The sequence below is a fragment of the Ignavibacteriota bacterium genome, assembly GCA_016708125.1.
Lineage (GTDB): Bacteria > Bacteroidota > Ignavibacteria > Ignavibacteriales > Melioribacteraceae.
In genome coordinates, this window is sequence record JADJGF010000001.1 from 1,329,730 (window position 1) to 1,387,400 (window position 57,671).

Sequence of the window (57,671 nt, forward strand, 5' to 3'; positions counted from 1 at the left end):
GTTTCAAATTTATTTTCTTTGGGTTATTTCAGAAATTTCAATAATAATCTTTTTGAATCATCCATTGAAATTTATTATAAAGATATGCAGAATTTAATTGAATATAAAAACGGCGCCGATATTTTTCTTAATGAATATATTGAATCGCAGCTTGTGTTTGGAAGCGGCTGGGCTTATGGTTTAGAATTTTATTTTGAAAAGAAAGTCGGAAAATTTACCGGCTGGCTCAGTTATACTTTATCAACAACTAAAAGAAAATTTGAAGAAATTAATAACGGAAATAGCTTTCCGGCAAGACAAGATAGAACTCACGATATTGCTTTAGTAGGAATTTATAACTTAAATGATAAATGGTCATTTTCCGCAAATTGGATTTATTACACGGGACTTGCGGCTACTTTTCCAAGCGGTAAATATCAAATTGATGGAGAGACTATAAATCTTTTTACTGAGCGAAATGGTTATAGAATGCCCGATTATCACCGTTTGGATTTGGGAGCGACATACTATTTTAATAAATCGGAAGACAGCGAAATGAGTTTATCTTTTTCGCTTTACAATGTTTATGCAAGAGAAAATGCTTTTAGAATAACTTTTGAAGAAGATGAAAATGATCCGAGTAAAACACAAGCAATAAAATTAGCATTGTTTTCAATTGTTCCATCAATAACATTTAATTTTAGATTTTAATTATGAAAATAAATTATTTGAAAATTTCAGAAATATTAAATAAATATAATTCTGAATCCGCATTAACTGAAGATTCTCATTTGAATTTTAAATCGAGATATTTCGCTTCGCTCAATATGACAAAATCTGGTTTTGCAAAAATGTTAATAATATTTTTATTCATGATTCTTTTTATTAGCTGCGAAGAAGTTATTGAACTTGATCTGAATTCTGCTGATCCCGCAATTGTAATTGAAGCAAATCTTACAAATTCATTGGATAAAAATTTTGTGTATATAACCGAATCAACAGATTTTTACAATCCGGGAAATTATAAATTAATTTCCGGTGCAGAAATAACAATTACAGAAAATAATTCCGCAAATTATATTTTGAATGAAATTTCCCCCGGAAAATATTTTAATCAAAATCTTTTGGCAGCGCCGGAAAACCAATACAGAATTGACGTAAATTACAACAATAAAAATTTTACCGCAATTTCCTCATCGCCAAATCCAATAACTATTGATAGTATTTCTTATGTTTTAGAATCCCGCCCTTTCAATAAAGATAAAAAATTTCTTGAACTTCATGTTCATTTTCAAGACAATCCAAATCAAAATGATTTTGCAAGATTTATTGTTTATAAGAATAATGAAAAACTTAATGGGATTTTCCTTTATGATGATAGATTAACAAACGGAAATTATATTGATTTTTTCTTTTTCAATTTTGATGATGAAGAATTTATTGCAGATGATTTAATTACCGTAGAATTACAAACAATTGATGAAAAAACTCATACTTATTTTAAAACATTACGCAATGCCCGTGCAAATGCACGAAGCGGACCTTTTGGATCTTCGGCTCCCGCAAATCCGGAAACAAATTGGAACAATAATGCGCTCGGGTATTTTAGCGCATTTATAGTTTCAGAAAAATCAATTGTGCTGAATTAAAATAAAAATTTTTTTTAGTTCAATTATTTTGGGATCAAAAATATTTTAAAAAAGACATTAAACTCTTGCTTTTCATTGCCAATCTGTTAAATTATATCATAGTAACAAAACACAATACTTCTCTCCTTAAATGGAATTTAAAATAGGAGATGATAAAATGAAAACTTCAAAAATCAAAAAAGTATTTATTCTTAAAGCAGTTCCATTTTCTCTAATCTGCCTAATTTCATATTTAGTATTTGGCTGTGCAAGCTCAACTGAAATGCGCGTTTCTGAATTCAAATTCATTTACTCGGGGCAAGATTTTATTTTGCGCTCTGCTTATTGTCCAAACAATCCAAAATCATGTAATCAAATTATCGGATCAAATTTTGTTGCGGCAGATTTAAATCAAGATAGAATAATTGATGAAGTAATTAATGGCGAAATTTCTATCTCTAAAGCCCAAACTATTTATGATTACTGTTTGGAAAATTTGGAAAAACAAGGAAAGGTAAACCAAATTGATTTGGGAAATTCCACTTATACTTTTATTGAAAATAATATTACTTATGAAATTAAAAGTTTTTCATCTATTAAAAACATTCATTTTAATCAATTTTCGATAAAAGAAAAGTTTCATTTAACAAGTTTCAAAATCGCTGTTTTTGTTGATAATAATGCCGATGGAAAGCTTGACGAAACTTTAAAAGGTGAAATTTCCGTTTCCGAAGCGCAAGCAAAATATGAAATGCTTATTAAAAAAGGTTTAGCCTCACATAAACTTTCTAAAAATAACGGTTTTATATTAAGCAAATAATTTATTTTAGGAATTCTTAAATGTTTTAAACAAACCTAAAAAATAAATTGCTGAAATAATATTTGTTCATTATATTAACGTTGTTAATTAAATAAACATTGATAAATATATAAACGACGATAATGGATAATAAAATAATTCAAGAAGAAAGAATGAAAGGATATTTCATTCAAGCGACAAAAAAAATTCTTAAGGGCGAAGGATTAAAAGCCGTTAATGTAAGAAATATTGCAAGAGAAGCTGGTTATTCTTCAGCTACACTTTATAATTATTTTAACGATATAAAAGATCTTATTTTTGAATGTGTCAAGGATTTTCAATCGGAATGTGAAGAAATTGTGAAATTTGAAACTCAAAATAGCGAAAGGGGTTTATATCGAATTAAAAAGGTTACAATATCTTATTTGAAATTTTTCGTTCAATACCCGGGAATTTTTGAATTATTCTTTCTGGAAAAAGCAAATGATCTTGGTCAAAAAAAGCAGACAATAAATTTGATTTATAATTTTCACGATAAACTCTGTGAAAACGAATGGAAACATTGCATTGAAAACAATATTTGTACAAAGGAAATTGCAGATTTAAAAATGGAAACCTTGAAGAATTTATCGGTCGGAATTTTACTTTTTTATCTCAATAGATTTAATCCGGCAAATTATAATGATTTTGTCGAATTAACAGAAAGACAACTTGATAGTATTTTAAATTGAAAAATCAGAGTGGTTCTTCGTGACTTAAACAGTGGATTGTTCCCAATCCCCAAACTAAATCAACGGAATGAATTCCGATCACTTCTCTATCCGGAAAAAGTTCTTTAATTATATTTAATGCAATTCTATCATTCGGATCGTTAAAAGTAGGAACCAATACTGCGTAATTAGAAATAAAAAAATTTGCGTAACTTGCTGGAAGTCGCATTCCTTCAAAAATAATTGGAGATGGCATTGGAAGCTTAACCACATTGGGTTTAGAACCGTTTTCTAATTTTACATCTTCAAGAATTTCTAAATTTTCTTTTAGATTTTTGTAATTTTTATCGGATGAATTTTCTTCACTGCAAATTAATAAAGTGTTGGAATTTACAAATCTGCACAAATCATCAACGTGTCCGTGTGTATCATCTCCTGCAATTCCATTTTTCAACCAAATTACATTTTCAATTCCCAAATATTTTTGGAAAATTTCATCATAATCATTTTTGGTAAAACCGGGATTACGAGTTTGCACTTTTTCATCAAGCAGACATTCTTCTGTTGTTAATAAAGTTCCATTTCCATTTATATCAATTACGCCGCCTTCCAAAACAACATTTTTATTTTTATGAATTGCAGATTCAATTTCAAGATTTATGTGTTTAGCTAAAATATGAGGAATTTTTCTATCCAATTTATGATTTGAATATTTCGCCCAACCATTGAAAGTAAACTCAACTGCTTTTGTTTTATTTCCAACTTTTACAAATGAAGGCGAAGAATCACGCATCCATCCGCGATCTGTTTTGGCTATTATAAAATCAATATTTTCAGAAAAAATTTCTGCACGTGTTAAATAATTTTTAACTTTTTCTTGATGATTTTTTGATTGAACAATTATTCTAACAATTTCTCCGCGTGATAAATATTTTACAATTTCCGTGTAAACCCAATGAATAGGCATAAACTTTCCGGGCCAATCTTCTTTTTGGTGAGGCCAGCAAATTATTGTTGATTTGTGTTCTTCCCATTCGGCGGGATATCTTAAATTTTCACTCATTAATTTTCATCCAAAAATCTTTTAGTTATTCCGTCATAAGCATCAATTCTTCTATCGCGTAAGAACGGCCAATTCCGTCTTATAGTTTCAATATGATTTAAATCTATTTCTGCCAATAAAATTTCTTCTTTATCCTCAGAAGCTTTGGCTATAAAAACTCCTTGAGGATCACAAATAAATGACGAACCCCAAAATATAATTCCGTCTTGCTCTTTTACGGTTTTTTCAAAACCAATTCTATTTGCAGAAGCAACGTAAACTCCATTTGCTATTGCATGAGAACGTTGAATTGTAATCCACGAATCTTGTTGAGCTTTTCCGTATCTTTCTTTTTCAGATGGATGCCAGCCAATAGCGGTGGGATAAAATAAAACTTCTGCCCCTTTTAAAGCTGTTAATCTTGCGCCTTCCGGAAACCATTGATCCCAACAAATTAATGTTCCAATTTTTCCGAATTTAGTTTGGAAAGTTTTAAATCCTAAATCGCCGGGAGTGAAATAATATTTTTCATAAAATGCCGGATCATCCGGAATATGCATTTTTCTGTAAACTCCTAAAACTGAACCATCTGCATCAATAATTACATTACTGTTGTGATAAATTCCCGGTGCGCGTTTTTCAAAAATTGGTACAATTATCGAAACTTTATTTTTTTTTGCGGATTTCTGAAAAGCCGAAACTGAAGGACCATCAATTGTTTCTGCTAAATTAAAAAGTGATGAATCTTCCTTCTGACAAAAATATTGCGAACGGTAAAGTTCCGGCAGACAAATAACTTGTGCGCCTTTTTTTGCAGCTTTATCAACCCAAGATAAAGTTTTCTTTGTATTATCTTTCAAATCAGATGAAAACGCAAGCTGTAAAAGTCCAATAGTATATTTATTATTTTTTGTTTTACTCATTTTATATTCCAAAACATTAATAAGTGAAATATAAAAAACTTTTCATTTTCAATTTTATAATTTGTAAAAGTTTCTATGTTTAACTTGATTTTTGGATAAAACATTATAATCTTATAATTAGGTTTTAAAGTAATTCTCAATTTCAAACAAAATAAAGGAAATAAATTATGGGAATTTTATCATGGATAGTTTTTGGATTGATAGCCGGAGCAGTTGCTAAATTAATTATGCCTGGTAAAGATCCCGGCGGTATGATAATTACAATTTTAATTGGAGTTGCCGGAGCTTTCGTCGGCGGTTTTATTGGATCTTTTTTAGGATTGGGAGATATTTCCGGATTTGATTTCAGAAGTTTCGCAATGGCAATTGCCGGTTCAATTATTTTACTTTTCATTTATCGAAAATTTAAATCAAAATAAATAATTTGAGAGTATATAATTTTTGTATGCTCTCATTTTTTTCTTTTAATATTTCCTTAATTATCTCTTTAGTTTAATAAAACAATTCTTATTTTTAAATAAGTTTTAATTGAATGGAGATAAATTATGAATTCCCAAAATTCAAATTCCTTTAATAATTCAAGAAGAGATTTTATCAAAAAAGTTTCTCTTGGAGCCGGTGCAATTTCATTAGGTTTTACTTCACCACTATTTAGAAGTAAAAATTTTCTTGATGATAAAAATAATAAAATGGGAATTGCACTTGTCGGACTTGGGAATTACAGTAAAAATAATTTAGCTCCGGCACTTCAAGAAACTAATGAATGTTATCTTGCCGGAATTGTTACCGGAACTCCTTCCAAAGCTGATGAATGGTCGAAGAAATATAATATTCCGCAAAACAATATTTACAATTATGAAAATTTTGATAACATAATTAATAACGATGAAATAAAAATTGTATATGTGGTTCTGCCGAATTCAATGCACGCCGAGTTTACAATCCGTGCAGCAAAAGCCGGCAAACATGTTATCTGCGAAAAGCCAATGGCAATGGATGTAAAAGAATGTCAAACAATGATTAATGCGTGCAAAGAAAATAATGTCGGACTATCAATTGGTTACAGAATGCAATACGAACAGCATACAATTGAAATTATAAGAATGGCGAGAGAAAAAGAATTTGGAAATTTGGTTACAATAAATGCCGGTGCCGGATTTTATATGGGAAACACAAATGCATGGCGGGCAAAAAAGCAATGGGCGGCGGTGCAATGCAAGATATTGGAGTTTATTCATTGAATGCGGCAAGATATGTAACCGGCGAAGAACCCGTTTCTGTAACTGCTCAAAGTTATAATTCCAGACCAAATGAATTAACCGAAATTGATGAAACCGTTACTTTCCAACTTTTATTTCCAAGCGGATTAATTGCAAATTGTATGGGAAGTTTTGGATTGGGAGTCTCTAATCTTTATGTTCAAGCAAGAAATGGCTGGTTTGGTTTAAATCCATTTTCTTCTTATAGGGGAATAAAAGGAATTAGTTCAAAAGGACCAATTCAGTTTACCGAGAAAAATCAGCAAGCTATTCAAATGGATGAAATGGCAATTTCGTTTAGAGATAATAAACCTTTAAAAGTTACTGGCGAAGAAGGATTAAAAGACGTAAGAATTATTAACGCAATTGAAGAATCTATTAAAACTAATTCTAAAATTATGTTATAAGTTTAAAAATCTTAAAATGAATAGAACGCAGATTTTACTGATCTATTATGATTTTCATGAATAATTTTTTGAAGAAAAAAATTAATCAAATCTAATTTTTAATTACTCTTTTTTCAACTCCTTCAAACGTCATTTTAATTGGTAAGATAAATCCATTTTCATCAAAGTACATTCTGTCAATACAAACTTCTCTATGATTTCCATTTGTAGTATTTAATGGTCTGCGATGATATGAAATATACCATTCATTTGTATTGGGAATTTCAAAACATGAATGATGTCCCGCTCCCGTTGCAATTGTTGAATCTTGCTGTAAAATTTTTCCTATTCTTTTAAATGGACCAATCGGCGAATCTCCGATTGCATAAGCCACACTATAATCGGGACCAGTCCAGCCGCCTTCAGACCACATAAAATAATATTTACCATTTCGCTTAAATAAGAAAGAGCCTTCAACATAATTTTCCGGAGTAATTTCTTTAAAAATTTCTCCATTGTTAAAAGGTATTAATTCATTATTAAGTTTAACTACATTGCAATGTTTCCATCCGCCGTAATACATGTAAATTGTGTTGTCATCATCTCTAAAAACAAATTGGTCAATTGGTTGAGCACCGTTATAAAATTTATTGATTAGAGGTTTTCCAATTGCATCAAAATATGGTCCTTCCGGTTTTTCACTTACGGCAACGCCAATTCCACCAAGCTGATTATCATTCTGAATATCATTTGCGCTGAAGAAAAGATAATATTTTCTATTTGCATAAAATATTGATGGAGCCCAAATTGAATATGCCGCCCATGAAATATTTTCAACATCCAAAATGTGTGAATGTTTTTTCCAAGTAATTAAATCTTCTGAAGAAAAAGCATCAAGAAATGTTTGTTTTAAATATTGCGGATTTATTGTGTTTTTCTGTAACTCGATTTGCTCTGTAGTTAAATTTGATGGAGTATAATTTCCTTCAAATTCATCAGAAAAAGTTGGGAAAATCCAAAATTTATTTTCAAATATTTCTGCTTCGGGATCAGCATACCAGCCTTTAATTATTGGGTTTCCGGAATATTTATTAGAAATATTTTCTGTTAAATTTTCTTGCGCAAAAATCGAAATCTGTAATAAAATAGTTAGAAAAAAAGAAATTAGTTCTTTCATAAGTTTTTAGGATGATAAATGATTCTTACATTTGTTTACGGTATGGTATTATTTAATCAGCCTCTTTATTTCGTCAAGGATTTGTTCAATTACTTCGATGTTGTATATTTTTTTTGTTCCGCTTGAACTTTTAGTAGAAAATACAAAAAATACTTTTCCACCAAATTCTTTTTCAAATCGTTCGTGATTTTTTCTGTGCATTTCAATCCATTGATATTGGTTAAGTGCTTGTCCCGATGCGATTGGTTTTATCTGAATACCAATGTTTTTAACATTTATTTTTACGAAAAAATCTACACCGTAAGTTCTATCCCAAATATCAGGTGCCGGCTCAATTTTGTACCCGATTGCACCTTCAAGTTGTCCGTAAATTGTGTCTATTTCTGTGCGATAGCCTTCATAGGTGCGGTTAAGAACTAAATTATATGCATAATCAATACATTCTTCTTCTGAAATCTGTTCAAGTTCATGTTGAACAATTTCTGAAAGTTTGACATAAAGAGTTTGACCAAGACTTGTGATATATTCTCTTGTAATTTTGAGACCGTCTTTTTTCTTCTGTTTTGCTTGATTAAAATAAAACTGTTCCCATTCTTCATATTTTGAAGGAGCGCATGTTCTAATCAATTCGGATGTAGTTCCAACACTATGAGCTTTGTTTAAACCCCAACGGTTCATACCGTAGTTTAAAAGTGTTTCTCGTTTGAATTTTAGATTATATCCTTCCGAACCAGATATGTGTTCCTTAGCCATTTTGTTCTAAAAGTAGGTTTAAAAATTTGTCTTTGTACTTAAAATCAATGTTGCTGTCCACTTGAACCAAACCGTTTTTAACCAAATGAGCATTGATAAATGTTTTGTTTTCTAAATAGAGATAGCAAAGTAAATTGTTTTCGCTATCGTATTTTACATTGTCGTATTTTAGGAAAACTCGTTTCCCTTTTGTTCTTTCAACTATAAATTTTGTCGCTTTTCCATTTATAATAGGGTTTTCCTTGATTCCAATAAGTTTTATTGTTAAGTCGTTGCTTAAACGAATTTTTTCTGGGCTAATGACTTCTTTAACCGTAAAAAGTTCGTCTCGTTTGGTGGAACTGTCTTTATCAATCTTAGAACCAAATTGTAATTTCTTTATATCAATTTTTTTATCAAGTGTATGTGGGTCTCTGAAAATGTAAGGTTGTGTTTTTATCTTTTTTACAAAATCTGTTTTGATTGGTTTTTGTTCAGAGAAATCATATGTTGTTCCGTTTAAATCGTTTTGATGAACTTCCAATTTTTCTTTTATGATTTGAACAAATTCAGGATTGATTTCGTAACCAACCGAATTTCTGCCCAGATTTTTTGAAGCCAGTGCTGTTGTTCCACTTCCCATAAATGGATCAAGTATTGTTTCGCCAATAAATGAAAACATTTTGATTAATCGTTTTGGTAATTCATCGGGAAACATTGCAATGTGTCCGTTTTGCCTTGCACCTGCAAAATTCCAATGCCCTGCAAAATAAGTATTCCATTCTTCTGCTGTCATTTTGGAAAGTTCTTTCTGTTCTTTCGTTGGTTTTGGTGCATCGCCCAATTTTTTGAAAACAAGAACAAACTCATAATCTAATTTTAAAATGCCATTTCTCGGATATGGATACGAACCCATTTGAACGCCACCGCCAGTGGTATTGGAAGTAGTAACTTTTTGCCATATGATTGCACCCATATAGTCAAAACCAATGATTTCACAGAATTTGATAATCTCTTCACGGATAGGGATGACTTTATAACGTCCGTAATACACAGAGCGGGCAAATTGATCGCCAATATTTACACACAATCTACATCCATTGTGAAGGGCTCGGTAACACTCTTTCCAAACTAAATTTAGGTTGTTAATGTAATTTTCGTAAGTGTCATGAAACCCGATTTGGTTATCAGTTCCGTAGTCTTTGAGCTGCCAATATGGAGGTGAAGTAATAGCCAAATGTACCGAATTGTCGGGCAATTCCGTCATTAATCTGCTGTCACCATTTACAATTTTATGATGTGTTTTCATTTATGCAAAGTTACACAAAATATCCAACTTTTTCTCATATTTTCAAAACAACATGGTCTTTCCGCTGTTATCAATAACGATTCAAAAAGTGAAACTACTTAGAATAAAAGCAAAAAATTAGTCAATAAACAAATCTGCTATTTTTTCTGCATAATTTTTTGCATCGTAATCTCTAATATTCATAAGTACAATAACCGTTAAATTCAATTCCGGTATTTTCATATAAATATTTGAAAATCCGCATGTGCTTCCGGTGTGATAAATTCTTTCATAATTTTTATAAGGATCCAATCTCCAGCCAAAACCATAATCAAATTCTTCACCTTTATTATTTTTTCCTTTCACAAAAGATTGTACATATTTTTCTTTTGGTATAAGTGTGGGATTTTCAACTTCTTCATTCCATTTAAGCAAATCAATTGTTGATGAATAAATTCCGCCATCGCCCAAAACTGCACTTGTTGAACTTTGATCCGAAAATTCAAATCCAGTATCCGTTTTCACATAACCGAAAGCACGATTGGGAATTTCCGAAATTCCTTTTTCGTATGCAATTGAATTATTCATTTTTAACGGTTTGAAAATTCTTTCATTCAAAAACTCTGCAAAAGTTTTTCCGGAAAGTTTTTCAACAATTAATGCTAAAACTGCATAACCGGAATTTGAATATCTGTGCTCTTTTCCCGGCTCAAAGTATGTAGAATCTTGTTTCATCAAAATTTGCAAAACATCTTTATCTTTAACTTGAATTGAATCATCATTCACAAAATCTTCGTAATCTAAAATTCCGGAAGTGTGCTGCAAAATATTTTTGATGGAAATTTTATTTCCATATTTCGGAAATTCCGGGAAGAATTTTGTGAGCGAATCCGAAAAGGAAAGTTTTCTATCATTTTCCAAAAGTAAAATAGAAAAAGCCGTAAACTGTTTTGTAATTGAAGCTAATCTGAAATTTGTTTTTGGTTCAATTAAGATTTTATTTTCCAAATCCGCAAAACCAAAACATTTTTCATAAATTAAATTTTCATCTTTCAAAACCGAAACGGAAACTCCCGGCGTCAATTCTTTCTGAAATTCAGAAAAAATATTATCAATTTTATTTTCCATGGAAATTGTTCCGCAAGAAATTATAAATATTTGAAGTAAAAGTATGATTGGTATTTTTTTCATTTTCTAAAGTAAAATTTGTTTTGTAAAACTCTTCTATTTTGCAATTAAAACCAAATTTGGAGTTAAAATAATATTATGGGATATTTTATCCATTTAATTTTATTAAAAAGTTTTATATAATTCCGAACACTAAATTATTTATTTAAAAGAAGTTATGAATAAGATATTTCATCCGGCAAATGAGCGCGGATATTTTGATCATGGTTGGTTAAAAACTTATCACTCGTTCAGTTTTGCAAATTGGTATTCGCCTCAAAAATTACATTTTGGAAAATTGCGAGTTTTAAATGATGATTGGGTTGCGCCTGCAGAAGGTTTTGGTAAACATCCGCACGATAATATGGAAATTGTTACAATTCCGTTAAATGGAAGTTTGGCTCACAAAGACAGCATGGGACATCAAGAAAATATAAAACCAAACGAAGTTCAAGTTATGTCGGCGGGAACGGGAATAACTCATTCCGAATTTAACGCTTCCGATTCTGAAAATGTTGAACTTTTGCAGATTTGGGTTTTTCCAAATAGAAGCGGACACACGCCACGTTATGATCAAAAATATTTTGATCCAAGTGAAAGAAAAAATAAACTTCAAACAATTGTGTCGCCGGATAAAAATGCCAACTTACTTTGGCTTAATCAAGATGCATATTTTAATTTGGGAGATTTTGAAAAAGGCAAAACTATTTCCTACAAAATTCATAATGAAAATAATGGTGTTTACATTTTTAATATTGAAGGAAAAATTAAGATTTCTGATGAAACTTTAAATCGCAGAGATGCTTTGGGAATTTGGGAAATAGAAAGTTTTGAAATTTCAGCAGAAGAAGATTCCAAATTTTTGCTAATTGAAATTCCGATGAAATAATTTATTTCATTTTCTTCATATAATCTTCATTCACATCACCATAAATAACATTTATTTTTGTTTTTTGTTTCAATCCTCAATTATGAAACACAATATCCGATAATGTAAATTAAATGGGGGATTTTCAGTGCCTAAAATTTTTAGGGTTAGAGATCTCTTGCTTCTTCATAATTTCCTGCAATTGTTTTCTTCCTCTAACAACTTTCGGCAATTTATTATTTTTGAAAATCATCTTCAAGGGGGTAAACAATGAAATGGCTAACAAATATTAAACTTACATCAAAATTAAGTTTAATAATCTCACTTTTTGCAATTGGTATGATTTCACTTGGAACAGTTTCTTATTTAACATTAGAAAAACTGCGGGTAAATGGTGAAATGTATAACCAGATTATACTGGGAAAGGATTTAATTGCTGATATTCTTCCCCCGCCAAATTATATAGTTGAATCTTATCTTAATACTTTTCAAATGCTCGATGAGCCAAATAAAACAGAATTGGACAAATTAATTGAAAAGTCTAAATCGTTAAGAGAAGAATATAATACTAGACATAATTTTTGGTTAGAAAATCTCGCTGATGGGGAAATGAAAGAAAATATGGTTAAAGAATCATATTCACCGGCAGAAGATTTTTTTGATCTCCGTGATAAAAATTTTATTCCATTAGTTTTGAGTGGAAGCTTAGATGCCGCAAGAATTTTATTAGACACAGAAATGAAGGAAAAATATAATCTTCATAGAATCTTTATTGATAAAGTAGTTAATCAATCTGTAATTAATAATAGTACATTAGAAAAAGAAGCAAATGAAATAATAGAAGCAAGAACAATTGGTTTGGTAGCTACTGGTTTAATAACTTTAATTGTAGTGTTCTTTATTGTTTCAATTATCTTCAAAAAAATATCAAATCCAATAGCATAAATTGCTTCCGCCGCAAAATCAATTTCGGAAGGTAATGTAAATGTTGTAATTAAACACAAATCCAAAGATGAAATTGGTGAATTAGCTCAAGGATTTAATCAATTAATTGCTACTCAAAAAGAAAAGATTTTAGCCGCAAAAGAAATTGCAATGGGAAATTTGAAAAGGGTTGAACTTGCTTCCGAAAAAGATGAATTATCAATAGCATTTAATCAAGAAGTTGAAACTATTGAAAATCTTTTAAATGAATTAAAGAAATTAGTAAATGATGCAAAAAAAGGACAATTAAACAAAAGAGGAGATGCTTCAAAATTTGATGGTGCTTGGAATGAATTAGTGATCGGAATTAATTCAATATTAGATGAAGTATTAAAGCCAATTCAAGAAGGATCAAATGTTCTTAAAGTAATGGCAAATGGCGATTTAACTTTTAAAGTTGTTGGTAATTATGAAGGAGATCATCAAATTATTAAAAATAGTATTAATTCATTGTCTGATTCATTTAATTCTTTGTTAAACCAACTAACCGAAGCAATACACGCAACGGCAAGTGCAGCAACTCAAATTTCATCAAGTACTGAAGAAATGGCTGCTGGTGCTGAAGAACAAAGCAGTCAAACTACCGAAGTTGCTACCGCAATGGAAGAAATGGCTGCAACAATTTCTGAAACAACAAGAAATGTAGTAAAAACTAATGAAGCTGCAAAAGAATCAAAAAGCCTTGCAACAAACGGTCAATCTGTAATTGAAACAACTATTTTAGGAATGCAGAATATCGAAAAAGTTGTAAAACAAGCGTCAAATATTATTCTTCAATTGGGAAGCAGCAGTGAACAAATTGGACAAATTGTGCAGGTAATAAATGATATTGCTGACCAGACAAACTTACTTGCTCTTAATGCTGCTATTGAAGCTGCGCGAGCCGGTGAACATGGAAGAGGTTTTGCTGTTGTTGCTGATGAAGTTAGAAAGTTAGCTGAAAGAACAACGGTTGCCACAAAGGAAATTGCAGAAATGGTTAATAAAATTCAAACAGATAGTAATAATGCAGTTGATGCTATTAAAATGGGAAACGATGAAGTTGCAAAAGGAATGAGCGAGGTAGTTAAAGCTGGAGAATCTATGCGGGAGATTGTAAATTCTTCTGATAAAGTTTTGGAAATTTCATCTCAAGTTGCTGTTACCAGCGAAGAGCAATCTACAACAGTTGAGCAAATCAGCCGAAGTCTTGAGTCTATTAATTCTGTATCGCAAGAATCTGCAATTGGTATTCAACAAGTTGCCGGTGCTACAAATGATCTAAATCAATTAACCGAACAATTGCAAAATATGGTTGGTAAATTTAAATTGAGTAATGATAATGTTGATTATTATAGTTATAAAAAAAATGTTCGGCAACAAATAGCTGTTTGAGAAAATATTATGATATAAATCTGTAAAATTTTGCCAATTATTTAATTTGATACTTTTAGTCAATTTAATTTTGTTAAATAGACTAAAAGTATTTTACTTGTCTAACAACATCTAAATTTTCAAATCAAAATTATTTTAGTAAATAAAGTTTTTCGGTATTACTTATCTTTACACATCAAATTTAAAAATTATTTGGAATTATGGAACTTACAAAATCTCTTGTGGAATTTTTTCAATCATCGATTTCTCCGCTTGTATTAATTTCCGGCGTTGGATTAATTTTACTTTCGTTAACGAATCGTTTGGCAAGAACAATTGATAGATCGCGCGGATTGGTTGCCGAAATTGAAAAAGGAAATCTCACCGAATTAGAAATTGAAAATAAAAAACTTCAGCTTAGAATTTTAGTTAAGCGAAGTTACATTTTAAAATATTCAATCGGATCAATTTCATTCAGCATTTTGAGCAGCAGTTTAATTATTCCAATTTTATTAATTATGAATTTATTCCAAGTTAATTTGGAAGCGTTGGGAATTACATTTTTTATTTTGAGTATTGCTGGAATTATTTTATCTGCAATATTTTTATTTGCTGATGTAAACTTAACTTTAAAAGCCCTTGAATACGAAATTAAAGATCACATTTAAAAAGGAATTAAGATGCAGTTTGTAGTTTTTGCTCATGATTATAAAGACGAGAAAGCGTTAGAAAGAAGATTGGCGGTTCGAGAAGAACATTTAAAATTTGCAGCACAAATGTTTGAAAACGGGACTTGGCTTTTTGCTTCTGCTTTGCTTGATGAAAATGGAAATATGAACGGTTCTGTTATTTTTTGTGATTATGAAAATGAAGAAGTTTTAAGAAAAAATTGGCTTGATAAAGAAGTTTATGTAACCGGAAAAGTTTGGGATGAAATTACAATTAGAAAGGCAAAGGTTGCAAAACATTAATAATTGGATTTCATTTTTTAAATGAAATAATATTTAATCAAAAGATAACACGTCGTTTAGTTATTTTTCATATATTTATTATAATTTTTTAATTTATTACGAAAGGAGCTGTACAAATGGGCAAACATTATGCGAAAGCAAAATGGGAAGGAACATTAAAAGATGGTTACGGAAAAATGAATTTTACCGGATACGATGGACCTTTTAATTTTAGATCAAGATTTGAAGACGGTCCCGAAACAAGTCCGGAAGAATTAGTTGGCGCAGCAAATGCCGGATGTTTTTCTATGTTTTTATCGGCGTTAATTTCTAAAAAAGGAATAACACCAACCAGCATTGAAACAAAAGCAACGGTTGAGTTGGGACAAGATAACGGTCCAAAAATTACTTCAATTATTTTAGATTCTGAAGCAGTTGTTCCCGGTTTGAGTGAAGAAGATTTTAATCAATTGGCAAAAGAAGCAAAAGCTAATTGTCCTATTTCCAGATTATTTGCGGGAACTGAAATTATTCTAAACGCAAAATTAATCTCTTAAATATTTTTGTAGAGACGTAAAATCCGTTAGCTAACGGATACGTCTCTACTTTTATATAAATTTTCTATTCAACAAGCTGTAATTTTACAATTTGAGTTTTATTCATACCGTGAAGAACTGCAATATATAATCCCGATGCTACTTTTTGATTGTCATCCGAAACACCATTCCAATGTAAATAATGTACTCCACTTGATAATGACGAAAGATCAATTTCTTTAACTTTTTGACCTAAAATATTATAAATAATTAAAGTATAATTATCTGATTCCGGAATTGTAACTTTTAAAGTTACCGTACTATTAAAAGGATTTGGATAAGCTGAAAGTTCTAAGGCATAAATGTTATTAATATTATCAGTAATATCGGTTACGTCGCCATCGTCTTCTTTGTATTCTTCATCTTCAGACTCATTATTTTCATTATTTGTATTATTTATTAAACTTTCATCTATTACAATAAATCCAGTGTATGGAGTAAGAATATTATGTTCAACGCTCATATCTATAATACTGTTGATTGTAAGCGGATCATATGAAAAATTAAGTAATTCATTAATATTCTCGCCAAACCACGAAGTAACAATTTTTTCATTACCAATTGTTAGATCACTTTCGCTAAGTACGAATGTTGTATCAATACTTTCCATTTGTTTTTTGCCAATTATTTTTACTTGAATTGGAAAATCACCAGTAAATTTACCTACCTGCATAATTGGAAAATTAAGTGGATAATATCCTTCGTTTTCATTCATTAAGTGTTTACTGTAAGAATAACCATTTTGAAATGTCATTTGTACTTCAACACTTTCAAAGTGACTAATTTTTTCATAAAAGAATGCATTTAAAATTGTTTTGATATCGTGATAACGCAAATAATACAAATTACCGGCTGTTTCATTACTCATTTTTCCGTAGAAAGATTGCAATTGAGTTTCGTAATAACCGTTTCCCGTATTATAATTATAGTTGTAAACCAATGAATTTACATTATCCAAATCAACAAAATGCAACTTTGATTGATTTTTAAACATTGCTAAAATTTCACCAGCTAAAGCTTCTTTATCATTAACTCCTAAATTTATTTCATCAGTGTTTGAGAAAACTACAACTTCGGGATTTCCAGATGATTTGTTTATAAACTCCGCAGCCTTACTCATTAACGGCTGAAAATAACTGTATGTCGGAAACGACCTTTTCATCACTTTGGCAAAAAGCGTATCCAGATTTGCTTCCGAGCAGCTCGTCCAATTATCGGATGCAATTTCAATATCATCATACGCAATCATTATATTTATCGAATCATTTTCATCCATTGATTGAGAAATGGTTTCTTTTAAATAGGTTAAAAGATATTCTCCATCAAAATTTTTTGTATTATAAATATTTAGATCAACACAAACTAAAATTTTTCTGTTTTCTTTTATTTTGGGAGTTTGCGGCGGATAAACAGCTAAGTGATAATAATTTTCATTATTGTGTTGATACGAACTTAGATAAATATTGTCTTCTATTGGTGATGGAATAACAAATTCAATAAATTGATCATACTTTACCGGAATTTTTAAATTCCATGTTGAATCCAATACCGAATGAGTTTTACTTAAAATATCCGCACCAACTACTTTTGGTTCTAAGGGATTAGAATTATAATTATAGATAATGTCTATATCTTTAACATTTTTAGTTGTTTTCTTTGCTATAATTTCCGTTGTTGGAAGCCAAGCTCTTAAAGAATTTGCCGAAGGTCTTCCCGGAACCAAATACTGAATTTTAAATTTCCTTTTTTCATCTTTCTTAATTGGAAATATTTTGAGTTCATAATTTACTTTTCCGTCTCTTGTTGCTTCGGATTGTGTCAATAATCCGGGATGTCTAAAAGGCGTGCTTACATCACTAAACATTAATTCCGCTGTCCATTTATCCATTACTGTTGCTGAAACTGTTGAGTCTTCTGTAATCCAGAGTTTGTAGTCTGTCATAATTGCATATTCCGGAAGTGAAAACTTCCATAGAAATTCCAGTTCATTATAATTTTTGAAAAACCAACTGTCAAATCCATAAGAGACTGTCATATAAATATTTAACTCAATAAAATTACCGCGCGGAACAACTTTTATTGTTGCATCATGAATGTTGACATTATAGTCTTTAACATTCGGATAATTAGCTTCATAAACAGAATATTCACTTGCTATCGTAACGGAAAACCAAAACAGAATATATATTAAAATTAACTTTTTCATTTTTTTCCTCAAAATTTAATTAACGAATTAAAAGAAGTTTCATTGTTTGAATATGTTGATTGGATACATATCTAACTAAATATGTGCCCGAACTAACATCTTCTCCATATTCGTTTTTACCATTCCATACAATTTGTTTAACGGTGCTTACATTATTATTGAATTCATATGATTTTACTTTTTGTCCCAAAATGTTAAATATCTCAACCGTAAAATTTTTATCGGCTTGGTTAGACATTTCAATATTTATTGTTGTTGTTGGATTAAATGGATTTGGATAAGCTGATAATGAATATGAATTCGGAACTTCTGGAATTTCTTCAACCGATGTAGAAATAGAATCCGGCACTGTAAGAGTATCATCAAGAGTTAATGCTTTGAATCCTATATAATTATTTACTCCCGGAAGTAAAAATCCGCTGTAAGGAGTTATAATATTATTTTCAACCGCAAGTTTTTCAATATATTTAATAGTTTCATAAGTCTGCGGCTGCTCAAGAAGATTTTCTCTTATATAATGCGAATACCAATAAGTTTTTGCAAAATGATCAAATTCATTTTTAATTTCCGTTTCTTCAACTTTAAAACTTTTACGATAAAGTTCTTCTCCAAAATATCCGTTATATAAAATATCAAAAGGAATGTCGCCATCGTACAATCCAATTTGAAAATATCGAGACATCATATTAAAACTTTTTCTTCCGTTATTTAAATCAACTCTGGAATAACTAAATCCGTTTTGCGGAATTGGATCAATTTCTACAACTCCAATAACCGGCGCAAAGACATCAAAACCAACATCTGCCCAATCATAATCTTGATAATCCCAAATAAGTTTGTATGTTCCTTCTGTTAAACGAAATAAATTTTCATAAAGATATTGATTACCTCTATAGTCTTTATTGTTGATATAGTTTCCATTATAACCATTCGCAACATCCATAATTCTAAATATTATATCATTATTTGCGGAAAATAATGTTTGATCAACTATTTCCATTGCTTCGGAAGCAGTTTCAGCATGAGTTGCATCATCTGAAATTAACCAAATTTCTCCGGCTTTATCAATCTGGTTAAATTTATTTACAGCCGCTCTTAACATAAATGGAAGCGTATTTAATTTTGGATCATACGATTTAACTTCATTAATTTTCTGCTCAATCAATTCATTTGTTTTCATTTGGAAATTATCACCAAGCCATTTGGGATTAAAATCGCTAACAATAAAAAGTACTGAATCTTTCTCCGTTAACCCAAATTGTATTGGGTATTTAAGATTATCAAGAACTGAATTATAATTCCCATTAGCGAGATCAATTGCAATAATTACATTTCTTGAAGATCTGTCATCATTTGTTATTTGCGGCAAGATAGAAGTCTGATAAAATTTATTTTTGCCGTCATCAAAAGTTTTTAAATATTCCCCATTTATAATTTCCATGGGAACACGAAGCAAAGCATTTTCATTCCATTGGTAATAATCTAAATTGGGACCAACTTGCCACTGCCAATAATCACCGGATTTTTGCCAATTTGCATCAATATTAATTATATTTTTTGGTTTTTCATTGGGATTGTTTTTATCAATTATTTTAAATACTGCGGGCTTATCATTATTAGTAAAAATATAATTTACGTTGTTCCAACTTTGATATGGTTGATAAAAATTTCTTGTTAAAATATTAAATCTCCTTACATCCCAAAACATTTCACAAGGAGTTAAAAATTTAATCTGTATTTTTTTGTACTGCTTACTATCAACAGGGGTAATTTTCAATTCTAAAAAATTATCTAATGTTCCATTATAATTTCTGTTTCGATATTCCCTCATTAATAACTGTTGTTTGGATGTATTTTGCTCGTCATAATTTTCTTCAGCTGTGGATAAATCAATCATTTGAGCTGAAGTAAATTCGTTCTTTGAATCATCCCACATTTTACAATCAGTTATTACGGATTTTTCCGGTAAACTAAAATTCCAGATAAATTCATAATTACCAGCCGGCGGATAAACTTTTGTATTATTCCAATATTCAAGATAATTACCCAATCTGACTTTCATTGTTAAAGTTGTTTCATAAAATAATCCATCAACAACAACGGTGGTTTCAAATTCATTAAATTCCAAAATGTTCCAATAATTATAGCCGTTTGGCTGCCTTGCTTGAAAATTTACATAATTATACGCTTGAGAATTTTGGAGCGCGAGACTAAAAAATATCAAACTTAAATAGAGAATCATTCTTTTCATTTTTCCTCCACGGGAATAAATAAATTTATTTTAATTATCATACAATCGATATGCCACATATTTAATTTATTATATGTAAAAAAAACAGAATAATTAATTTAATCAAACTAATTTATGCGAATTATATTCGTTTAAACGAATATTTTTCATAGTAATTTTATTATAATCATCTGGAAAATTAAGTATGAATAATCATTCAAAAACCTCCGAAAGAAAATACTATTTAGATTGGCTCCGTGTAATTGCATTCTACATTTTGATTTTTTATCACGTGGGAATGATTTTCGTACCGTGGGATTTTCACATAAAAAATAATCCAACTCTGGAATGGTTTGAAACTTGGATGGCGTTTTTCAATCAATGGCGATTACCATTATTATTTACTATTTCCGGAATGGTGATTTTTTATTCAATGGGAAAAAGAACCGCAAAAGGAATTTTAATTGAGCGATCAAAAAGATTATTAATACCTTTAATATTCGGAATGTTGGTAATTGTTCCACCGCAAATTTATTATGAAAGAATTTCGAACGAAATTCAATTTGCAAATTATTTTGAATTCTGGAAAACCGTTTACGATTTTATTCCTTATCCAAAAGGCGGAAGTTTAAGCTGGCATCACTTATGGTATGTACTTTATATTTTTGTTTATTCAGTAATTGCACTTCCAATATTTTTATTTTTAAGAAGTGAAAAATCAAATCGACTAAAAGAAAAAGTAAATGTTTTTTTCACAAAACATCCAAACACAATTTATTTATTAACTATTCCACTTTTAACATTTTATTATTCATTAGCTGGAATTTTTCCTACAACACATGGATTTTTTGATGATTGGTATAATCACAGCATTTCGTTCACTCTTTTTATCTTTGGCTTTTTTATTTCTTCTTTTTCAGGTTTGTGGGAAGTAATTATTGCGAATAGAAAAAAATCTCTAATTATTTCTATTATCACAATTTTATTTTTATTGATTTTTGTCTGGGGTCCAACTTTTGAAATAATGAACGAAGATACAATTTTCTTTGAAATTTTATATGGTTTACTAAAATGGATTCTAATTCCCTCTTGGATTTTTACATTACTTGGTTACGGAAAATTTTTATTGAACAAACCAAGTAAAATTTTAACATATGCAAACGAATCTGTTTATCCGCTTTATATTTTGCATCAAACAATTATGATTATCTTCTGTTATTATATTATTAATTTGGATTGGAATATTGCCGTAAAATTTACAACAATATTATTAATTACTTTTGTCGGAAGTTTTCTTTTTTTCGAATTGTTTATAAGAAGATTTAATTTGATGCGATTGTTGTTTGGTATGAAATCAAAAACGTAAAATTATTTTTTGGGGAAAATTCGTTTAATTTGTTCAAATTATTTTCAATTTTGCACTTTGAGTATTTTTAATTATCTTAAAATCACACTTGCAAGAAATAATATTTTACTAAATATATAAATTCCTATCCGGTCATAATTCTATAATTAAATTTCTTAATCAACTTAAGAGTTATTATGACATCAATAATTGCAAGAATCGTTCTATTTTTTTCAATCCTTTTATTATTAACTTTTTTAAGTTGTTCGGAAGATCCTTCATCACCAAAAGAAGAAAAACCAAAAGATGCGGTTACGGTTGGGGTTAATGGCGGAACTGTAGAAAAAGGGGATTTCAAAATCACAATTCCCCCTGGTGCATTTGACAATGATTACAATATTTCTGTATCTGAAGTTGAAGATGACGGTGCTTTTGGAGAAAATAGCTCAACACCAATTTATAAAATAAGTGGCATTCCTCAAACTTATTCCGAACCATTATTATTATCTGTTAAAAAAAATGATTCTTCAACTGATGAACAGTTATTGGCAGTTGGATATTATTATTGGTATACTGATAATGTTACATATTCTTTTTTTGAATCTTATGATTCAAATGGATATATCAATTCAAAATTACCACTTTTAGATAATGAATTTGGGAATAAGTATATATCCAAAATTGCTGAAAAAACTGACGTTGAGTTTTACGTTCGTCATGCGAAGGATTATCACACACTGAATTCAAATGAAAATCACTTTAAAATTTATTATCCTCCAAATTGGGACACAACAAGAGTTATTGAGTTTGGCAATTATTTGGAAGAAGCATATCAAAAAATATATGATTTAGGATTTAGATATGATGCCAGAACGAATTGGCCTGTAGAAATAACTTTTTTAAAACAAGTTGCAGATGGTCTTACATCCAATTCTTGGTTTGGAAATAATTATGGATATATAAATTTTAGTGGTAACCTGCTTAATCAAATGTCAAATGCACATGTTACTGCTGCACACGAATTTTTCCATCTGGTTCAATTTCTTTATGATCAAAGAAATGGAATAAAAAAATCTGCATATCCATCAAATTTTCACTGGGTTAATGAAGCTTGTAGTGCATGGCTCGAAGAGAAATTTTCTGACGAAATTAATTATATACCAGAGGTATGGAAAGAGAATAAATTATCTCCTTTAGAAGGTTTACAGACTCTGCCGAATACAAGCAATGATCAAATTATTTCTCATGGTTATGGTTTATCAGCTCTAATTAAATACTTAGTTTCAAAATTTGGTGAAAGTATTTTAATAGATATTTACAGCGATTTAAAAAACGGCAAACATCCGGTTGATGCGGTTTGTCGGACAGAAGAAAATAGGATTGGAGAATTTGAATATCCTGTTGAGTGGTGGGAAGATTTTTTAAAGGAATATATACTAGGAAATGTTTATTCCGATATTAGTTTGAGTGAATTGACCGATAAATTTAAAACTGGAAATTTCAAAATTTTAACTAATACAGATACATTGAAAACTTTTACTAATAAATATCAAGATCTTTCAGGAAAACTTTTTACTGTTAGTTTAAATTATCCAGAAATAGATCCAAGTGCACAAATAATTTTTAAAGTTTCAGGTGCTAACAAAAAGTATCTCACCCTATTCAAATACAATGATAAAGTTCTTGAGTATTTAGCTACTGACTATGATAAAATTGTAGTGGATGATATTAAAACTCTAACACAGAATGGTTGGAATTTCCTTGCATTAGTTAGCAATAACCGATATTCACAACCTTATACCGCACAGCATGAAATAACTTTAGATGTAAAAATAGAAAAAAACAAACCAAATAATAATTTATCTGATTTCAACACTTGTGGTTTTGGGCTTGATCTTGAAGCCATAATTAAAACAACTGATGAAAACGGTAATTCAGAATCGACAAAATCACTTAGTTTTAATTGGTATATTTATAATGCAAAGGGAAGCTTTTCTGGAAACACTTTTACTGGATCATTTAATGAAAGATCAGGTGAGTTTATTGGATCGATAACAGCAACATTAAATGAATCTTTAACCCAGGTTACTAATTTTACTTATAAATTTGAATATACACCATCCTCTGATAATAAAAGCATATACTTAGTTTCTGGAACTGATATTCCTGTAACTTTATTAGACGATAATGAAATTAGGTGTGGGATGTACTGGGATAATAACATTTGCAGCCATTTAACTAAAGTATACTTTAAAAATGAATACAATTATAACGGAAAGCCAATAACGGAAGAGTTGATTGATCCTTCTTGTGATGATTATAGTAATATTTATATTAGTTTTAAAAAAGAATAGAAATTTTTTATTTCCTGTTTTTCTTACATCAGCAAACTCTAAAAATTTTTTCATAATTGTTAAGTGTAACATTTATAACTGCATTACCGAGTTTTTTGGGTTTAATTACCTATTTAAGAAAAAATTTTTCTAAAGTAAAATAGACTAAATAAATTTGATTAGAGGAAATTAGAATGAACAAGTTTAAATTTGTTATGATTGCAATTGCATCATTTTCTCTATTTTTTAATAATACTTTTGCACAAATTACAATAAACGGAACAATATCAGATCCAAATAACATGCTGGTTGGTAACGCGTTGGTGGAGGTTTTTGATCAAAATGATACTTTAAATAAATATTCTGCAACAACAGACGTTTCGGGTAATTTTCTAATATCTAACATTACAGATATTGAAAACTTTGTAAGTGACATACCTAATGATTACTTGATTATTAGAAACTATCCCAATCCTTTTAATCCATCAACAATAATTTATTTTGAATTACCAAGCTCAGAAAATATTGAAATAAAAATTTTTGATATTCTTGGTCGTGAAGTTCGCTCACTTTTTAGTGGATTCCACAAATCTGGAGTTGATCAATTAAATTGGGACGGTAGAAATAATTATAATCAATCTGTTTCGGCTGGAGTTTATTTATGTCGGTTAAAAACCAAAGATAATTTTAAAGTAAACAAAATGGTTCTTCTAGATGGAGGGACAAATAGTTCGGGTAATATTAGTTATAATAAATTATCAAAACAAAATTTTCCAAAAACCACTAAGACTAATTCAAGATTTAATTTTACTGTCAAGATTTCCGGAGATTCTTTAGATGCAACTTTTTTTAGAAATTTAGTTTGTACAAAAGATACAACTCTTAATTTAATAGTCTCAAAAATTATTAAAATAGAAACAATTGGAAATGGGGGCGGAATTGTTGGAAATGATGATTTTAAAATTTCAATTCCGGCTGGGGCATTTGATGGAAATTACAACGTTTCTTTAATTAAAATTGAAGATGACGGTGCTTTTGGTGAAAATACCGTTACACCTTCTTTTAAATTAAGCGGAATTCCAAATAATTATTCCAAACCAATTAAAATTATTGCCAGGTATTCTGGGGAATTATCTGGAGAAAGTTTTCTTGGAATTGGAACTAGTGCCTTCGATATTTTAGAAGAAAGCACCTCAATAGTTTATAATATGTATCAAGCATATGATTCTTTGGGATATTTAATTAGTTCTATCCCGACATTAATTTCTCCAACTGTTTTACTTAAAAAAAATGAAGTTACTAATTTAGACTTTTTACCTGTTTTTAGTACTGCATATGCCATAACAAATTCAGATCATTTTAAGTTTGTATTTCCAATATCGGCTATTCAACAAATTGCAAATTTAAAGGAAATGTTTGAAGATGCATATTCTGTTGTTGAAGATGGTTTACAAATCTTGATTAGTCAAGACATAGATCGGTTAGTTGTTATAAAACCAAGTGGAAAACCAATGACAACAAATACCACTACTAATACTGTAAATGGTGAAGAGCAATTTATAAATATTTTTAACATCAACCAGAATAGTCTGTTCACCGATGATTATTATATAATACAAGTAAAAACCACACAAGAACTATTTAGTTTTACTGGAATGCCGGAGACTGTTTATAATGTTAATGAAAAAAAACTCTTTGAAGGTAAAAGCTGGATTGAGTTTGCTATTTATTGTTGGATAGAAGATTTAGTTAACGGCAATCCGAATTACAAATATCCTAAAAATTTTTTATGGGAAAGAATGGAATCTTTTTATGGCTTTAATAAAGATTTGGATGAAGATGAAAATCCAATTCCTCATGGTAGAGGAATGTCGGCATTAGTAAAGTACATAACAAACAAAAATTCTTTGGGAATTGGATTCGTTGGCTATTTTTATAAAAATATTAATTCCTATTATACAATGGTCCAAGATTTTGTAGAATCAATAGGTTTACCTGCAAATGATTGGTGGCCTGGTTATTTAAAAGAGCTTGTTAACAATGAATTATATGAATTACCTGATGATTATTTTACTAAAAATGCTCATGCTGAATGGGAAATAAACTCTGCAGATGATGTTACCAAAACATTTTCTTCTGATGAAGTTGGAACTTACCAGGATCTTTCAGCTAAAATTTTCAAGATAAATCTAAATTATGCTGATCTTGATAGTACACAGAATCTAAAACTTAAAATGGTTGGTCCGGAAAATAACAAAGATTTATCACTTATTTTATTTAGTGTAATAAATAATAAACTTGAGTATATAGAAACCACCCAATTAGCTGAATTTGAAATAACAGATCCGAAATCTTATTTTGAAAATGGAACCGGCGAATTTTTAGCAGTTCTGGTAAACAGCAACATTATGCAAGATGATTATTTAGGGCAGTCCGATATTAACTTAGAAATACAGGTTACTCCAAAATTAGAACCACTGGGCTTGCCCTATAACAAATGTAAAATAACATTACTGAATTTAGTTATTCATGAACATTCAGAATATTCAAATTCCGATCCGGTGGATGGATCAAGGGAATTTGATTATGTCTCTGGTTCTGTTCCAAGTAATTTTATTGGAAGTAGTTTCAAAGGAATATTTGAGGAGACTGTTGGTAATCAAACATATAAGGATACTCTTGAAATTGTTTTAAATGAAACTCACGATACCATTGTTTACTTAAGCTGGCAAAAAGGATACTATTATACAGATGAAATTAACGGTGTGTACTCAAATGAACATTTTGACTTTATTGCAAATAATATTGAACTTTGGGGCATTCTTGCTGATCAGTTCGCTTATTTTCAAAAGGATGGGATTGGTGTCTGTGGTTTGATAAATTATTTTTACTTAACAAGCACAAGCGCTACCCCGTCTCGTAGTTCAGTCAGGTGGTCAACCGAACACGATTGTACAGAAACAAGCAGACTGCAGATTGAATTTCGAAAAGAATAACTAGCAATATAAAATTACAACTGCTAATTAGACCTTTTATTTTATAGATTTTTAATTAGCAGTTTTCCTAATATCAACATTCTCTAAAATTTTCTTCTCATAATCATTTAGAGTGACATTTATCATTGAGTTGCCAAGTTCATCTAAAGTTATAACATGTTTAGAAAACAGTTTTTCTAAAATTGGATAAAATGGAGAAGTTATTTTGTAAATTTTATATGCGTTCTTTAAACCTTTTATAGGTTGAATATAACCCGGTCTGTACATATAAGCATCTTTAAATCCTAATTTCAATAAATCATTTTCGGTTTTTCCTTTTATTCTTGCCCACATTAATTTTCCTTTTTCAGAGCTGTCTGTTCCGGTTCCGGAAACATATGTAAATACCATTTGCGGATTTAACTTTGCTAATGTTTTAGCAAAATTTAAAGTCAAATCATATGTTACTTTTTTATATTCTTCTTCACTTTTTCCAATTGATGAAACTCCAGCACAAAAATAGCAAGCATTATATCCGACTAATTGATTTTCAATTTCATTTAAATCCATAAAATCTTTGTGAATTATTTCTGTTAATTTCGGATGACTAACTCCACAATGCTTTCTATTTATCACCAAAACATTTTCAACATTTTCATTATTTAAGCAGATGTGTAAAACACCTTCGCCAACCATTCCGGTTGAACCCGTAATTATTGCTTTAATTTTATTTTTCATTTTTTCCAAATTAAAACTATAGATATTTTTACTCAATAATATATTAGTAAATGTATGCATTATTTTTAGAAAAATTTTTATTAATTTTCTGCTTATTAGCATAGTATTGGAAATTGGGTTTGAAAAATTAGAGAGTTTAAGAGAATATAATGTTTATGCGGAAATGGATTTGTTTAACATTGTTAAAGTTGTTTTTCAGCTTCAATTGAATTTTCGATTTTATCTAAAATATTAATATTAGCAATATTTTCTAATTTTTGAATAATCTCATCGTGCGTAAATTCTTTCATTTCCATTGTAAATTTTATTCCTTCGGAAATTGCAATTGGCTTTTCTGATGAGGATGAATATTTACTTATTATTTCAGCCATTTCTTCTGATGATTCGGTCAATTCATTAAAATGATTTATTTCGTTAGTAATAAAAGTTTTTCGATTTGTAAAATTTGATTTTTCATTATCTATATTTTTAACTACTTCGTTTGTTTTACTATTAATCAATTTTATCATTTGTTCAATATCGGTAGTGGCTTTATAAGTTTTATCGGCTAACTTTCTCACTTCTTCGGCAACAACTGCAAAACCTCTTCCTTCTGAACCAGCTCTTGCTGCTTCTATAGATGCGTTTAATGCTAAAAGATTTGTTTGATCTGTAATATCTTTAATAACGGAAATAATGTTTGTCATTTTCCCAAAATCTTTATTTAAAAAATCAATTGATGTAAATATGATTTCCATAAACGAAGTTATTTGATTAAAACTTTCAATTATTTTGTTTGTTACATTTTTATTGTTTTCAACATTATTCAATATTTTTTTCGAAATTCCATTTGCCGTTTGTGCATATTTTGTAGTATCATAAAGTACGGTTGTTAAACTTCCCAATTGATCCATTATTTGATTGTTTTCCGATTTTTGATTTGAAATAGATTCCATCAAATCACTTATTTTCAATTCTACTTCATTTCTCAAGTTCACTAGAAGTTCATGTTTTACAGAATTACTAACTTTTAATTCAAAGTACCTATTTTTGTTTTCAAAATGCGGAAGTAAATTTTTTACGTTTGTCAATAACGAATTGTTTTTTTGTAACTCTGATTTTAATGAAAAATGATTATATATGTTTGTTATCGAATCATTTAATTCTTCAAAGAAGGAATAGTTTGATTTTGCAAACTGAATAAGCGATTCCAGGTTAGCTTCATACTTTACGGATTCATTCGGCTGTTTAATTCCAAATTCATCAATTCGGTTAATGATGGAAGTTAGTTGTTTGCATCTTAATTCTATCTCATTTGTATTAATTTCCGAAAAGTCATTTTTTGAAATATTTTTGCCGATTAAGGAAAATAAAATTTCTTTCAGATTTTTATTTTCAATCGACCAATGTTCAAAGATAGAATTTATATTTGAATAATCAGTAAAATTTGGAGGAGAATATTTTTTGTAAATTTCGTTATTAAATTTTAGCAAAGAATTCGCTTTTGCAAGATCAACGAGCAATACCACGCTAATTGCAAATAGTACAAATCCACATAATAATGCTAACCAGGAATTATTATAAATAAAAAGAAAAGACAATAATCCTAGAAAAGCAGCGGATAGTATATATCCGTACTTTTTCAAATTATTATCCTTGTTTAATAAACACCCTTTGCATTTAAAAATGGTCCGTATTTTTTATCCGAACCGAGAATATGATTTTTTAACCAGTCTTTTAGAAAATACATAAGATCGGCAGAAACAACTGTTGCACCGGCTTTATGATCTTTTAAAAGTTTTGAAGCTTTGCCAGTTAAATCATTGTGCTCTGCTTTATGCTTGGTGGTTTCGGGAAAACCATGTTTATCAAATAATTCTTCTTCGGTTTTAAAATGAATTACGGTATAATTAACCAATTTTTCAAGAAGTTTTCCCATTTCTGAATTTGAATCACCTTTTAGCATTGAATCATGTAAAGAATTTAGAATGTTTACCAAACCTTGATGTTGTTCATCGATCTTTTTAATGTTGGTTTCAAATGTTTTGTTCCATTGCATTATTGCCATATTATCCTCAATTTTATTTAAAGAATAATTAATAATCGACATTAGTGTATTTTTTTAAAGTTTTAAAACTAATTTTTAAAATACTTGAATTAAGAAAAGCTGTTGGTTTATAAAATTCATTTAGATAATATTTTCAAAAACTTGAAAATTTTTCAAAAATCTGAAATGGATTGCAAATTATATTTGAAAAATAAATGAATAAACCCTTTTTTTTGATGGTATAATAATTGTTTTTGAGTCTGTTATAAAATTTTGAGGTGAAAATGTTTAAAAAAAATTTAGCGGTTTTATTTATTTTAATCACAAACTTAACTTTTGCACAATATTGGCAAGAGCGAACCACAGAACACAATTTTGAAAGTTCATCATTATTTTTTTCAAGTCACTTTCTAAATCCATACGGAATGAAAGATATTAAACAGCTTTCGGTAGGATTGATTGACGATCCATTTCTAAATGCATATTTAAATCCGGCAATTTTACCAAATATTGAAAATGGCTCGACAAAAATTTATTTGGATTTTAGAGGTGATAGAACCGAAGAAGCAATTGTAAGCAATTATGTTGTTCCAATGTATTATGAATCCGCTTCTTACATAAGAATGCCTTATCCCGATTATAGATATATTTCCACAACAAGATCGGAACCGGAACCAATTGTTTCTCTGGGAATTATTACATATCCAATTGAATCTTTAAAAAATAAATTTTACGTCGGCGGAACTTTTCAATATATTAAAAGCAAAGATGATTTTTATTCAACTCAATTCAGCATTTATAACAGTAATTATTATTATGATTCTTTTGGTTCCGCGGTTAGAGGCTCTCAAGAAACTGCCGTTCCGGTTATTGATAGATATTCCGGAAATGATGAAATGATTTTTACCGGAAAACTTTTAACTTTATTCACCGGTGTAAATTTGATAGAAAATTTAAACGCCGGACTTTTCTTTAATACAATTAGTTACGATAGAAACGGCTCGTATTTATATGATTACAAAGATGATTATGGAAATTTGGATAATAATATTAGTGAAAGTAAAGATTTAAAATCGCGTGAACAAAATTATTCTCACTTAGATTTGGCTTTTGGTTTGCAATATAATTTAAGTGATTTTTCCGTTGGAATTAAAGGCGGATATTTGGATGGCGATGTTGATCAAATTCACAAAGACGAAAGCAAATATATTTATCAATACCAAACTCCAAATGTTACAGAAAATTGGAGTCACAATTACTCAATTTATTCATCGTCACAAAATTGGAATCAAGAAGGAAACACAAAATATTTTAGTTTAAATTTTTCTAAAAATTATGAAAAATATAAAGTAAAGGGATATTATAAATATTCGCAAAGTAACGTAAACTCAAATACAACTTCCGTAATTTTTGATACTTCAAATTATTCAAGCCGCTGGGTAAATACTTACAATTCGGTGCAAGAAATTTATTTGTATAATTCAAATTCATACACAAGAGATGATAGAACCGGTATCGCGATTAGAGAGAATTTTATTCATGAATTTATGGCAAATGTTGATTGGTCGCTTACGGAAAATATTACTTTTCTAAGCGGAATTTATTTTAGTGATTCTAAATCTCTAATTACAACAACAGAAAATGCAATTTCTGATAGAGCAAGTTTTTATAGTAACCAAAGTCCAAATAATAATTATCAAAATAATTATGAAGAAAATGCCGATAAGCAATTAACTTGGAATTACGAAAACAAATATTTTACTTTTCAAATTCCAATTATTTTTGATTTTAAGTTTGGTGAAAACTTTGGTTTAATGTTAGGATTGGCAAGAGTTTTCAAGGATTGGGAAATTACAAGCGTAACAGATGTTTATTTTAGATCGCGGGAAGTTAATGATAACGGTACAATTAAAAATGCTCAAAATTTTATTGAACGTTATACTTCGCCAAAAGATACATACACGGAAGACTCTACAAATTTCTTCACTAAATTTAATGTTGCAATTTCTAAACAATTAAAAGTGGGATTATTAATTGATCCGGAATTTGATCACACATTTAGAATTGCTCAATGGTGGCTAAATTTTAATGGAGAATTATAGAATTATTAATAATTATCTTAAAATGTCAGAAAGGCAAAAATGAAAAAATTTTTATTTGTGTTTGTTATTATTTTATTTGCTTATTGTTCTTCACCAACAGAATATACCGACAAGCTAATTTCCGTTGAAAAATTATACGACAAATTAAAAATAACTAACCATAACAATCAAACAATTTATCTTTTTTTAGTTGAACAAGAAATTGCTACCTTAATTAATTGGGCTCCATCATTTAATAGTCCAAAAGTGGAGAAATATAAATCAATAAATATAAAATATTCTGAAATCTATTCTGGTGACAAAATGCTTCAAAAAGGTGATACAATAATTATTTATTATTGGGATGATTCAAATAAAGAAAATCCAAAGGTTTCAAGTAAAGTAATTGAATTGTAACAACTTAAATCAAAGAATAAAAATGAAAAATGTTTTTTTTTCCACAATCGCTTTAACAATTCTATCTATTTCTTGTTCAGAAAATTCTTTATCAGATAACAATGAAGAAATTAATTTTAATGCTCATCAAATTGCTGGTTGTAATAATTCTAATTCGTTAGAGAAAATTAATTTCTACAATTCATGTTTCAATTACACTTTTGATGAAACTCTAAAAATTGATTTTTGTGTTTACGGAAATTGCTGTCCGAATTCAAACAGATTTATCATTGAGCAAAATATAAAATCAGATACAATTTATGTCACGGTTTCTGATACGGCTGCTAATTTGTGCAATTGTTTATGCAATTATAAAATTCATTTGGAACTAACCGGTTTGCAAAAAGATCAATACATTTTTTATTGTAATTTTGATAGTATTCTTGTTTATACGGAAAACATTTCTAAATTGGGGAAATAATACTTAAACATTTTTTTAATTTATACATAAAAAGAAACTATTTTAAATCTGTTCTTACAAAAATTTGCTTGAAATGATATTTCAAAAATTCAATAAATCATATTACAAATACAAAATTATTTTAACCTTTTCAATTGTTACAATTTTTCTGGTTTTTGTTCTTTCTCAATTTAGTTACAGATTTATAAAAAACTTATATCTTACACAAATTTCTGAAAATCTTAGCAAAAATTTGGTGTTAACATTCGGACAAATAGACAAAGTTCAACTTGAAATTTTGCAGTCAGAAATTATAACGAAATCAACTTTAAATTATTTTTTCGAATTTTTTAATAAACCAGATTTGCAAAATATTTTTTCCGAAATTTTTATTTTTGATAAAGATTTTAAAGTTATTTCACACTCCAACAAACGTGAATTAATTGGAAAAGTTGAACCGCGATTATTATTAAACGAAATTGAAATTCATTCACTTCGGCAAAATCAAATTTTCACATCTTTGCCATTCAAAGGAAATGATGAAAATTGGTATTTGTGGGGATTTTATAAATTATCTGAAAATTATGTTCTCGTTGTAAAAGATAATGTTAAAAATTTTTCAAGTTTGGAAGAGCTTTCCAACTTTTTAATTTACTTCGGAATTTTTGGAATTATATTTTCAATTTTATTGGGATTTTGGGTCTCAAAATCAATTACAAATCCAATTTACAAATTAGTTGAATTCAGTGATGAAATTGGAGAAGGAAATTATAATTCGGAAGTTCCGGAAAAAACCAAAGGTGAAATTGAAATTCTTTCAAATGCGTTAATTTTAATGCGGAATAATATTAAAAACAGCAATAATGAAAAGGAAAAAATTCTTGCGCAAATAGCACATGAAATTAGAAATCCTCTTGGCGGAATAGAATTACTAATAAATTTAATTAAGGAATCGCCAAAAGATGAAATTAAAAATGCTGAATATACAAATAAGATTTTAGATGAAATAAGTAATTTAAAAGAATTAATAACCTCGTATCTTAATTTTAGTAAACCGTATCCAGCAGTTTCGGAAAAACTAATAATTGAAGAAATGGTAAAAGATATTATTGAAATTTTTAAAAACGAATTAATTTCTAGAAATATTGAAGTAATTACAGATTTTGCTCAAAAAAATATATTTTTCGATAAAAGTCAATTTCGAAGTATTTTAATAAATTTACTAAAAAATAGCATTGATTCGATTAATCAAAATGGTGAAATTGAAATTTCATCAAAATTAAAAGAAAGAAATATTGTAATTGAAATAAAAGATACCGGCTCTGGTATTTCCAAAGAAAATTTTTCACGTATTTTTGAACCATTTTTCACGACAAAAATTAACGGAACCGGTTTGGGATTAGCAACTTGCAAGAAATATTGTGATGAAAATAATGCATTAATTTCTGCAGAAAGTGTTAAAAATAAAACAATTTTTACAATTAGCAAAAAATTATAAAATGTTAAAAATATTAGTCGTTGAAGATAATGACACAATGCGTTTGGGTATTATTGAAAGTTTAAAACGTGAGAATTATAAAGTTTTTTCGTTTTCTAATGGATCCGATGCATTAGATTTTCTAAAATCAAATTATGTTGATTTAGCTATTCTTGATTTGAAAATGGAACCAATTTCGGGCATGGAACTGTTAGCAATAATTAAAAAGGATTATAACAAAATTGACGTTTTAATTATTTCTGCTTATGGAAATGTTCAAACTGCAGTTGATGCAATAAAAAATGGTGCCGCTGATTTTTTAACAAAGCCGTTTTCGCCGGATGAATTAAGAATCCGAGTTAAAAAAATCTCTAATGAAAAATTAAAAGAGGAGAAAATTCGTAATCTAATTGCAGAAAACGAATATTTACAAAATGAGATATCGAATCTTCAAAATGAATTGATCGGTAACTCGGAATCTTTCACAAATATTTTAAAATTGGTAGATCAAGTTGCAGCAAAGGAAAGTCCAATTTTATTAAGCGGAGAAAGTGGAACTGGTAAGGAATTGATTGCAAAATTAATACATAACAAAAGTTTACGCGCCGATAAATCCTTTATAAAAGTTAATTGCGCAGCCTTAAATGAAAATTTGTTAGAAAGTGAATTGTTTGGACACGAAAAAGGTGCATTTACCGGAGCTGTAAAATCCAAAAAAGGTAGATTTGAATTAGCAAATAACGGAACCTTATTTTTAGATGAAATTGGTGAAATTTCACCAGCAATGCAAGTAAAATTACTTCGTGTAATTCAAGAAGGTGAGTTTGAAAAAGTTGGCGGCGAAATTACATTGAAAACAAATGTTAGAATTATCAGCGCAACTAACAAAAATTTGCATTTAGAAATGTCTGAAAACCGCTTTCGCGAGGATTTGTTCTACCGTTTAAACGTAATTCCAATTCATTTGCCATCTTTACAAGAAAGAAAAGATGATATAAAAATCTTAACTGAATATTTTCTTAAAAAATCAGCTGTAAAAAATCATCAAGAAATTAAAACAATTTCTGAAAACGGATACGATATTCTTAAAAATTATTCATTTCCGGGAAATATTAGGGAATTGGAAAATTTGATAGAACGTCTTTCCGTTGTTTCCGATGGGGAAACAATTGATGATAAACTAATTTCGTATCATCTTAATCCTAAAATTCAAACGGTCTATAACTTTTCACATTTATCTTTAGACGACTCTCTTTTTAATTTTGAGAAAAATATGATAATTCAAGCATTAAAAGAAGCAAAAAATGTAAAGCATCATACAGCAAAAATTTTGAAAATAAATACAAGTACATTGTATTATAAATTAGAAAAGTTTGGTTTGTTATAAATGAATATAATATATAAAATATTATTTATTACCTTTTGTTTGCTTGGTGTAAATACAATTTATTCTCAATCAAAATTGGAAAAGGATTATTATAAATCTGTTAATAATGTTGAGTTAATAAATAGTAAATTGGATTCGCTCAATAAATTACTTTCTCAAAAAATAATTACAATAAATGGCGAGAAATCTAAAAATTCTCAGAATAATTCAGTTATCGAAAATCTGCTTTCCTCAACATCTACAATTACAAACAAAATTGAAAAATATGAAACTGAAAAAAATAAAATTCTGCAATATCAAAACAAATTAAAAAATGACCTTGGGACTTATTATGAAATTCAAATTGACTCCTTAAAAAATGAAAACGGAGAGAAAAATTTTCTTAAAATAATTGAACTTTCAGAAAGAAAATTGCTGGTTGCTGAAGAAATTGATTTACTTTCTGTAAATCCGGAAAAAATCGATAAAATTAAATCAGAGAAAAATAAAAAAAAACGTAAAATTTATAATGAATTTCTCAATTCTGCCAAAAATGAAGTTGATAATAAAATAGCAAAAATTGCAATTTTAAAATCTGAAATAGAAAATATAGTTAAACTCAAAAAAGAGAAAGATGAATTTTTAGATGAAATTGCATTTAACAGCAGAATGATGAAATCTTCTACAAAAAATTTACAAAATACAGAAAGCGCAAGTTATGACGTTGAAAATTCGCCTTCTCGCGAAGTAATAAAGAATTATACAATTTCGATGAATGGAATTATAACACAACTTGAATTTGGTAAAATTTCTGATGATAATATTCTTTCTTCAAAAAACACCAACGAAAAATTTTTTAAAACCACAAATTTTAATGATTTATTAAAACTCATTTCAAAAGCCGAAAAGGAGTTAAAAGAATATAAAAATGTAATTTCTAATAAGATCAAAAATCTGTAATTATGAAATTTCTTAGTGGAACCACAAGTCTTATTATATTTTTTTTATTTTTTTCTTCCTCTCAAACTTTTTCTCAATTTGATTTAAAATTAAATTTGGAGTCCGGAATTTACTCTGATAGTGTGAGAAATTTTGAGAATAATGTAAGTTTTATGAATCATGCGGCTGGATTTTTAAAATATTCTTATTTGCACGATTCTTCTGAATCATCTATTTTAATTCGAGCCGGAACTGATTTTTACAAAAGCAGTGTTTACACTTTTAAGTTAAACACAAATGGAAATTATCTTTATCAAACAAAAAATGTAACTTGGAAAGGTTTGCTGAATTATAATTACAATTCTTATAATTATAATTCGGTTTTTTCGTCATTCAATATTTTTACACTGATTGGCGGTGCTGATTTTCAACTTAATATTTTTCCAATAAGTTTATTTTTGGGCTATTCAAATCAAAATCTCCAGCTTCGGAATAATATTTATTACGATTTAATTTTCCTTGATTGTCTTTCGTCAAAATCAATTAGTAATTTTTTTTCAATAGAATATGGATTTTTAGTCCAAAATTTCTCTGTTAATGATGAATTAAGTTCAAATAATAATATTTCAATAAATGGTTGGAATTTTGGTCCGCAAATAAAAATTACTAACTACAAAAATGTTCTTTTTAATTTGAATTATAAATTTTTACTTTATTCTTCAAATAGCACTCTGTGTCCTTCTTTTGAACATCAATTAGAATTTATTGGTGGAACTTATATAAGTGAAAATTTATCACTTTTTCTTTTTGTTGATTATATACTTAGAAACTTAAAATTTACTAATTCATTCAACAAAGAAAGTTCTGTTTTTTTCGTTCCATCAAAAAGTGAAAATCAAATTGCGTTGCGATTTATGTACTCAATGAACACAAATTTTAAACCTTATTTTAAATTCGGTTATTTTAACGATGATTTGTTTGTAAAGGATTATAAGTTTCGGGGTCTTAATTTATTGATTGGAATGGAAGCCAGAATTAACCATTAACTTCTGGCTCCCTTTATAATGTCAATTCCTCAAAAATTATTTGCCACAATATTAACCAGAAAATTTAATTTTTACAGAAAATGACTTGTGTTTTCAGAAACAATTGGAAATCGTAAATCATATTTAATAAACTAATCATGAATGAAATCTTTTTAATGATTTCAAAATATTAATCATGAGTCCTCAAACTAATTACATCATTTAGCTTTTTTCCAACCATTCTAAACTTTTTAAATAATTTTATAAATCCATTCCGTATAAAAGCTTTTTAAGATCAAGAAGAATTACTATTTTATCTTCAATACTTGCAATTGATCTTATATAATCTGTATTTACTTCCGTGGATACTATATCCGGCACATCTTTAAGAATATTTTTTGGTATTCTTAAAACTTCCGTAACTTCATCAACAATAAACCCGATTGATTTATTTTCAAATTCAACAATTATAATTCTTGTATCGTTGTTGTATTCTTGGCTCTGTAAATTGAGTTTTAATCTGGTATCAACTACGGCAATAATTTTTCCCCTTATATTCACAATACCAAGAACACTTGACGGAGCATTAGGAATAGATGTTACTTTTTGCATTTTGATAATTTCATTAACGTTAATAATATCAATGCAAAATTCTTCATCACCCAATTTAAAACCTACTAATTGCAGTAAGTCGGTATCTTCACTTATTAATGTTTCTTCATTCATTTTTATTCTCTCTTTTTTCTATTTAACAAGTGATAGTTTTTTCTTAAAAGTATGTTTTTTAACTTGCACAACATCTCTGCTTCTACGGTCATCTAATTTAAATTGAGAAACCAAATCTTGAAGTTTTTCTGCAAGCTGACTTAAATCATTTGCGGCTCCGGCAACTTGCTGAATTCCAATTGCTGATTCTTGAGCTACGGTATTTATTCCGTTTATACTTTTGCTGATTTGTTCTGCCGTTGCAGATTGTTCTTCGCTTGCTGTTGCAACTTGACTGGAAATATCCAAAACTTCATTTGAAGATTTAACTATTTGTCCCATTGAATCTCCGGCTTTTATAGCTTCAACCATTCCTTTGCTTACTTCTTCATTTCCCTTGCCTATTGCTTCAACGGCGTTTTCACTATTCTTCTGAATTTTACTAACCATTTCCTCAATTTCATTTGTTGCAGATGTTGTTCTTTCTGCAAGTTTTCTTACTTCATCTGCAACTACTGCAAAGCCTCTGCCTTGTTCACCGGCTCTTGCGGCTTCAATTGCGGCATTAAGTGCAAGCAGGTTAGTTTGATCTGCAATATCATTAATTACTTGTACAATTTCTCCAATTTGTCCGCTGCTTTCACCAAGTTCTAAAATTATTTTAGAAGAATCGCTTACAACTTCTTCAATTCTTTTCATCACATTAATTGTATCTTCTATAACTACCTTACCTGAATTGGCTAAAGTACCTGCTGTTTTTGCCGCATCGTTTGTGCCAACTACATGCTGAGATGTTTGGGTTATTGTTGCAACCATTTGCTCAACCGCTGTTGCTACTTCGGAAGTTTGAGAACTTTGTTCCTGTGAACCCGCTGCAAGTTCTTCCGCACTTGATGAAATTTGATTTGCTGCGCTTGCTGTTGCTGCAACTGCATCACTGATTTCTGTAAGTACATTTTCTAACGAATCACCAAGTAAGTTTATGCTGTCTTTTATTTTTTGATGATCACCCTTATAATCTTTTAGGACCCGAGATGTTAGATCTCCCCCAGCCATTTTTTCAAGTACTTCTGTCCCATCTTTTACGGGTAAAATGACCGCATCTAACACCTCATTAAAACCACCGATTATTTCTTTATACGAACCTTGGAATTTATCTGCATCTCCTCTATTATCTAATTTACCTTCTTTCGCATCAACAATTAATTTTGTAGCTTCTTGAGATAACTCATTTATTTTTCCTCTTACTATTTCATAAGCGTCAATCCCAGCATGTGCTTTACTTAACATTGAATTAAATACTTTTGCCATTTCACCCAATTCATCTTTTGAGTTAATCACAATGGGTTGGGTTGATTTAATAACTTTACTATCTAAACCACCTTTTGACATATTAATTAACCCATGCCCTAAATTTGCAATACATGCTGATTCTAAGGATGCTATTCCCCCTTTTACAATGGCTACAGGCTTAACAATACCTTTTGTCAGATACCAGGCAACTAAAACTACAAACAAAAGTGCAATTGCTCCAATAATGGATACTAAAAGTGTTGCTGAGTTATAAGAATTGTGTGCATCCTCTGCTGCAATTTCAACCAATTCATTTTGGTATGCAATTAATCCAATAATAGCATTAAAATATCCGCTTTGAGCAGATCTAAATTCACCAAAAAGCATTGATGTAGCAGCTTCAATATTGCCGGCTTCTAGTTCGCTAAGTAATTTTTTTCTAATAGGATAATATTCATTATTTCTTACATCGTTTATTTTAGCTAATATTTCCTTTCCTTTTTCTGTTGTTACAGTATTCTCAAGAATTGCTAAATTTTTATCAACTACTTCTTTTGCATGCTGGAATCTTTTGTATGATTCCTCTTTCATTGCTTCATCTTTTCTTAAAAATAAATTTCTAATTGTCCGGTCATTGTCGTTTACAGCATCAATAATTTCATTTGCTTGAACAGTTTTAGGAAAACGATCTTCAACAATTAGAGTTAAATCTTCATTAACTGTTGATAAACTGTTTAAACCGGAAGATACTACAACTCCCATAAGAAAAAGGGTTGCCCCAAAACCCACCCCAAGTCTCATACCAATTTTTAAATTATTTAACATTTGAATACCCTTAACATTTAAATACTAATTTTGAGTGAAAATTTTAATCATAACTTTTTTTTTCTATGATAAATCTTCGGCAGTTTGGCTGAAATCTTAAGGAACTTTGTTGTGATTGGTTTTATTTTGATGTGAGATGAATAAATTTTTAAATACTAATTTATTCCGATTTGGGGAAATTTTAGGTTTATACAAACTTCATTGTTTTTAGAATTTATTTCTAATTGAATGTTGTATAATTTTGTTATCATATCAACAATTGATAAACCTAATCCATTTTCTTTTCTATTGTAGTTTGTATTTGAAACTGAAAATTCATGAACATTTTGAATTGATAATCCTTCGCCTAAATTCTTGATGCTGATTATATAAAATTTATTTTGAGGCGAACCTTTAATTTCAATTGGAGTTCCAGATGGTGAATATCTGCATGCGTTTTCTACCAATTCCTGCATCATAATTTCAAAATCTCTTTGTTCAATATTTAGCTGCGCCGGTAAAAATTTTATTTGAATATCTTTCAATCTGTCTTTGCATTCAAAACATTTTTCTATTTTTTCTAAACAATTTTGCTTTGCGGGATTTACAAATTCCAACTCAAGATTTTTGCTGATGTTTTTTGTACCAAGTTTGTATTCCGTGTAATTAACAAATTTTTCAATCCTATTGTGAATTCTTAATCCGGAACTATATACAGATTTAATCATTTCCTTTTTTTCATCATCGGAAATATTGTTAAAATCATCCAGCAATAATTGTGTATAACCTAAAATTGCAATTAGCGGAGTTCTTAATTCATGCGGAACATACAAAGAAATACTTGTTTTAAGTTTATCAAAATTTTGTTCAATTAATTTCTGCTTCCATAGTCTTGTTTTTATTCTTTGAATTAGCTCATCGGCTTTATATGGTTTTACGATATAATCATCTGCACCAAGCTGCATTGCATAATGCATTGATTCATTATCCGTTCTTGCGGTTAAAAATATAAATGGAATGTTTTTTTCTAATCCCATCGTTTTTAACATTTTAAAGAATTCAAACCCATTTATTTTGGGCATAATTAAATCAGTTAATATCAAATCCGGCAATTCATTTTTTAAAATGGAAATTGCGCTCATTCCGTCTTGTGCTTCCAAACATTTATAACCTTCGCATGTAAGAAGTTCTATAATGTTTGTTCTAACATTGGTTTCGTCTTCAACGACTAAAATAGTATCCATAGAAAATTAAATTTTATTAGCTAATATCGAGAATAAAAAGGGACATTCTATTGAATTTGTTGTAAATGGTTAAAAATTGTTTTGATTGGATAAGATTCAAATAATATTAATTTAGACTCTTGACAAAATCATTAACAAAAATTATTTTTGTACATAGTTGTATAATGTTGTATAAACTTGGATAAACATGGAAAAATTATATTCTATAACTGAAGCTGCTGATTTAATTGGCGTAAATAAGGAAACTTTAAGGAGATGGGACAAAACGGGAAAATTCAAATCGTCTCGTCATCCAATAAATAATTATCGGGTTTATTCTATTGAAAAAATAAATACTTTAGTAAAGGACCTGCAAATTGATTTTAAAGTTAATAGAATAATTGAACCATTGTCTAAACCTTTTTTTGAAACAAGTTTAGGAAAGTTGTACAATTTAGATGTTTTGGATTTCTTCAAATCAATTGATGATAATTCTGTTGACTTAATATTTGCTGACCCACCTTATAATATTAAAAAAGCTGAATGGGATACTTTTCAATCTCAAAAACAATATGTTGATTGGAGTATGGATTGGATTAATGAAGCACATAGAGTGTTAAAACCTTCTGGAACTTTATTTGTCTGTGGATTTTCCGAAATCCTTGCTGATATTAAGTGGGCTGCAAGTCATTTGTTCCAAGGCTGTAAGTGGCTTGTCTGGTTTTATCGAAATAAAGCAAATTTAGGAAATGACTGGGGAAGGTCTCATGAAAGTATTTTACATTTTAGAAAAAGCAAAAATTATACTTTTAATATTGATGAAATTAGAATCCCTTATAATGAACACACATTAAAATATCCCGTTCATCCACAAGCCGAAACCTCACAATATAATAATGGAAATGGTAAGGAATATATTTGGGAACCTCATCCAAAAGGAGCAAAACCTAAAGATGTTTTAGAAATTCCAACACTTTCAAATGGTTCTTGGGAAAAAACAATTCATAGCACCCAAAAACCAATAGAATTAGTCAAAAAAATCATTTTATCATCTTCAAAAGAAAGTGAATTTGTTATTGATCCTTTTGGTGGTTCTGGAACAACCTATGCCGTAGCCGAAGCTTTTAATAGAAGATGGTCAGGAACAGAGTTAGATGTAGATTTTTGCAGTGTTATAAAAGAGCGCGTTGGCAGTAAATCAATAATAAAAAGAATTGCTTCAAATAAAGACGAAGAAGATGCTATAAAACGTCGTAAGAAATTACGTTCTAAGTAATTTCCAAATATCATTTAACAAAAAGTGGGAAAATGGAAAAATGTATTGATTAAAAGGTTTTTCAAAAGCTTTTGCTGGTCTATCTAAATAGTAATATCCCTCAAGTTGAATTAAAAATTTTGTATAAACCATAAATAAGTTTGAAACAAAAGTATAACTTATTTTTCCACTGCCTTTTCTTTGAATATCATTTTGAGAAATTCCAATTACTCGTACCGGATGTTTCAGAAAACTTTCCAGTAAAATTTTATCTATAAATATTTTTGACATTCTATCTTTTGTCGTAGTTTTTAAAGAAATAATTAACTCGTCTTGATCAATATTATGAGAGTTTGATTTTACTTCTTTAAATGGAGAAACAACAACGTCTGTTTCGCACTTGTAATATTTTATTCCTTCATCAGTTTCATAAGGAATATTTATTACTATTTTTTTTAGTGAAATATTTATTTCTGAGAGTAGTACTTTTATCAATTCTTCAAATCTATTCCCAACATGTTTTCTTGCGCTATTACTTTCACAAAGTAAATCTAAACCAAGACCAATTGCTTGCTGTATTGTATAAATAGTCTTATCTGTAATTAAATAATCGTTTTCTGTAAATTCTCTTTGTCCTTTTCTTAACTTTTCCAAAATAGTTTGCATTAAATTAAAATTCTCAACGAATGCACTTAATTCACGAATAAATAATTGCTGATTAAATGGTCTTAATTGTTTTCTAGTTCCCGCAATATTTGAAGAACAAACCTTATAATTTTGATGTGTTCTCTCTTCGTTTATGACGTGCGGTAAATATTCAAGAACTTTAATTGTAATTTCCTTGAATTCTTCTAAACTATTTTTTGAGTTCTGTAAGTTTTCAGCTAAAGACATGTTTGCTCTCGTATTATTAGATAGTGAGTTGTATAAATATACTTAAATATTTTGAATCTAAAAATTATGTAATTTGTTGTGATTTGTATTTAATTAAAATCTCGCTTTTAAATTTGAGGCATTTCTGCGGCTTATAATATAAGGCTCTTCATCATTTTTTAGAAAAACTTTCAGCATATTGGTTTTAAATTTTTCAATTTTTGCAATAAACTCATTATTAATTATTGTTGATCTGTGAATACGAAGAAATTTTTGTGCGGGTAATATTTTTCCCCATTCGCCGAGTGACTTTCTTATAAGAATTGATTTGTTGTTATCGAGTAAAATATTACTGTATTGATTGCTTGCAAGAATTGCTTTTATTGTTGAGTATTTTATTATTTTATACTCATTTCCAACATTAACAAATATTGAATCTTTATTTTGTGTAATATTAAATTCCGAGGTATTCTTCTCAATAACTTTTGCAATAATTCTTTTTTTCTTTTCGATTCGTAAATTAATAATTTCCAATAATTCATCGGCTTTGTAAGGCTTAAATAAATAATCTTCGGCTCCTAAATCCATTCCTTTTCTTAATTCGGTAATTTCTGCTTTTGCGGTAAGAAAAATTAAGGGAATGTCAAAAGTAATATCGTTTTCGTTTAAAACTTTTTTTACTTCAAATCCATTAATTCCGGTCATCATAATATCGCAAATAATTAAATCGGGAAGTTCTTTTATTGCTTTTAGAATTCCATTTTCACCATTTTCGGCAAGTGAAACTTCAAAACCTTCTTCGGTTAAAAGTGTAAATAAATTGTTTGATAAAATTATGTCGTCTTCAATAATTAATATTTTTGATTTCATAATAACCGATTTTATTTAACATTTTTTATTGGAATTAAAAGAATAAATGTTGTTCCTTTGTTTAATTTGCTTTCAACTTCTATTGTACCTTTGTGAATTTCTACATAACTTTTTGCAATTGAAAGCCCCAAACCGCTTCCGGCAATTGTTGAAACATTGTTTGATCTGTAAAACGGATTAAATATTTTTTCTATATCAACTTCGGAAATTCCAATTCCTCTGTCTTTAATCAAAAATTTAATTTTACTTTTTTGATGTGAAACTTCAAAATCTATTTCTCCGTTTTGCGGTGAAAATTTAACTGCGTTTGAAACTAAATTGCTCAGAATTATTTTAAGCAAATTTCTATCAACAAAATAATTTTTCTGTTTAAGTGAATATTTGAAATTAAGTTTTTGAGAACTCGATAAAATCGGATCAAAATCCTTTGCAATGTTTTTACAAAATGTTTCAAGATTTGTGTCTTCCGGATTGAACACAATTTTACTTTGTTCGCTTCTGTTTAGTTTAAGAACTTCTTCAAGCATTTCGGTTAAATGCTCAATTGAATTTTTAATTCTTGTGTAATGTTCGGAGGTTTTTCTTTTTTCCCATTTATCGGAATATCGCTCAATAAGTTCAACTGAAGAATAAATTGAAGTAAGCGGTGTTCTAAATTCGTGCGAAACCGTTGACATAAAAGTTGATTTGAGCTGATTTAATTCTCTCTCTTTTTCCAGCGCAGATTTAACTTTTGTTTCTGCTTTTATTCTTCTCGTAATTTCTTTTTCTAATAACTCAGTTCTCTTTTTTACTAAATCTTCAAGATGAATACGATATTTTTCTAACTGCTGTTCAATCAACTTTGAGTTTGTAACATCTCTTAAATATCCTCTGTATTGAAAAAGTTTTCCTTCTTCATCAAACTCGCTTATAATATTTCCTACTACATAAATATTTTTCCCGTCTTTTCGTTTTAATTTCAACTCGTAATTGTAAAGCTTTTTCATTTTTTCAATTGTTGAAATAAATTCGTTATAATTTTTCTTTGTGAAAAATGAATTTTCAAATTTTGTTGATAGGGAATCTGTTATTGTTTTAAATCCAAATATTTCTATAAATGCGGGATTACAATCCAAAATTTCTCCCGTTGGGGTAAGGAGAAAATCTGCCGTTAAATCATCTTCAAAAAATTTACGATAACGTTCTTGGCTTAATTTTAAATCTTTTTCATAATGTTTTCTATCGGTGATATCAACAGATGTTGAGTATATATATTTTTTTTCTTCAATTTCAATTATTTCCGCAGAGAGTAAAACATTAAGTTTTCTTCTGTTTTTGGTAAACATAATTGTTTCAACATCTGCAAAACTTTTATTTTCAATTAAAATTTCATGATACTTTTCTCTAAATTCGGATTCTAATACATTTATTTCTTTTGTTGTTTTGCCCAAAACCTCTTCCGGAAGAAAGCCAAGTTTTTCATAAAATGTTTTATTTACTTCTACAAATTTATCGCTTTCAAATTCTCTAAGTCCGGACATAGCCGGATTATTATGAAACGCTCTTGCAAATTTTTGTTCAGAAACAATTAAATCAGAAATATCTTTGCTAATTCCAAATAATGCGGGTTTGCCGTTCCAACTTCCCCTTTTTACATGCGTTTCTACCTGAATTATTTTTTTATCTTTTGTTAAAAATGGAACCAAACATTCTTTTCTTATTCCTTCAATCATTTCTGTAATTTTTACAGTCACTTCTTTTGCTCTATTTTGCGGGTGAACAAAAGTTACATGTTTATTAATTAACTCATTTTTTGAATATCCTAATCTGTTTTTGACAGTTTCATTTATTTCTATAATATGTCCGTCTTCATCCAAAATGAAAATAAATGATTCAACATTATTGAAAAATGTTTTAAGATTTTCTTCACTTGTAATTAAATTATTTTCGAATTTTCTAAGTTCCGTAATATCAACGGCTGTGGTATAATTATATTTTTTATTTTCAATCTCAATAATTTCTGCATTTAATAAAACATTCAGCGGTGTTCCGTCTTTTTTATGAATTATTGATTCAACGTTTTCAACAAATTTATTTTGGGCAAGTTCTGATAAAGTTTTTTCTCTAAAGTCAAAATCTAAATTCACAACTTCTGAAGCCCGTTTCCCAATTACTTCTTCGGGAGAAAAGCCAAGTTTATCATAAAAAGTTTTATTTACTTCAATATATTTTCCCGTATCAAGATCACTAAAGCCGCTAATTGCTGGATTATTATGAAATGCTTTTGCAAATTTATCTTCCGATAATTTTAAAGCAGAAATATCTTTTGTGATTCCAAATATTGCCGGTTTACCGTTCCACATTCCTTTTTTAACATGTGTTTCAACGGGAATTAATTTTTTGTCTTTTGTTAAAAGAGGAATTGGACAAGTTTCCCGCTTACCTTCTAACATATCAGAAACAATTTGTAAAACTTCTTCTTTTCGTTCCGGGGGATGTACTTCTAAAACCGATTTATTTAATAATTCTTCTTTTGTAAAACCTAACCTTTTTTCAACGGTTTCATTAATTTCTATTATGTTTCCGAATTCATTTAAAACAAAAACCAACAAATCTATATTGTGGAAAAATGTTTTAAAATTTTCCTCGCTGATTTTTAATTTTTCTTCTATTTTTTTACGATGAGTTAAATCTCTTGCGATACTTAAAATTGCTTTTTCTCCATGATACGTAATCATTGTAGATTGAATTTCAACCGGAATTATCTGCTTGTCTTTTGATAAGTGGTTAGTTTGAAAAAATTGTGATTTTTCAAAAGGGATTCTTTCAATCAGTCCTTTTATTTCTTCGCTGCTTAATGAATTATCAAAATCTGTTACGTGTAAATCGAGCATTTCTTTTTCGGAATAACCCAAAGTTTCAAAAGCTGATTTATTTGAATCTATAATTTTACCATTCATATCGATTACAAAAACCATATCACGCATTCCGTGAATAATCTGCTGGTAATTTTCTTCGCTTTCTTTAAGATTTTGTTCAATTATTTTTCTATCGGTAATATCTCTTGTAATTGAAAGAATACAATCAACATCATCAAGCTGTATTATTGAAGCAGACATTAGTCCAAACCTTATATTTCCGTTCTTCATTTTAAAGCTGGCTTCAAGACTTTCTGCAAATCCTTTTGTTCTTAATTCATTTACTAATTTTTCGCGGTCTTCCGGATTGTTCCAAATGTTAAGCTCTAATGAAGTTTTGCCGATTACTTCTTCTTCTTTATATCCGGTCATTTTCATAAAATTATCATTTATAGATAAATACATTCCGTCTTTTAATCTATTGATATTTACTGCATCCGGACTTGTAATAAACGCTTTTCTAAATTTTTCTTCGCTTAGTTTTAATTCATTTTCAAATCTAATTTTATCCGTAATGTCTTCAGCAGTAAAAATCATTCCTTTTGAATAGTCATCTCGGTCAATAGGCATAGAGCTTAAAACAACATTTATAATTTTACCGTCTTTTCTTTTAAATTTTGTATTTACTGCACCGATGCCTTTTCCATTAATTTGTTCATATTTTTCCTTTCCAACAAAATTGTATTCTTCATCAGATGGATAAATAATTCTAGCGTTTTTTCCGAGCAATTCACTTCTTTCGTATCCAATCATATTGCAGAAAAAATCATTAACTTCTTCAAAAACTCTGTTAATAACCATTCCAATTCCAATTGGTGCTGCGGAAAAGATACTTTTTAATTTTGCTTCGCTTGTTTGTAAATTGCTTAGTGTGCTGTCTAACTCTAATTCATCTGCTGAAGTGTTTGAGGTTTTCATTTTATATTAACTTTTTTGGTAACTTAAGACAAAATTGTTAAAAATATTTAATATTCAATTATCGAAAATAAAATGTCCTTTTCAACAAAACTTAATTTTTTTCTAAATTTTTATTTATTTGTTTTAAAACTTTTTTGCTCAACTTTAATTCTTTATGATCCACTCCGGTTATTATTTCAAGCAATGTTTTTTCCGCAATTTTAATGCTGTCAATTTTTATTAAGTTAGATTTTTCAGTAAGAAAAATTTTATTGTTTCGCTTATCGATAGTGTTTTGTTTGCGGGAAATTAAGTTATTTTTTTCCATATTATTTAACAACCGCGTCATGCTTGTTTTATCTTTAGAAAATGCATCCGCTAATTGTTGTTGTGAAATTCCATCATCGTTCCACAAATAAGTTAATACAGACCATTGCTGAGGAGTAATATTTATGCCGGCTTTTTCAAAATCAATTTTTAAACGGTTTTCAATTAATCTTCCGCACTTTACAATAATAAAACCAATTGATTCATTGAAATTATATTTCATTCTAATCTTTGATATCGTTTTATTAAGATGTTGAAATATATAAAAGATATTCTCTTGCTGGAAAGATAATTTTATAGTCCGCTAAATGTTTTTAACGGACTATAAAATTTATGCATAGACTTCTTTTTTAATTTTTGTGGTATGAACTTTTGAAGTTGAATTATTAGTTGTTGTTTCTTCGCCTAAATAAAACATTTTTACTAATTCAGCCAATTGATCAGTAAGTTGAGTTAAGTCTTCGGTTGCTCTTGCAATATGCTGAACACCCAAACTTGATTCTTGGCTTACGGAATTAATATTATCAACATTTTTACTAATAATTTCAGCAGCGGCAGCTTGTTCTTCACTTGCAGTTGCAACTTGATTTATTTGTTCAATTACCGTTTCGGTTTTTATCATTATCTTATCTAAGGAAATACTTGCTTCGCTGGCAAATTCTTTTCCTTTTATTACTTCGTCTTTTCCTTTTCTAATTGATATTACAGCTCTAGAAGTATCTTCTTGAATTTTTTTAATTGTTTCTGCAATTTCTTTTGTTGCATTAATTGTACGTTCGGCAAGTTTTCCAACTTCATCCGCAACAACCGCAAAACCTCTTCCATGCTCGCCGGCTCTTGCAGCTTCAATTGCAGCATTTAACGCAAGTAAATTTGTTTGTCCGGCTATATCATCAATTACCTCAATTATTTCACCTATTTTGTCACTGCTTGAACCAAGCAGTTCAACAGCTGTTGCAGCTTCGGAAACAATATTGTTAATATTTTCAATTTCTGCGATTGTATTTTTAATAACCTTTCCACCATCGGCTGCCGTAAGTCCGGCTTCTTTTGCCGAATCTGCAGCAAGCGTTACATTTTTAGTAGTTTCCGAAACTGTAATAGCCATTTCTTCAACTGCACCGGCAACATCTGCAGTTTGTGCACTTTGCTCTTGCGCTCCAGCAGCTAACTCTTCTGCATTTGTAGAAATTTGAGTTGTTGCAATTGCGGTTTCACTAATTGCATTAGATAATTTTGAAACTAAAGATTTTATATTCATTACTGTTTGATTAAATCCGGAGAATAATTTTCCGATATCATCATTTTCTTTTTCGGGTGTAATATGAACAGTAAGATTTCCATCAGCAAATTTTTCCATTGCACTTAAAATATTTCTTGTACTTCTTTCAAGATATTTTTCTTTCTCTTTTACTTCGGTAATTTCAGCTATTGATTCCATTGCTCCAATTATTAAGTTATTATCATTTTTAATTGGCGCTCCCGTGTACATTATTGCACGGTTTTGATTTAATGAATTTGATATGGTTTCCGATGTTATTGATTCTTTTAATTTCATTGCTTTTACGCATGCGCAATTTTCTGTTTCACAATGATTTGTTTTAAATAATGAATAACATTTTTTTCCGATTGCTTCACTTTGATTAATTCCAACAAAAGAAGCTGCTGCTTCATTTATATATTGCACATTAAAATCATTATCAATTATTTGTACCGGCGTTGGTAAATTTTCCAGATATTGAAGTTGTGTATTTATTTTACTTGCCATACTTTTTAAACTTTGAGATAACAATCCTATTTCGTCTTTTGATTTTATTTCAAAATCAACTTTTTTATTTCCGTTGGAAAATTCATTTGCTGTTTTGCTTAAATGATCTATAGGTTTTAAAATACTCTTATACATTATAAATGTTAATATAAAGCCTAATATTCCCGTAAATGAAAATATTACCAAAATGTTATACAATAAAGAGGATTTCATTTCACTAATTTGTGCTGTTATATCTTTATACAAAACAATATAACCAACTTCGTCTTTTTTATAATCTAAAATTGGAAATGCGTATGATGCGTATTCGTTTTCATTATTGCTTATTTTTTTTATTTCGTTATTTAACTCTTCATTACCTACTAAATCTTTTGCAAACTCATTTGAATATTCATAAAAAATTACATCATTATTAATTATATCGTTAGCTTCAGCTTTAAATCTTTTAGCTTTTTCAAAAACATCCTTTTTAATTCCAATTGCATACTCAACATTTAATGCGTGATTGATGCTTGTTAAAATATTTCCGAGTCCTAAACCAAATTCAATAGTTCCAAGATGTTGTGAATCATAATTTGCGGGATAAACTATTCTTAAACCGGGACCACCTCTTCCAATTTCAATTCCCGAAACAATTTTTCTTTCCTTATTAGCCAGAACAACTGTTTCTCTAAATGATGACAAATCATCGCCAAACTGATTTGGCTGATGTAATCTTAAAAAGGAAGTAGCCGGCGGTGTGTGAAATTGAAGCTGATCAATATCGTATGTTTTTTTTAGTTTACTTTCATAAACATCAATAAGCATATTTGTAATGCCTTCTCTATCACCATTAGCAAATTTTGAAAGTATTGAGTTATCGCTTACAATAAGTTCCATTGCAATTGAAACATCTTTGGTTTTTGATTCAACTTGATCGTTAAACATTTTTTCAAAAACCTTAAAATTTGTTTCAATGTTCTTATCCAATTCGTTTGTTAGATTATTGTAAGTTACAACAAACAAAATTATAGTTAAGAGAAAAGACCCAAATATTATTGGTGCGGGCAGTTTAAATTTTAACGAATTAAAAAACTTACTTTGTGATTTTGATCTCATTTTTTCCCCCAAAACGATTCATTTTGTTTTTTTACGGTAATTATCGGAATAAGTTTTTTTAATTTTATATTAAACTAATTAAAATTTGAAAAACGAGATTTTTTAGTAATTAATATTATATTATATTAATTATAATTGAATTATTATAAGAAGAGATTAAATTTCATAAGGATCAATTTTAATTTCTTGATCTAAGTAAAAGAACCTTTTGTTGGTTTTAAACTTCTTTTGTATTTCGTATGGAAAATCTATTTCTGTGGCAGATTTAATTTCGGTAAGTGAATTTGCACCTTTCTTAATTTTTTTTACAACATCTAAACTAAACCTAAATGTTATATCTTTTGTTAAAATTGCTTCGCGAATTATAAAATATTTACTATTCGGATCTTTAATTATTTCCCGAATTTTCCCATCGCCGTATAAATAATTATCTAAAGTAATTTGCTCGTTATACTCTCTAATTGCATTAACAATTTTAATTTCAACGGGAATTACATCAATTCTATCAAACTCTAAATTGAGCAAAGTCAACAATTCATCGGATGTAAAATACATTCTTCCAATAATATCTCCCTCTTCGCTTACTTTTTCTTTAATGCTTGTTACATCCTGAACAATAAATTTTATTCCGTTTTCATTAATTCGATAAACTTCTCCCGGTCTTCCGTTTGTGCGTGGAGTTGAAAATGGTTTAAAATCTTTTAAAACTGCATTTTGCGGAAGTAATTGCGCTTCTAATTGCATAAATGTGAAAAGTAAAATTATTGTTCCGGCTATCTTTTTCATATTGATAAAAGTTTTTCTAAAAAATTATCGAAAAAAATAGTCGGACTTTTAAATTTTGATTTCCGGTAAATTATTTTACAAGGTTTTCAAATTTTAATTCAAATTGTAGCTGAACCCAAGCAAAGCTTTAATTTGATATTTGGGCTGATTAATTGCTTTATCTGCATCTGAATAAGAATATCCGTCTCTTGGATTTACGTGTTGTCCATCGGGACTATAAGAAGTATCGTGTCCATAAAGAGATTCTGATAAATAATAATCAAATCCAAAATTCATTACTAAATCTAATGAATACATAATTCTAAAATAATTTTCAGCACCAATTCCAATTCCCCATTGGTTGCTGGTAATGTCGAAATCTTCGTTTCCTCCAACATAATTGAAATTTCCTACAAACATTACATAACGCGGGCCCGCATAAAAATAGTTTCTTTTTAATCCTAAAAATGAAGATTTATATAAAAAATCTAAACCAAGATCATAAGTTTTTCCACTTTTTTCAGGAGTTCCCCCGGTGTTATCATTTATAAAAATTTTTCGCGCATCGTATGGATTTCCCGCATCTAAATAACTAATTCCAAAATTTAATTTTGCAGAAAAAGGAAAATCTTCGGCAAAATTTGTTGCAAGAAAATTAAAATTAAATCCAACTCCATTAAACATTCCTGCTTGAAATCCGCCGAAAAACTGCGTTTTTCTAAATGCTGAATTATTTTCTTGAGCAAATAATGTTGAACTTAGTAATAAAAGACAAATGGTGATTTTTTTCATTCTAAAGACTCCAAATGATTATTTTGCTTTTGTTTGATGCTATTATTGTACCAAATCTCTTTTTTTTGAAAAAGCTTGAATTTTGATTTAAATCACAATTTGGCTTAAAATGAAATGCATATATTCTGAGAAATTATGTAATAAAAACGTAAAAATTACATGTAAAAATGTGAGACAATTGAAGAAATGAAAAGTGTTGAAACGTAGAGACGTTGAAACGTGAAACGAAAAATGCTAAGCTCTAAAAACTAAGAAAAGTAAAAACGTAAAAGTAAAAAGACAAAATATTTGTCATTTCGAATTCCGACGTATTTATCGGAAGAGAAATCTCTAAAAAAAATTTCAAGATAACATCCGTTAACTAACGAATTGAAGGATTACAAAATTCCAAGACAAATTGAGATGTCTCATCAAAAACCGATTCGACATGACACAACTTTGTATTTGTCATTTCGAATTCCGATGTTTTTATTGGATGAGAAATCTCAAAAATTAATTTGAAGATTTCTCAGTCATTTCATTCCTTCGAGATGACAAGTGTTTTTCTTTTCAATTGTAGCGAAAGTGAAAATAAATAATGTTTTTTACTTTTATGCGGTACTTTATTTCTTTTTATCCGGAACAAAATTTAGAGAAATTGAATTTACACAATGACGTGTGTTTTTATCCGTAAATCCTTCGCCAAGAAAAACATGACCCAAATGTCCGCCGCAATTATTGCAAATAATTTCTGTTCTTCTTCCATCTGCATCGGGAATTCTTCTAACTGCACCCGGTATTTCATCATCAAAACTGGGCCAGCCGCAATGAGAATCAAATTTATCATCTGATTTATAAAGCTCCGCATTGCATTGTTTACAAGTATATGTTCCCGATTGTTTGTTGTCTGTATATTTTCCGGTATATGGTCTTTCCGTGGCTTTGTGCAAAATAACTTTTTGTTCTTCCGGAGTTAATTTATTTAATTTCATTTTTCCCTGTGCAAAGTTTGTTGTAATAAAAATTGAAAATAATAAAAAAATAATTCCCGCTCTCATTTCAAACCTTTGTTAATTATATTTGTTAATTATAAAATCCACACAATTCTTTGTTCCCTTAAAAAGGACTTTCACAATGATAAAAATAAATCACAAAATAATTTTAATATTTCTTTCACTTTTTATTCTTTCGTGCAACTCAATTATTTTAAATTCTTCTGCTGAAAAAAAGCGAGATGTTTTAACAAAATATACTGAGCTAAAAACATTTTATTCTCAAGAGGTTTCGGATTCGTTTTACTTGTATATCCGCGTTCCAAAAAATTATGAAAATGAAAATAAAAATTATCCCGTTTTGTATTTATTGGATGGCGATATTTCTTTTAATATGGCAACAAGTATCGTACGCTATTTACAATACGGAAATGATGTTCCCGAAATTATTATTGTAGGAATTGGTTACGGCTCAATGATAAATGATGAAAAAATAAATTTTAGAGAACGTGATTATACGTTTTCCAAAAATGATTTATTTAAACAATCCGGCGGCGGTATTAATTTTTTAAATTTCATCAAAAAAGAGTTAATTCCATTTGTTGATAAAAATTACAAAACTAATGATGTTAGAATTTTAAACGGTTTTTCTTTAGGCGGATTATTTACAACTTACACCTTGCTTAAAGAAAAAAATTTGTTTTCTTCATATATTGCCGGAAGTCCGTATTTAAAAAGCGATATAGATTCATTATTAAAAATTACAACTGGATTCGAAAATTTTGATGGAAAACTTTTTATCACTTTTGGTGAATTAGAAAGCGAAATTGATTATAAAATTCCAATAAAAAATTTAGTTGATGAATTGCATAAAAATGTAAAAAATGAAACCAAAATTAAATTACAAATTTTTGAAAATGGAACACATTTCACAACGCCGGCGGAAGCTTTAACGTACGGATTAAAATTTATATTTGATGAAAATTAACTTTATTAATTTCCGGAATGACAATTATTTGTCATCTCGGAGGAATGAAATGACTGAGAGATCTCTTGCTAAAATTCTGAGATTTCTCACCCGATTAAAATCATCAGGATTCGAAATGACAAAAATAAGATTGTGTCAAGTCAAATGTTGTTTATGAGACATCTCTTTTCCGGTTTTCTGTTTCCGTTTTCCGTTTTTCTTTGCTCTGTGTCTTTGATAATTTTATAACAATATTTTAAATTCTAAAACTTTTTCTAAAACAAATTGTAGAAAACTAAAACAAAATTGAAAGAAAGAATTTTAAAATGAGAAAAATTACTTTATTAGTGATATTTTTAACAACTATTTTAGCAATAAATGAAAATTATTTTTCGCAAAATTTGAAGAAAGCAAAAAACATGGAAATAAAAAATAACCTTGAAACTGCAACTTTCGGAACCGGATGTTTTTGGTGTACCGAAACAATTTTTGAGAAATTAAAAGGAGTTGAATCGGCTGTTTCCGGTTACAGCGGCGGAGCAAAAGAAAATCCCACATACAAAGAAGTTTGCACCGGAGAAACCGGTCATGCAGAAGTTATACAAATTAAATTTAATCCAAACGAAATTACATTTAAGGAATTGTTAGAAGTTTTTTGGAAAACACACGATCCAACAACTTTAAACCGACAAGGTGAGGACGTTGGAACTCAATACCGTTCTGCAATATTTTATCATAACGAAGAACAAAGGAAATTAGCAGAAGAATATAAATCAAAATTAGAGATAGCAAAAGTTTTTAAGAATCCAATTGTAACTGAAATTACAAAGTTCACCAAATTTTTTCCGGCTGAAAACTATCATCAAGATTATTACGAGCAAAACAAAACTCAGCCATATTGCAGTTTTGTTATAACTCCAAAAGTAGAGAAGTTTAAGAAAGTATTTGAATCGAAGCTAAAGTAAATTTTAATATAGAAAGAAATAGTATATTAATTTTTACAATTTATATTTTTAATTGATTTCGTTTTTATTCGATAATTCTAATGTATGAAAACGAACACAAAATATAGTTTTCTTAAACTCGTTAAAAATTTTTTTTGGGACGATAGTTATAAGGCTGAATCAGATTTAAATATCTCAAGAAAAACTTTGATGACAAATTATATAATTATTGTTGCATCGTTTTTCTTAATTTCATTTGGCATCCTCGCATTTTTACAAGAAAATTATATTATCGGTTTTCTTGATATGACTGTTTTTTCAATTATTACAGCCTTCCGATTTTTTTACTTCAAAGACCATAAAACAAATTTCCTTAATTACATTATTATAAACATTTTTGGCGTTTATTTGTTATTTCTAATTTATAGAGGTGGTTTACATTTATCGGGTTCGTTGTGGTCATTTATATTTCCAGTTACGGTAATGTTTCAAGTTGGAAGAAAAATTGGTCGTATTTATATATTGGCATTCTTAACAATTGTAATATTATTATTCACCTTTGATCTTACTTTATTTCATTATTCTACGAATTTTAAACTTCGGTTTGTTGGTTCCTTTTTAGCGGTTTCAATTATCAGTTATTTCATTGAATTTATTAGAGAAAAGACACAGTTTGCCCTTGAGACAACGAATAAGGAAATCAAAATATCATTCTCAAATTTAGAGCAAAAAGAAAAAGCGCTTACTGAAAGGGAAAAACATTATCGTACTTTATTTGAAGCTTCAAACGATGCAATATTTTTAATGGACGGAAACACTTTTATTGATTGCAATCCAAGAACGTTAGAAATGTTCGGATGTAAACGAGAAGAAATTATTAATCAGCCTCCATATAATTTTTCTCCAAAGTTTCAACCTGATGGAGAATTATCGAAAACTAAGGCTATTTCAAAAATTGAAGCTGCTTTGGGCGGAAATTCACAAGTTTTTGAATGGACCCATTGCAAATTGAACAAAACTGAATTCTATGCAGAAGTAAGGTTAGATGCTGTTGAACTAAATAATAAAAAATTATTGTTAGCAAGTGTGCGGGATATTACCGATAGAAAAATTGCTTCCGATAAATTAAAAATTGCTAAAGAGAATGCAGAAAAATCAGATCGTTTAAAATCAGATTTTCTTGCACAAATGTCACACGAAATTAGAACACCAATTAATACAATTTTAAATTATACTTCATTGCTTCAAATGGAATTTGAAGATAACGTTAGTGAAGAAAATGCGGGAAGTTTTAAAGCCATTCAAAAATCAGCACAAAGATTAATTAGAACAATTGATTTAATTCTGAATATTTCCGATGTAGAAGCGGGAACTTATGAACCGGTTTTTGAAAATATAGACATTCTTGCAAAAATTTTAGATCCGATTGTTGGGGAATTTCATCCGGCTTCGGCAAATAAAAAGTTATATCTAACTTTAAAATATCCTCAAGACGAAAAATGTTGTATCTCATACATAGATAGTTATACTATTTATCAAGCAATTTCAAATTTAGTTGATAATGCAATAAAATATACCGATTCCGGCGGAATTGAGATTGTTGTGGAAGAATTAGAAAAAAATTTTCTTATAAAAATTTCAGATACCGGTATTGGAATTAGTGATGAATATTTACCGCATCTCTTTGAAAAATTTAGTCAAGAAGAAAGCGGATACAGCAGAAAATATGAAGGTAATGGTTTAGGTTTGTCTTTAGTAAAAAAATACTGCGAAATAAATAA

Annotated in this window: 47 protein-coding genes and 2 pseudogenes (2 of these 49 only partly in view); 27 read left to right on the forward strand and 22 right to left on the reverse strand. The window is 29.0% G+C overall.

What is annotated here, in order from left to right; genetic code table 11:
• From IPH62_06025 to IPH62_06040, 4 genes are all read left to right on the forward strand, one after another.
• Positions 1-690, forward strand: partial view of a TonB-dependent receptor gene (locus tag IPH62_06025; protein ID MBK7104823.1) — the 3' end only. Its footprint begins 1,632 nt before the window's first position; 690 of the gene's 2,322 nt are visible here — the last part of the coding sequence; its start codon lies off the left edge, out of view; the stop codon is at positions 688-690.
• A gap of 2 nt (positions 691-692) precedes the next feature.
• Positions 693-1,628, forward strand: coding sequence for a DUF4249 domain-containing protein (locus IPH62_06030; protein ID MBK7104824.1), 936 nt, complete (start codon positions 693-695; stop codon positions 1,626-1,628).
• A 157-nt stretch (positions 1,629-1,785) separates the two neighbouring features.
• Positions 1,786-2,427, forward strand: coding sequence for a hypothetical protein (locus IPH62_06035; protein MBK7104825.1), 642 nt, complete (start codon positions 1,786-1,788; stop codon positions 2,425-2,427).
• Between the two features lie 122 nt (positions 2,428-2,549).
• The gene (locus IPH62_06040; protein ID MBK7104826.1) at positions 2,550-3,137 is read left to right on the forward strand and encodes a TetR/AcrR family transcriptional regulator; all 588 of its coding nucleotides are present in this window, start codon (positions 2,550-2,552) and stop codon (positions 3,135-3,137) included.
• Positions 3,138-3,141: 4 nt separating this feature from the next.
• Here the strand turns inward: IPH62_06040 and IPH62_06045 are convergent, their stop codons facing one another.
• Positions 3,142-4,179 carry an agmatine deiminase family protein gene (locus tag IPH62_06045; protein ID MBK7104827.1) on the reverse strand — a complete coding sequence of 346 codons (1,038 nt, stop codon included), beginning with the start codon at positions 4,177-4,179 and terminating at the stop codon, positions 3,142-3,144.
• Complete coding sequence (locus IPH62_06050) at positions 4,179-5,081, reverse strand: carbon-nitrogen hydrolase (protein MBK7104828.1); 903 nt, start codon at positions 5,079-5,081, stop codon at positions 4,179-4,181. Before IPH62_06050 ends, IPH62_06045 begins: the two co-directional genes overlap by 1 nt.
• Positions 5,082-5,248: 167 nt before the next feature.
• Between IPH62_06050 and IPH62_06055 the strand changes: the two genes are divergently transcribed.
• Together IPH62_06055 and IPH62_06060 are read left to right on the forward strand one after the other, a co-directional pair.
• Positions 5,249-5,500 carry a GlsB/YeaQ/YmgE family stress response membrane protein gene (locus IPH62_06055; protein ID MBK7104829.1) on the forward strand — a complete coding sequence of 84 codons (252 nt, stop codon included), beginning with the start codon at positions 5,249-5,251 and terminating at the stop codon, positions 5,498-5,500.
• Positions 5,501-5,626: 126 nt separating this feature from the next.
• Positions 5,627-6,747, forward strand: a pseudogene (locus tag IPH62_06060) (Gfo/Idh/MocA family oxidoreductase).
• A 91-nt stretch (positions 6,748-6,838) separates the two neighbouring features.
• Here IPH62_06060 and IPH62_06065 read toward each other — a convergent pair.
• The 4 genes from IPH62_06065 to IPH62_06080 form a co-directional block, all read right to left on the reverse strand.
• On the reverse strand, positions 6,839-7,903 hold the full coding sequence (locus IPH62_06065) for a family 43 glycosylhydrolase (GenBank protein ID MBK7104830.1): 1,065 nt from the start codon (positions 7,901-7,903) through the stop codon (positions 6,839-6,841).
• A gap of 48 nt (positions 7,904-7,951) precedes the next feature.
• The gene (locus tag IPH62_06070; protein MBK7104831.1) at positions 7,952-8,656 is read right to left on the reverse strand and encodes an MjaI family restriction endonuclease; all 705 of its coding nucleotides are present in this window, start codon (positions 8,654-8,656) and stop codon (positions 7,952-7,954) included.
• The gene (locus tag IPH62_06075) at positions 8,649-9,902 is read right to left on the reverse strand and encodes a thermonuclease family protein (GenBank protein ID MBK7104832.1); all 1,254 of its coding nucleotides are present in this window, start codon (positions 9,900-9,902) and stop codon (positions 8,649-8,651) included. Before IPH62_06075 ends, IPH62_06070 begins: the two co-directional genes overlap by 8 nt.
• Positions 9,903-10,061: 159 nt before the next feature.
• Positions 10,062-11,114: a beta-lactamase family protein gene (locus IPH62_06080; protein ID MBK7104833.1), complete on the reverse strand. Its 1,053-nt coding sequence runs from the start codon at positions 11,112-11,114 to the stop codon at positions 10,062-10,064.
• 154 nt (positions 11,115-11,268) lie between these two features.
• Between IPH62_06080 and IPH62_06085 the strand changes: the two genes are divergently transcribed.
• From IPH62_06085 to IPH62_06115, 7 genes and pseudogenes are all read left to right on the forward strand, one after another.
• Positions 11,269-11,979 (forward strand): pirin family protein, encoded by a 711-nt coding sequence (locus IPH62_06085; GenBank protein ID MBK7104834.1) that lies wholly within the window; start codon positions 11,269-11,271, stop codon positions 11,977-11,979.
• Positions 11,980-12,228: 249 nt separating this feature from the next.
• Positions 12,229-12,903: a hypothetical protein gene (locus IPH62_06090; GenBank protein ID MBK7104835.1), complete on the forward strand. Its 675-nt coding sequence runs from the start codon at positions 12,229-12,231 to the stop codon at positions 12,901-12,903.
• Positions 12,904-13,011, forward strand: a pseudogene (locus IPH62_06095) (HAMP domain-containing protein).
• 42 nt (positions 13,012-13,053) lie between these two features.
• On the forward strand, positions 13,054-14,316 hold the full coding sequence (locus IPH62_06100) for a methyl-accepting chemotaxis protein (GenBank protein MBK7104836.1): 1,263 nt from the start codon (positions 13,054-13,056) through the stop codon (positions 14,314-14,316).
• 200 nt (positions 14,317-14,516) lie between these two features.
• Complete coding sequence (locus tag IPH62_06105; protein ID MBK7104837.1) at positions 14,517-14,963, forward strand: DUF2721 domain-containing protein; 447 nt, start codon at positions 14,517-14,519, stop codon at positions 14,961-14,963.
• Between the two features lie 12 nt (positions 14,964-14,975).
• Positions 14,976-15,266, forward strand: a complete 291-nt coding sequence (locus tag IPH62_06110) for a hypothetical protein (GenBank protein ID MBK7104838.1) — start codon at positions 14,976-14,978, stop codon at positions 15,264-15,266.
• A gap of 116 nt (positions 15,267-15,382) precedes the next feature.
• Positions 15,383-15,802, forward strand: a complete 420-nt coding sequence (locus IPH62_06115; GenBank protein MBK7104839.1) for an OsmC family peroxiredoxin — start codon at positions 15,383-15,385, stop codon at positions 15,800-15,802.
• A gap of 64 nt (positions 15,803-15,866) precedes the next feature.
• Here the strand turns inward: IPH62_06115 and IPH62_06120 are convergent, their stop codons facing one another.
• Together IPH62_06120 and IPH62_06125 are read right to left on the reverse strand one after the other, a co-directional pair.
• Positions 15,867-18,047: a T9SS type A sorting domain-containing protein gene (locus tag IPH62_06120; GenBank protein ID MBK7104840.1), complete on the reverse strand. Its 2,181-nt coding sequence runs from the start codon at positions 18,045-18,047 to the stop codon at positions 15,867-15,869.
• Positions 18,048-18,066: 19 nt separating this feature from the next.
• Positions 18,067-20,298, reverse strand: a complete 2,232-nt coding sequence (locus tag IPH62_06125) for a T9SS type A sorting domain-containing protein (protein ID MBK7104841.1) — start codon at positions 20,296-20,298, stop codon at positions 18,067-18,069.
• 184 nt (positions 20,299-20,482) lie between these two features.
• Here IPH62_06125 and IPH62_06130 point away from each other — a divergent pair, with 184 nt between their 5' ends.
• The 3 genes from IPH62_06130 (at position 20,483) to IPH62_06140 (ending at position 26,951) form a co-directional block, all read left to right on the forward strand.
• Positions 20,483-21,643 (forward strand): acyltransferase family protein, encoded by a 1,161-nt coding sequence (locus IPH62_06130; protein ID MBK7104842.1) that lies wholly within the window; start codon positions 20,483-20,485, stop codon positions 21,641-21,643.
• Between the two features lie 176 nt (positions 21,644-21,819).
• A complete protein-coding gene (locus IPH62_06135) occupies positions 21,820-23,976 on the forward strand; it encodes a hypothetical protein (GenBank protein ID MBK7104843.1) in 2,157 nt (718 codons plus the stop codon).
• 173 nt (positions 23,977-24,149) lie between these two features.
• Positions 24,150-26,951: a T9SS type A sorting domain-containing protein gene (locus tag IPH62_06140; protein ID MBK7104844.1), complete on the forward strand. Its 2,802-nt coding sequence runs from the start codon at positions 24,150-24,152 to the stop codon at positions 26,949-26,951.
• Between the two features lie 51 nt (positions 26,952-27,002).
• Here the strand turns inward: IPH62_06140 and IPH62_06145 are convergent, their stop codons facing one another.
• The 3 genes from IPH62_06145 to IPH62_06155 form a co-directional block, all read right to left on the reverse strand.
• Positions 27,003-27,668, reverse strand: a complete 666-nt coding sequence (locus IPH62_06145) for an NAD-dependent epimerase/dehydratase family protein (protein MBK7104845.1) — start codon at positions 27,666-27,668, stop codon at positions 27,003-27,005.
• Between the two features lie 182 nt (positions 27,669-27,850).
• On the reverse strand, positions 27,851-29,293 hold the full coding sequence (locus IPH62_06150; protein ID MBK7104846.1) for a hypothetical protein: 1,443 nt from the start codon (positions 29,291-29,293) through the stop codon (positions 27,851-27,853).
• Positions 29,294-29,307: 14 nt separating this feature from the next.
• A complete protein-coding gene (locus tag IPH62_06155; protein MBK7104847.1) occupies positions 29,308-29,715 on the reverse strand; it encodes a hemerythrin family protein in 408 nt (135 codons plus the stop codon).
• Between the two features lie 263 nt (positions 29,716-29,978).
• Between IPH62_06155 and IPH62_06160 the strand changes: the two genes are divergently transcribed.
• From IPH62_06160 to IPH62_06190, 7 genes are all read left to right on the forward strand, one after another.
• Positions 29,979-31,796, forward strand: a complete 1,818-nt coding sequence (locus IPH62_06160; protein ID MBK7104848.1) for a hypothetical protein — start codon at positions 29,979-29,981, stop codon at positions 31,794-31,796.
• A gap of 39 nt (positions 31,797-31,835) precedes the next feature.
• Positions 31,836-32,192 (forward strand): hypothetical protein, encoded by a 357-nt coding sequence (locus tag IPH62_06165; protein MBK7104849.1) that lies wholly within the window; start codon positions 31,836-31,838, stop codon positions 32,190-32,192.
• Positions 32,193-32,214: 22 nt separating this feature from the next.
• Positions 32,215-32,652 (forward strand): hypothetical protein, encoded by a 438-nt coding sequence (locus IPH62_06170; GenBank protein ID MBK7104850.1) that lies wholly within the window; start codon positions 32,215-32,217, stop codon positions 32,650-32,652.
• Positions 32,653-32,725: 73 nt separating this feature from the next.
• Entirely contained in the window at positions 32,726-34,129 is a 1,404-nt protein-coding gene (locus tag IPH62_06175; GenBank protein MBK7104851.1) for a HAMP domain-containing histidine kinase, read from the forward strand.
• A 1-nt stretch (position 34,130) separates the two neighbouring features.
• Entirely contained in the window at positions 34,131-35,495 is a 1,365-nt protein-coding gene (locus IPH62_06180; protein ID MBK7104852.1) for a sigma-54-dependent Fis family transcriptional regulator, read from the forward strand.
• Positions 35,496-36,434, forward strand: coding sequence for a hypothetical protein (locus IPH62_06185; protein MBK7104853.1), 939 nt, complete (start codon positions 35,496-35,498; stop codon positions 36,432-36,434).
• Between the two features lie 95 nt (positions 36,435-36,529).
• Entirely contained in the window at positions 36,530-37,459 is a 930-nt protein-coding gene (locus tag IPH62_06190) for a hypothetical protein (GenBank protein ID MBK7104854.1), read from the forward strand.
• Positions 37,460-37,699: 240 nt separating this feature from the next.
• Here the strand turns inward: IPH62_06190 and IPH62_06195 are convergent, their stop codons facing one another.
• The 3 genes from IPH62_06195 to IPH62_06205 form a co-directional block, all read right to left on the reverse strand.
• The gene (locus IPH62_06195) at positions 37,700-38,164 is read right to left on the reverse strand and encodes a purine-binding chemotaxis protein CheW (GenBank protein ID MBK7104855.1); all 465 of its coding nucleotides are present in this window, start codon (positions 38,162-38,164) and stop codon (positions 37,700-37,702) included.
• Between the two features lie 18 nt (positions 38,165-38,182).
• Complete coding sequence (locus tag IPH62_06200) at positions 38,183-40,261, reverse strand: methyl-accepting chemotaxis protein (GenBank protein MBK7104856.1); 2,079 nt, start codon at positions 40,259-40,261, stop codon at positions 38,183-38,185.
• A 155-nt stretch (positions 40,262-40,416) separates the two neighbouring features.
• Complete coding sequence (locus IPH62_06205) at positions 40,417-41,484, reverse strand: response regulator (protein MBK7104857.1); 1,068 nt, start codon at positions 41,482-41,484, stop codon at positions 40,417-40,419.
• Between the two features lie 187 nt (positions 41,485-41,671).
• Between IPH62_06205 and IPH62_06210 the strand changes: the two genes are divergently transcribed.
• Positions 41,672-42,739: a MerR family transcriptional regulator gene (locus IPH62_06210; GenBank protein MBK7104858.1), complete on the forward strand. Its 1,068-nt coding sequence runs from the start codon at positions 41,672-41,674 to the stop codon at positions 42,737-42,739.
• Here IPH62_06210 and IPH62_06215 read toward each other — a convergent pair.
• The 8 genes from IPH62_06215 to IPH62_06250 form a co-directional block, all read right to left on the reverse strand.
• Entirely contained in the window at positions 42,725-43,612 is an 888-nt protein-coding gene (locus tag IPH62_06215; GenBank protein MBK7104859.1) for a hypothetical protein, read from the reverse strand. The genes IPH62_06210 and IPH62_06215 overlap by 15 nt on opposite strands.
• A 93-nt stretch (positions 43,613-43,705) precedes the next feature.
• Positions 43,706-44,461 carry a response regulator transcription factor gene (locus tag IPH62_06220; GenBank protein ID MBK7104860.1) on the reverse strand — a complete coding sequence of 252 codons (756 nt, stop codon included), beginning with the start codon at positions 44,459-44,461 and terminating at the stop codon, positions 43,706-43,708.
• Between the two features lie 11 nt (positions 44,462-44,472).
• Positions 44,473-48,279: a PAS domain S-box protein gene (locus tag IPH62_06225; GenBank protein ID MBK7104861.1), complete on the reverse strand. Its 3,807-nt coding sequence runs from the start codon at positions 48,277-48,279 to the stop codon at positions 44,473-44,475.
• Between the two features lie 91 nt (positions 48,280-48,370).
• Positions 48,371-48,808: a MarR family transcriptional regulator gene (locus IPH62_06230; protein MBK7104862.1), complete on the reverse strand. Its 438-nt coding sequence runs from the start codon at positions 48,806-48,808 to the stop codon at positions 48,371-48,373.
• A gap of 108 nt (positions 48,809-48,916) precedes the next feature.
• Positions 48,917-51,451: a HAMP domain-containing protein gene (locus IPH62_06235; protein ID MBK7104863.1), complete on the reverse strand. Its 2,535-nt coding sequence runs from the start codon at positions 51,449-51,451 to the stop codon at positions 48,917-48,919.
• A gap of 156 nt (positions 51,452-51,607) precedes the next feature.
• The gene (locus IPH62_06240) at positions 51,608-52,237 is read right to left on the reverse strand and encodes a hypothetical protein (protein MBK7104864.1); all 630 of its coding nucleotides are present in this window, start codon (positions 52,235-52,237) and stop codon (positions 51,608-51,610) included.
• Between the two features lie 93 nt (positions 52,238-52,330).
• On the reverse strand, positions 52,331-53,008 hold the full coding sequence (locus tag IPH62_06245; GenBank protein MBK7104865.1) for a hypothetical protein: 678 nt from the start codon (positions 53,006-53,008) through the stop codon (positions 52,331-52,333).
• A gap of 602 nt (positions 53,009-53,610) precedes the next feature.
• Positions 53,611-53,979, reverse strand: coding sequence for a methionine-R-sulfoxide reductase (locus tag IPH62_06250; protein MBK7104866.1), 369 nt, complete (start codon positions 53,977-53,979; stop codon positions 53,611-53,613).
• Between the two features lie 142 nt (positions 53,980-54,121).
• On the opposite strand from IPH62_06250, the gene IPH62_06255 reads away from it, so the two are divergent.
• The 3 genes from IPH62_06255 to IPH62_06265 form a co-directional block, all read left to right on the forward strand.
• On the forward strand, positions 54,122-54,967 hold the full coding sequence (locus IPH62_06255) for an alpha/beta hydrolase (GenBank protein MBK7104867.1): 846 nt from the start codon (positions 54,122-54,124) through the stop codon (positions 54,965-54,967).
• 305 nt (positions 54,968-55,272) lie between these two features.
• Positions 55,273-55,911 (forward strand): peptide-methionine (S)-S-oxide reductase MsrA, encoded by a 639-nt coding sequence (gene msrA, locus IPH62_06260; protein ID MBK7104868.1) that lies wholly within the window; start codon positions 55,273-55,275, stop codon positions 55,909-55,911.
• 84 nt (positions 55,912-55,995) lie between these two features.
• Positions 55,996-57,671, forward strand: partial view of a PAS domain S-box protein gene (locus tag IPH62_06265; GenBank protein ID MBK7104869.1) — the 5' portion only. It continues 73 nt past the right edge of the window; 1,676 of the gene's 1,749 nt are visible here — the first part of the coding sequence; the start codon lies at positions 55,996-55,998; the stop codon falls past the right edge of the window.

What these genes read in the sequence shown, in the direction of transcription:
- IPH62_06030 (MBK7104824.1), top strand. Translation starts at nt 693, where the DNA reads ATGAAAATAAATTATTTGAAAATTTCAGAAATATTAAATAAATATAAT.
- IPH62_06035 (MBK7104825.1), top strand. Translation starts at nt 1,786, where the DNA reads ATGAAAACTTCAAAAATCAAAAAAGTATTTATTCTTAAAGCAGTTCCA.
- IPH62_06040 (MBK7104826.1), top strand. Translation starts at nt 2,550, where the DNA reads ATGGATAATAAAATAATTCAAGAAGAAAGAATGAAAGGATATTTCATT.
- IPH62_06045 (MBK7104827.1), bottom strand. Translation starts at nt 4,179, where the DNA reads ATGAGTGAAAATTTAAGATATCCCGCCGAATGGGAAGAACACAAATCA.
- IPH62_06050 (MBK7104828.1), bottom strand. Translation starts at nt 5,081, where the DNA reads ATGAGTAAAACAAAAAATAATAAATATACTATTGGACTTTTACAGCTT.
- IPH62_06055 (MBK7104829.1), top strand. Translation starts at nt 5,249, where the DNA reads ATGGGAATTTTATCATGGATAGTTTTTGGATTGATAGCCGGAGCAGTT.
- IPH62_06065 (MBK7104830.1), bottom strand. Translation starts at nt 7,903, where the DNA reads ATGAAAGAACTAATTTCTTTTTTTCTAACTATTTTATTACAGATTTCG.
- IPH62_06070 (MBK7104831.1), bottom strand. Translation starts at nt 8,656, where the DNA reads ATGGCTAAGGAACACATATCTGGTTCGGAAGGATATAATCTAAAATTC.
- IPH62_06075 (MBK7104832.1), bottom strand. Translation starts at nt 9,902, where the DNA reads ATGACGGAATTGCCCGACAATTCGGTACATTTGGCTATTACTTCACCT.
- IPH62_06080 (MBK7104833.1), bottom strand. Translation starts at nt 11,114, where the DNA reads ATGAAAAAAATACCAATCATACTTTTACTTCAAATATTTATAATTTCT.
- IPH62_06085 (MBK7104834.1), top strand. Translation starts at nt 11,269, where the DNA reads ATGAATAAGATATTTCATCCGGCAAATGAGCGCGGATATTTTGATCAT.
- IPH62_06090 (MBK7104835.1), top strand. Translation starts at nt 12,229, where the DNA reads ATGAAATGGCTAACAAATATTAAACTTACATCAAAATTAAGTTTAATA.
- IPH62_06100 (MBK7104836.1), top strand. Translation starts at nt 13,054, where the DNA reads ATGGGAAATTTGAAAAGGGTTGAACTTGCTTCCGAAAAAGATGAATTA.
- IPH62_06105 (MBK7104837.1), top strand. Translation starts at nt 14,517, where the DNA reads ATGGAACTTACAAAATCTCTTGTGGAATTTTTTCAATCATCGATTTCT.
- IPH62_06110 (MBK7104838.1), top strand. Translation starts at nt 14,976, where the DNA reads ATGCAGTTTGTAGTTTTTGCTCATGATTATAAAGACGAGAAAGCGTTA.
- IPH62_06115 (MBK7104839.1), top strand. Translation starts at nt 15,383, where the DNA reads ATGGGCAAACATTATGCGAAAGCAAAATGGGAAGGAACATTAAAAGAT.
- IPH62_06120 (MBK7104840.1), bottom strand. Translation starts at nt 18,047, where the DNA reads ATGAAAAAGTTAATTTTAATATATATTCTGTTTTGGTTTTCCGTTACG.
- IPH62_06125 (MBK7104841.1), bottom strand. Translation starts at nt 20,298, where the DNA reads ATGAAAAGAATGATTCTCTATTTAAGTTTGATATTTTTTAGTCTCGCG.
- IPH62_06130 (MBK7104842.1), top strand. Translation starts at nt 20,483, where the DNA reads ATGAATAATCATTCAAAAACCTCCGAAAGAAAATACTATTTAGATTGG.
- IPH62_06135 (MBK7104843.1), top strand. Translation starts at nt 21,820, where the DNA reads ATGACATCAATAATTGCAAGAATCGTTCTATTTTTTTCAATCCTTTTA.
- IPH62_06140 (MBK7104844.1), top strand. Translation starts at nt 24,150, where the DNA reads ATGAACAAGTTTAAATTTGTTATGATTGCAATTGCATCATTTTCTCTA.
- IPH62_06145 (MBK7104845.1), bottom strand. Translation starts at nt 27,668, where the DNA reads ATGAAAAATAAAATTAAAGCAATAATTACGGGTTCAACCGGAATGGTT.
- IPH62_06155 (MBK7104847.1), bottom strand. Translation starts at nt 29,715, where the DNA reads ATGGCAATAATGCAATGGAACAAAACATTTGAAACCAACATTAAAAAG.
- IPH62_06160 (MBK7104848.1), top strand. Translation starts at nt 29,979, where the DNA reads ATGTTTAAAAAAAATTTAGCGGTTTTATTTATTTTAATCACAAACTTA.
- IPH62_06165 (MBK7104849.1), top strand. Translation starts at nt 31,836, where the DNA reads ATGAAAAAATTTTTATTTGTGTTTGTTATTATTTTATTTGCTTATTGT.
- IPH62_06170 (MBK7104850.1), top strand. Translation starts at nt 32,215, where the DNA reads ATGAAAAATGTTTTTTTTTCCACAATCGCTTTAACAATTCTATCTATT.
- IPH62_06175 (MBK7104851.1), top strand. Translation starts at nt 32,726, where the DNA reads ATGATATTTCAAAAATTCAATAAATCATATTACAAATACAAAATTATT.
- IPH62_06180 (MBK7104852.1), top strand. Translation starts at nt 34,131, where the DNA reads ATGTTAAAAATATTAGTCGTTGAAGATAATGACACAATGCGTTTGGGT.
- IPH62_06185 (MBK7104853.1), top strand. Translation starts at nt 35,496, where the DNA reads ATGAATATAATATATAAAATATTATTTATTACCTTTTGTTTGCTTGGT.
- IPH62_06195 (MBK7104855.1), bottom strand. Translation starts at nt 38,164, where the DNA reads ATGAATGAAGAAACATTAATAAGTGAAGATACCGACTTACTGCAATTA.
- IPH62_06200 (MBK7104856.1), bottom strand. Translation starts at nt 40,261, where the DNA reads ATGTTAAATAATTTAAAAATTGGTATGAGACTTGGGGTGGGTTTTGGG.
- IPH62_06205 (MBK7104857.1), bottom strand. Translation starts at nt 41,484, where the DNA reads ATGGATACTATTTTAGTCGTTGAAGACGAAACCAATGTTAGAACAAAC.
- IPH62_06210 (MBK7104858.1), top strand. Translation starts at nt 41,672, where the DNA reads ATGGAAAAATTATATTCTATAACTGAAGCTGCTGATTTAATTGGCGTA.
- IPH62_06215 (MBK7104859.1), bottom strand. Translation starts at nt 43,612, where the DNA reads ATGTCTTTAGCTGAAAACTTACAGAACTCAAAAAATAGTTTAGAAGAA.
- IPH62_06220 (MBK7104860.1), bottom strand. Translation starts at nt 44,461, where the DNA reads ATGAAATCAAAAATATTAATTATTGAAGACGACATAATTTTATCAAAC.
- IPH62_06225 (MBK7104861.1), bottom strand. Translation starts at nt 48,279, where the DNA reads ATGAAAACCTCAAACACTTCAGCAGATGAATTAGAGTTAGACAGCACA.
- IPH62_06230 (MBK7104862.1), bottom strand. Translation starts at nt 48,808, where the DNA reads ATGAAATATAATTTCAATGAATCAATTGGTTTTATTATTGTAAAGTGC.
- IPH62_06235 (MBK7104863.1), bottom strand. Translation starts at nt 51,451, where the DNA reads ATGAGATCAAAATCACAAAGTAAGTTTTTTAATTCGTTAAAATTTAAA.
- IPH62_06240 (MBK7104864.1), bottom strand. Translation starts at nt 52,237, where the DNA reads ATGAAAAAGATAGCCGGAACAATAATTTTACTTTTCACATTTATGCAA.
- IPH62_06245 (MBK7104865.1), bottom strand. Translation starts at nt 53,008, where the DNA reads ATGAAAAAAATCACCATTTGTCTTTTATTACTAAGTTCAACATTATTT.
- IPH62_06250 (MBK7104866.1), bottom strand. Translation starts at nt 53,979, where the DNA reads ATGAAATTAAATAAATTAACTCCGGAAGAACAAAAAGTTATTTTGCAC.
- IPH62_06255 (MBK7104867.1), top strand. Translation starts at nt 54,122, where the DNA reads ATGATAAAAATAAATCACAAAATAATTTTAATATTTCTTTCACTTTTT.
- msrA (MBK7104868.1), top strand. Translation starts at nt 55,273, where the DNA reads ATGAGAAAAATTACTTTATTAGTGATATTTTTAACAACTATTTTAGCA.